The organism is Nitrococcus mobilis Nb-231, assembly GCF_000153205.1.
GTDB lineage: Bacteria > Pseudomonadota > Gammaproteobacteria > Nitrococcales > Nitrococcaceae > Nitrococcus > Nitrococcus mobilis.
On the sequence record NZ_CH672427.1, the window covers coordinates 478,623 to 535,186 of the forward strand.

At 60.7% G+C, this 56,564-nt stretch carries 55 protein-coding genes and 1 pseudogene (1 of these 56 only partly in view); 30 read left to right on the forward strand and 26 right to left on the reverse strand.

The window, feature by feature from the left end; genetic code table 11:
• Together NB231_RS02225 and NB231_RS02230 are read left to right on the forward strand one after the other, a co-directional pair.
• On the forward strand, positions 1 to 343 hold a 343-nt coding region (locus tag NB231_RS02225), incomplete at its 5' end, for a LysR family transcriptional regulator (protein ID WP_004999384.1).
• A gap of 284 nt (positions 344 to 627) precedes the next feature.
• The gene (locus NB231_RS02230; RefSeq protein WP_004999385.1) at positions 628 to 1,371 is read left to right on the forward strand and encodes a DUF3313 domain-containing protein; all 744 of its coding nucleotides are present in this window, start codon (positions 628 to 630) and stop codon (positions 1,369 to 1,371) included.
• A gap of 548 nt (positions 1,372 to 1,919) precedes the next feature.
• On the opposite strand, the gene NB231_RS02235 is transcribed toward NB231_RS02230, so the two are convergent.
• The 9 genes and pseudogenes from NB231_RS02235 to NB231_RS02275 form a co-directional block, all read right to left on the reverse strand.
• Positions 1,920 to 2,159: a DUF2970 domain-containing protein gene (locus NB231_RS02235; RefSeq protein ID WP_004999387.1), complete on the reverse strand. Its 240-nt coding sequence runs from the start codon at positions 2,157 to 2,159 to the stop codon at positions 1,920 to 1,922.
• Positions 2,160 to 2,613: 454 nt separating this feature from the next.
• A complete protein-coding gene (locus NB231_RS02240) occupies positions 2,614 to 3,399 on the reverse strand; it encodes a (S)-acetoin forming diacetyl reductase (protein WP_004999388.1) in 786 nt (261 codons plus the stop codon).
• A gap of 138 nt (positions 3,400 to 3,537) precedes the next feature.
• Positions 3,538 to 3,909, reverse strand: a complete 372-nt coding sequence (locus tag NB231_RS18205) for a hypothetical protein (RefSeq protein WP_156776867.1) — start codon at positions 3,907 to 3,909, stop codon at positions 3,538 to 3,540.
• 994 nt (positions 3,910 to 4,903) lie between these two features.
• On the reverse strand, positions 4,904 to 5,167 hold the full coding sequence (locus NB231_RS02250; protein WP_004999393.1) for a Txe/YoeB family addiction module toxin: 264 nt from the start codon (positions 5,165 to 5,167) through the stop codon (positions 4,904 to 4,906).
• On the reverse strand, positions 5,164 to 5,406 hold the full coding sequence (locus NB231_RS02255) for a type II toxin-antitoxin system Phd/YefM family antitoxin (protein WP_004999394.1): 243 nt from the start codon (positions 5,404 to 5,406) through the stop codon (positions 5,164 to 5,166). The genes NB231_RS02250 and NB231_RS02255 overlap by 4 nt, the downstream gene beginning before the upstream one ends.
• A 215-nt stretch (positions 5,407 to 5,621) precedes the next feature.
• Positions 5,622 to 5,837 (reverse strand): type II toxin-antitoxin system HicA family toxin, encoded by a 216-nt coding sequence (locus NB231_RS20120; protein WP_040661610.1) that lies wholly within the window; start codon positions 5,835 to 5,837, stop codon positions 5,622 to 5,624.
• A gap of 2 nt (positions 5,838 to 5,839) precedes the next feature.
• The gene (locus NB231_RS02265) at positions 5,840 to 6,037 is read right to left on the reverse strand and encodes a type II toxin-antitoxin system HicB family antitoxin (RefSeq protein WP_040661613.1); all 198 of its coding nucleotides are present in this window, start codon (positions 6,035 to 6,037) and stop codon (positions 5,840 to 5,842) included.
• A gap of 755 nt (positions 6,038 to 6,792) precedes the next feature.
• Complete coding sequence (locus NB231_RS02270; RefSeq protein ID WP_156776868.1) at positions 6,793 to 8,247, reverse strand: MFS transporter; 1,455 nt, start codon at positions 8,245 to 8,247, stop codon at positions 6,793 to 6,795.
• A gap of 250 nt (positions 8,248 to 8,497) precedes the next feature.
• Positions 8,498 to 9,228: pseudogene (locus NB231_RS02275) on the reverse strand (transposase).
• A 404-nt stretch (positions 9,229 to 9,632) separates the two neighbouring features.
• Here NB231_RS02275 and NB231_RS02280 point away from each other — a divergent pair.
• Entirely contained in the window at positions 9,633 to 10,586 is a 954-nt protein-coding gene (locus NB231_RS02280) for an IS5-like element ISNmo4 family transposase (protein WP_004999402.1), read from the forward strand.
• A 129-nt stretch (positions 10,587 to 10,715) separates the two neighbouring features.
• Here the strand turns inward: NB231_RS02280 and NB231_RS18210 are convergent, their stop codons facing one another.
• Entirely contained in the window at positions 10,716 to 11,252 is a 537-nt protein-coding gene (locus NB231_RS18210; RefSeq protein ID WP_156776869.1) for a hypothetical protein, read from the reverse strand.
• Between the two features lie 1,426 nt (positions 11,253 to 12,678).
• Here NB231_RS18210 and NB231_RS02285 point away from each other — a divergent pair.
• Positions 12,679 to 13,896: a hypothetical protein gene (locus NB231_RS02285; RefSeq protein WP_004999405.1), complete on the forward strand. Its 1,218-nt coding sequence runs from the start codon at positions 12,679 to 12,681 to the stop codon at positions 13,894 to 13,896.
• Here the strand turns inward: NB231_RS02285 and NB231_RS20210 are convergent.
• From NB231_RS20210 to chrA, 6 genes are all read right to left on the reverse strand, one after another.
• On the reverse strand, positions 13,854 to 14,051 hold the full coding sequence (locus NB231_RS20210) for a Wadjet anti-phage system protein JetD domain-containing protein (RefSeq protein ID WP_084766204.1): 198 nt from the start codon (positions 14,049 to 14,051) through the stop codon (positions 13,854 to 13,856). The two genes, NB231_RS02285 and NB231_RS20210, sit on opposite strands and share 43 nt — an antisense overlap.
• Positions 14,024 to 14,386, reverse strand: a complete 363-nt coding sequence (locus NB231_RS02290; protein WP_004999406.1) for a DUF3322 domain-containing protein — start codon at positions 14,384 to 14,386, stop codon at positions 14,024 to 14,026. The genes NB231_RS20210 and NB231_RS02290 overlap by 28 nt, the downstream gene beginning before the upstream one ends.
• On the reverse strand, positions 14,383 to 17,292 hold the full coding sequence (locus tag NB231_RS02295) for an ATP-binding protein (protein WP_004999407.1): 2,910 nt from the start codon (positions 17,290 to 17,292) through the stop codon (positions 14,383 to 14,385). The genes NB231_RS02290 and NB231_RS02295 overlap by 4 nt, the downstream gene beginning before the upstream one ends.
• Positions 17,293 to 17,311: 19 nt before the next feature.
• A complete protein-coding gene (locus tag NB231_RS16565; protein ID WP_004999408.1) occupies positions 17,312 to 18,043 on the reverse strand; it encodes a DUF3375 family protein in 732 nt (243 codons plus the stop codon).
• A 133-nt stretch (positions 18,044 to 18,176) separates the two neighbouring features.
• Positions 18,177 to 18,491 carry a PadR family transcriptional regulator gene (locus tag NB231_RS02305; RefSeq protein ID WP_004999409.1) on the reverse strand — a complete coding sequence of 105 codons (315 nt, stop codon included), beginning with the start codon at positions 18,489 to 18,491 and terminating at the stop codon, positions 18,177 to 18,179.
• Entirely contained in the window at positions 18,488 to 19,717 is a 1,230-nt protein-coding gene (gene chrA, locus NB231_RS02310) for a chromate efflux transporter (protein ID WP_004999410.1), read from the reverse strand. The genes NB231_RS02305 and chrA overlap by 4 nt, the downstream gene beginning before the upstream one ends.
• A 166-nt stretch (positions 19,718 to 19,883) precedes the next feature.
• Between chrA and NB231_RS02315 the strand changes: the two genes are divergently transcribed.
• From NB231_RS02315 to NB231_RS02345, 7 genes are all read left to right on the forward strand, one after another.
• A complete protein-coding gene (locus tag NB231_RS02315) occupies positions 19,884 to 20,075 on the forward strand; it encodes a DUF1318 domain-containing protein (protein WP_004999411.1) in 192 nt (63 codons plus the stop codon).
• A gap of 133 nt (positions 20,076 to 20,208) precedes the next feature.
• Positions 20,209 to 22,560: an EcoAI/FtnUII family type I restriction enzme subunit R gene (hsdR, locus tag NB231_RS02320; protein ID WP_004999412.1), complete on the forward strand. Its 2,352-nt coding sequence runs from the start codon at positions 20,209 to 20,211 to the stop codon at positions 22,558 to 22,560.
• A gap of 22 nt (positions 22,561 to 22,582) precedes the next feature.
• A complete protein-coding gene (locus NB231_RS02325; protein WP_004999413.1) occupies positions 22,583 to 24,034 on the forward strand; it encodes a type I restriction-modification system subunit M in 1,452 nt (483 codons plus the stop codon).
• The gene (locus tag NB231_RS02330; RefSeq protein ID WP_004999414.1) at positions 24,031 to 25,764 is read left to right on the forward strand and encodes a restriction endonuclease subunit S; all 1,734 of its coding nucleotides are present in this window, start codon (positions 24,031 to 24,033) and stop codon (positions 25,762 to 25,764) included. The genes NB231_RS02325 and NB231_RS02330 overlap by 4 nt, the downstream gene beginning before the upstream one ends.
• Positions 25,761 to 26,618 carry a hypothetical protein gene (locus tag NB231_RS02335; protein WP_004999417.1) on the forward strand — a complete coding sequence of 286 codons (858 nt, stop codon included), beginning with the start codon at positions 25,761 to 25,763 and terminating at the stop codon, positions 26,616 to 26,618. Before NB231_RS02330 ends, NB231_RS02335 begins: the two co-directional genes overlap by 4 nt.
• A gap of 228 nt (positions 26,619 to 26,846) precedes the next feature.
• Positions 26,847 to 27,212 (forward strand): TA system antitoxin ParD family protein, encoded by a 366-nt coding sequence (locus NB231_RS02340; RefSeq protein WP_040661616.1) that lies wholly within the window; start codon positions 26,847 to 26,849, stop codon positions 27,210 to 27,212.
• Positions 27,212 to 27,802 carry a zeta toxin family protein gene (locus tag NB231_RS02345; protein ID WP_004999420.1) on the forward strand — a complete coding sequence of 197 codons (591 nt, stop codon included), beginning with the start codon at positions 27,212 to 27,214 and terminating at the stop codon, positions 27,800 to 27,802. Before NB231_RS02340 ends, NB231_RS02345 begins: the two co-directional genes overlap by 1 nt.
• A gap of 195 nt (positions 27,803 to 27,997) precedes the next feature.
• Here the strand turns inward: NB231_RS02345 and NB231_RS02350 are convergent, their stop codons facing one another.
• Positions 27,998 to 28,567: a Uma2 family endonuclease gene (locus tag NB231_RS02350; protein ID WP_004999421.1), complete on the reverse strand. Its 570-nt coding sequence runs from the start codon at positions 28,565 to 28,567 to the stop codon at positions 27,998 to 28,000.
• Positions 28,568 to 28,687: 120 nt separating this feature from the next.
• Between NB231_RS02350 and NB231_RS19325 the strand changes: the two genes are divergently transcribed.
• From NB231_RS19325 to NB231_RS19335, 3 genes are read left to right on the forward strand one after another with little or no spacing between them, the layout of a single operon-like run.
• On the forward strand, positions 28,688 to 28,906 hold the full coding sequence (locus NB231_RS19325; RefSeq protein WP_232210364.1) for a hypothetical protein: 219 nt from the start codon (positions 28,688 to 28,690) through the stop codon (positions 28,904 to 28,906).
• Between the two features lie 36 nt (positions 28,907 to 28,942).
• Positions 28,943 to 29,137, forward strand: coding sequence for a hypothetical protein (locus NB231_RS19330; RefSeq protein WP_004999432.1), 195 nt, complete (start codon positions 28,943 to 28,945; stop codon positions 29,135 to 29,137).
• Between the two features lie 23 nt (positions 29,138 to 29,160).
• Positions 29,161 to 29,394 (forward strand): hypothetical protein, encoded by a 234-nt coding sequence (locus NB231_RS19335; RefSeq protein ID WP_004999433.1) that lies wholly within the window; start codon positions 29,161 to 29,163, stop codon positions 29,392 to 29,394.
• 163 nt (positions 29,395 to 29,557) lie between these two features.
• On the opposite strand, the gene NB231_RS17330 is transcribed toward NB231_RS19335, so the two are convergent.
• On the reverse strand, positions 29,558 to 32,677 hold the full coding sequence (locus NB231_RS17330) for a tetratricopeptide repeat protein (protein WP_004999438.1): 3,120 nt from the start codon (positions 32,675 to 32,677) through the stop codon (positions 29,558 to 29,560).
• Between the two features lie 309 nt (positions 32,678 to 32,986).
• Between NB231_RS17330 and NB231_RS02375 the strand changes: the two genes are divergently transcribed.
• On the forward strand, positions 32,987 to 33,409 hold the full coding sequence (locus NB231_RS02375) for a type II toxin-antitoxin system HicB family antitoxin (RefSeq protein ID WP_004999443.1): 423 nt from the start codon (positions 32,987 to 32,989) through the stop codon (positions 33,407 to 33,409).
• A gap of 116 nt (positions 33,410 to 33,525) precedes the next feature.
• On the opposite strand, the gene NB231_RS02380 is transcribed toward NB231_RS02375, so the two are convergent.
• The 4 genes from NB231_RS02380 to NB231_RS16575 all read right to left on the reverse strand — a co-directional run bounded on the left by NB231_RS02380 (position 33,526) and on the right by NB231_RS16575 (position 39,309).
• Positions 33,526 to 34,806: a hypothetical protein gene (locus tag NB231_RS02380; protein ID WP_004999446.1), complete on the reverse strand. Its 1,281-nt coding sequence runs from the start codon at positions 34,804 to 34,806 to the stop codon at positions 33,526 to 33,528.
• A gap of 35 nt (positions 34,807 to 34,841) precedes the next feature.
• The gene (locus NB231_RS02385; RefSeq protein ID WP_004999447.1) at positions 34,842 to 35,621 is read right to left on the reverse strand and encodes a hypothetical protein; all 780 of its coding nucleotides are present in this window, start codon (positions 35,619 to 35,621) and stop codon (positions 34,842 to 34,844) included.
• 199 nt (positions 35,622 to 35,820) lie between these two features.
• Positions 35,821 to 37,905, reverse strand: coding sequence for a sulfotransferase family protein (locus NB231_RS16570; RefSeq protein WP_004999448.1), 2,085 nt, complete (start codon positions 37,903 to 37,905; stop codon positions 35,821 to 35,823).
• Positions 37,906 to 37,917: 12 nt separating this feature from the next.
• Positions 37,918 to 39,309: a 2OG-Fe(II) oxygenase gene (locus NB231_RS16575; protein ID WP_004999449.1), complete on the reverse strand. Its 1,392-nt coding sequence runs from the start codon at positions 39,307 to 39,309 to the stop codon at positions 37,918 to 37,920.
• 59 nt (positions 39,310 to 39,368) lie between these two features.
• On the opposite strand from NB231_RS16575, the gene NB231_RS02400 reads away from it, so the two are divergent.
• On the forward strand, positions 39,369 to 40,304 hold the full coding sequence (locus tag NB231_RS02400; protein WP_156776871.1) for a glycosyltransferase family protein: 936 nt from the start codon (positions 39,369 to 39,371) through the stop codon (positions 40,302 to 40,304).
• Here the strand turns inward: NB231_RS02400 and NB231_RS02405 are convergent.
• A complete protein-coding gene (locus NB231_RS02405) occupies positions 40,290 to 41,033 on the reverse strand; it encodes a DUF1826 domain-containing protein (RefSeq protein ID WP_004999451.1) in 744 nt (247 codons plus the stop codon). The two genes, NB231_RS02400 and NB231_RS02405, sit on opposite strands and share 15 nt — an antisense overlap.
• Positions 41,034 to 41,148: 115 nt before the next feature.
• Here NB231_RS02405 and NB231_RS02410 point away from each other — a divergent pair, with 115 nt between their 5' ends.
• The 8 genes from NB231_RS02410 to NB231_RS02445 all read left to right on the forward strand — a co-directional run bounded on the left by NB231_RS02410 (position 41,149) and on the right by NB231_RS02445 (position 50,057).
• Positions 41,149 to 41,913, forward strand: coding sequence for a DUF6492 family protein (locus tag NB231_RS02410; RefSeq protein WP_156776872.1), 765 nt, complete (start codon positions 41,149 to 41,151; stop codon positions 41,911 to 41,913).
• Positions 41,906 to 42,673, forward strand: a complete 768-nt coding sequence (locus tag NB231_RS02415) for a polysaccharide pyruvyl transferase family protein (protein WP_004999456.1) — start codon at positions 41,906 to 41,908, stop codon at positions 42,671 to 42,673. The genes NB231_RS02410 and NB231_RS02415 overlap by 8 nt, the downstream gene beginning before the upstream one ends.
• A complete protein-coding gene (locus tag NB231_RS02420) occupies positions 42,670 to 43,461 on the forward strand; it encodes an aspartyl/asparaginyl beta-hydroxylase domain-containing protein (protein WP_004999458.1) in 792 nt (263 codons plus the stop codon). The genes NB231_RS02415 and NB231_RS02420 overlap by 4 nt, the downstream gene beginning before the upstream one ends.
• A gap of 237 nt (positions 43,462 to 43,698) precedes the next feature.
• Positions 43,699 to 45,033 carry a paraquat-inducible protein A gene (locus NB231_RS02425; protein WP_004999461.1) on the forward strand — a complete coding sequence of 445 codons (1,335 nt, stop codon included), beginning with the start codon at positions 43,699 to 43,701 and terminating at the stop codon, positions 45,031 to 45,033.
• Positions 45,026 to 46,669 (forward strand): intermembrane transport protein PqiB, encoded by a 1,644-nt coding sequence (gene pqiB, locus NB231_RS02430; RefSeq protein WP_004999462.1) that lies wholly within the window; start codon positions 45,026 to 45,028, stop codon positions 46,667 to 46,669. Before NB231_RS02425 ends, pqiB begins: the two co-directional genes overlap by 8 nt.
• The gene (locus NB231_RS02435; protein ID WP_004999464.1) at positions 46,666 to 47,292 is read left to right on the forward strand and encodes a PqiC family protein; all 627 of its coding nucleotides are present in this window, start codon (positions 46,666 to 46,668) and stop codon (positions 47,290 to 47,292) included. The genes pqiB and NB231_RS02435 overlap by 4 nt, the downstream gene beginning before the upstream one ends.
• Positions 47,293 to 47,363: 71 nt before the next feature.
• The gene (locus NB231_RS02440) at positions 47,364 to 48,638 is read left to right on the forward strand and encodes a bifunctional O-acetylhomoserine aminocarboxypropyltransferase/cysteine synthase (protein WP_004999465.1); all 1,275 of its coding nucleotides are present in this window, start codon (positions 47,364 to 47,366) and stop codon (positions 48,636 to 48,638) included.
• A 48-nt stretch (positions 48,639 to 48,686) separates the two neighbouring features.
• Positions 48,687 to 50,057, forward strand: coding sequence for an MFS transporter (locus NB231_RS02445; RefSeq protein ID WP_004999466.1), 1,371 nt, complete (start codon positions 48,687 to 48,689; stop codon positions 50,055 to 50,057).
• Here NB231_RS02445 and NB231_RS02450 read toward each other — a convergent pair.
• Positions 50,042 to 50,866: an arylamine N-acetyltransferase family protein gene (locus NB231_RS02450; RefSeq protein ID WP_004999467.1), complete on the reverse strand. Its 825-nt coding sequence runs from the start codon at positions 50,864 to 50,866 to the stop codon at positions 50,042 to 50,044. The two genes, NB231_RS02445 and NB231_RS02450, sit on opposite strands and share 16 nt — an antisense overlap.
• An 86-nt stretch (positions 50,867 to 50,952) precedes the next feature.
• On the opposite strand from NB231_RS02450, the gene NB231_RS02455 reads away from it, so the two are divergent.
• The 3 genes from NB231_RS02455 (at position 50,953) to NB231_RS02465 (ending at position 52,667) form a co-directional block, all read left to right on the forward strand.
• The gene (locus NB231_RS02455) at positions 50,953 to 51,564 is read left to right on the forward strand and encodes a DedA family protein (RefSeq protein ID WP_004999468.1); all 612 of its coding nucleotides are present in this window, start codon (positions 50,953 to 50,955) and stop codon (positions 51,562 to 51,564) included.
• Between the two features lie 114 nt (positions 51,565 to 51,678).
• Positions 51,679 to 52,290: a DedA family protein gene (locus NB231_RS02460; protein WP_040662922.1), complete on the forward strand. Its 612-nt coding sequence runs from the start codon at positions 51,679 to 51,681 to the stop codon at positions 52,288 to 52,290.
• A gap of 191 nt (positions 52,291 to 52,481) precedes the next feature.
• A complete protein-coding gene (locus NB231_RS02465) occupies positions 52,482 to 52,667 on the forward strand; it encodes a hypothetical protein (RefSeq protein ID WP_040661622.1) in 186 nt (61 codons plus the stop codon).
• A gap of 143 nt (positions 52,668 to 52,810) precedes the next feature.
• Here the strand turns inward: NB231_RS02465 and NB231_RS02470 are convergent, their stop codons facing one another.
• On the reverse strand, positions 52,811 to 54,310 hold the full coding sequence (locus tag NB231_RS02470; protein ID WP_040661624.1) for a GGDEF domain-containing protein: 1,500 nt from the start codon (positions 54,308 to 54,310) through the stop codon (positions 52,811 to 52,813).
• Positions 54,311 to 54,549: 239 nt separating this feature from the next.
• Here NB231_RS02470 and NB231_RS02475 point away from each other — a divergent pair, with 239 nt between their 5' ends.
• From NB231_RS02475 to NB231_RS02485, 3 genes are all read left to right on the forward strand, one after another.
• Entirely contained in the window at positions 54,550 to 54,768 is a 219-nt protein-coding gene (locus tag NB231_RS02475) for a type II toxin-antitoxin system Phd/YefM family antitoxin (RefSeq protein ID WP_232210365.1), read from the forward strand.
• The gene (locus NB231_RS02480; protein ID WP_004999473.1) at positions 54,756 to 55,142 is read left to right on the forward strand and encodes a type II toxin-antitoxin system VapC family toxin; all 387 of its coding nucleotides are present in this window, start codon (positions 54,756 to 54,758) and stop codon (positions 55,140 to 55,142) included. Before NB231_RS02475 ends, NB231_RS02480 begins: the two co-directional genes overlap by 13 nt.
• Before the next feature lie 65 nt (positions 55,143 to 55,207).
• Entirely contained in the window at positions 55,208 to 55,786 is a 579-nt protein-coding gene (locus NB231_RS02485) for a hypothetical protein (RefSeq protein WP_004999474.1), read from the forward strand.
• 318 nt (positions 55,787 to 56,104) lie between these two features.
• Here the strand turns inward: NB231_RS02485 and NB231_RS02490 are convergent, their stop codons facing one another.
• Positions 56,105 to 56,564 carry the 3' portion of a dihydrodipicolinate synthase family protein gene (locus tag NB231_RS02490; RefSeq protein ID WP_004999475.1) on the reverse strand. The gene runs 425 nt beyond the window's last position, so only the last 460 of its 885 coding nucleotides appear in the window; its start codon lies off the right edge, out of view — the gene reads right to left on this strand; it ends in the stop codon at positions 56,105 to 56,107.

The following is a 56,564-nucleotide window of genomic DNA, read 5'->3' on the forward strand; positions in this document are numbered from 1 at the left end:
ATTCATTGCTTTCACAACTGTGATCGAGGCTGGCGGCTTTGCCCGGACCGCGCGGCGGCTGGGTTGCAGTACGGCTACCGTGACGCGGCAAGTGCAGGATTTGGAGGCGCGGCTTGGTGTGCGACTCCTGGTCCGCATGACCCGCTGGGTTCGTCCGACAGATGCTGGCGCGACCTACCATCGGCACTGCCAGCGCATTCTCGAGGATTTGGCCGAGGCCGACGCCCAGGCCTCCCGCCAGGCGCTAGAGCCGTGCGGCGTGTTGCGGGTCAGCGCACCGCTGTCATTCGGTTGGCACCGTCTGGGGGCGGCCGTAGAGAGAAGGAAAGCGGGGCAGGCGTAGGCCACCATGACCTACGCCATGGGGGCATCTACACGAAGCTGCCCGAAGGCTGTGCGCAAAGCGTGGTGGTAGGCACGACCCACTACGGCTGCTGGGAACCTATTTCAAACCCTCGCACGGCGCCAACGGCGTCGACTATCGCATCGTGCCGGCGCCTTGACGTCGCCCGGGTGCGTGCGGGGGGATTGCCGACACTCCATCGCACCGGCCCGAGTGGGGGGATGATTCTGGCCGGACGTAAGAACCGCCAGTCTTCGGCGCCAACAACCAGAAGGGGAGAGCCCATGAACGAGAACAATCCGAACGAAGTGGGGACGAACGTATACACGCGCACGAATCACGCACGGCAAAGCCTGGCACGGGCGGCGCTACTCGCCCTGGCCGTCGCGCTCGCCGGCTGCTCGGCAACGCAGAAGGAGAAGCCAAAGCTCGAGGCTGACGGCTGTGCCATGATCCCACCGAACATTTGCGAGCAGCTCACGCCGGGCACAAAAAATCAGGCGGGCCTGCGCTACGTGACACCCGACGTGCCGTGGAGCCAGTACACTAAGGTGATGATCAGCCCGGTCACGGTCTGGGGCGGCGAGCAGCCGAAGCTCTCCGGGGCTGACCGACAAGCGTTGGCGAGCTACCTGCACAATGCCCTGGTGAAGGCATTCGAGGCGAAGTTTCCCACCGTCGACAAGCCAGGGCCGGGCGTGATACGGATACAAGCGGCGATCTCCGATGCCGAGGCGGCCACGCCGGTGCTGCGGTCGGTATCGATGGCGATCCCGCAGGCGCACGTTCTCTCGACACTGAAATACGCCGCCACCGGTACCTATCCCTTCGTCGGCTCGGCACAGGGAGAGGTAATGGCCACGGATGCGGTCACCGGCAAAGTGCTGGCGGCGGGAGTCGATCGCCGGGTCGGTGGAGGATCGGTGGCAACGGCGGCGCAGTGGGAGTGGGGCGACGCCGAGAACGCGATGGACAAGTGGGCGGAGATGACCGTGACTCGCTTCGAGAATCTACGCGTGGGGAAGTAAAGCTCCCCGGGGCTTTGTCCGGTCATTCACCTCGCAAAAACCAGCAACCGTTGTATCCGCGCAGGCGGTATCCATCCGGGAAAGTTCGCCGAACTTTGATGGGTTCCTGCCTGCGCGGGAAACGGGAAATAAGGGACCCCCCACTCCACCACGATCGCCCCCCGCACTTCGCCGGATGCCGAGAAACATGGCGCAGCGCATTATCGCCAGGCTCTATTGTGCAGCTCGACGATTTGGTTGGGAATGAGTGAAAGCAATGACAGGGTCCGGTCCCAGCAGGTTTCTGTCGAGGCATCCTCTACAGGTGGCAGTTTTTTGGTTGAGACCTGGCCCTACCTCTGCCCCAGTGGGCGAGACATTCTGCCAGGTTATCTCGCCCAATGTGTTGAAACAAGACGCGACCCTAGGCCAAGCGCCGCCCATCGCAGAGCTAAGCCGCGCGAGCTTTCGGGCGTCGGTTTGAGCACTGAATTAGGTCTTCGCGCGACGTAAAAGCCTCTCAAGCTCACGCTGCTTCTCCTCATCGGAATACCCTTCAAAACCGAAACTCAGGCACCGACTATATGGAGGATCGCACGAACGATCATGACGATCGCCAGAATGAAGAGAATCGTTCCGACGGCACCAGCGATAATAAAAGGGAGCGGACGGCCGTAGGTAAAATCACGTCGCATCGCCGCCTTCGACTGCACGCCAAAACCGGCCGCGGCGGTGCTCTTGATCACCTGCCACGTGCTAACCTTCTTTTGCTTAGCGGCAGCGGCCTGCCTTTGGGTATGCGCGCTCATGGCAACCCCCCTGCTGTTTATCGTATAAATAAATAGCAGTATAGGATGTCTTCAAGGCAAATTTGTTCTCATGGCCCAGTAATGGCTGTTCCGGCTGAATTAGCGGTTAGCCTCAAGTAGTCGAGTACTTGGCGTGGCCGACGTGCGAGTTGGCGCATCTGACTTGAGCTGAGCGGCCTGCCAGGCTTGTAGGCGCCGATCCAGTGCTTCTGGGCCGAGGCGCCCCAAGCAATTGCGGATCACATACAAGCTGGGTACCCCCCCTGACAGGAACTTTGTATTGAAAAGGTTTTGTTGGCTGCAGCCATCCTTTTCTGGCTCACATCAGTGCAGAAGAGCCTTTATTCGTTGGGCTGACAGTAGTAGCTCGAACCGCGCCGCAATCGGTGTAGCACCGGGAGTCTGCGGCGGCCTCGATACAGCACCACGGCCCGCCATTACACCCCGAGATCGATCAGTTGAATACCATCCCCCCATCCACCAGAATCGACTGTCCGGTAATGTAATCGGAATCGGAACTGGCGAGGAACGAGACCACGCCTGCGACTTCGGCGGGCTCGGAGATTCGCCCGAGGGTGATGCCGCCAGTAAACTGTCGCCAACCCCATTCTTCTGGTTTACCTGCGTCTTTAGCAGCCTTCTTTGCCAACTCTTCCATAAGCGGTGTCCGAACGATGCCGGGGGCGAAGGTGTTGACGGTAATACCATACTGCGCTAGATCCCGTGCGGCGGTCTGAGTGAACCCGCGCACCGCGAACTTGGTAGCCGAGTACAACCCAATGCCCGGATTACCGATGTGCCCTGCCTGCGAAGCCGCACTGATGATTTTGCCGCCATGACCTAGTTTCTTGAAAGCTTTCACAGCGGCTTGGATGCCCCATACAACACCGTTGAAGTTGATGGAAAAGAGCTTTTCAATGCTCTCTCGGGTTATGTCCTCGATTGGGGATGTAGGCGCGATACCGGCGTTGTTAACAATGACGTCGAAGCCGCCCAAGTCAGAAACGGCCCGCTCGACGGCAGCGAACACGCTGTCTCTATCGGCGACATCAACCTGGATGGCGATGGCGCCGCCGTCCTGTCCACCGAGCTTTTCGGCCACCGCGGTGGCAGTGCCCAGATTCAAGTCGGCAATCGCCACTTTGAAGCCGTCCGAATGAAGCCTTTCAACAATGGACTGACCAATACCTTGGCCACCGCCGGTGATCAGCGCGACCTTGCCGTTTTGCGTGTAAGCCATTTGTCCAACCTCTTGCTACGTTAAGAATATATCAAGTGTCGTTCGCACGAGAGCTATCATTACACACCTACTCAGCTCAACATTTAAATCAGCCGCCGACTCAGGGAGTTTGGATTTTATAGTTAACTCAACAAGTAATCATTTCTCAAAGCTTGCTAAATTACCCATGATCGAAAATTTAGTCACTCGGGGCCAGGCTATGGCACCAATGGCTATGCATCCGAAAGCGACTAGCGCTGGGTTTCCTATTGATTGAGCTGTAGATTTAAAGCCCATTAATAGCGCGGATACACCCGCGCCTATAATTGCGCCTTCAAACCCCTGTATTACGAGTCTTCCATTCTTATCTGTTATATGCTCTTCTTTCTGAACAGGATCGAGAAATATTCCAAGCGTTTGCTTCAATTCAATGTTTTCCAATTCAACCGAAGCTGAAATATGCGTATACTTATCTATCCATAACGTACCAATCTGCTCATTACTTGCTGCTAGGTTCCGAAGAGCAGTCACAATAGATGGCTTGCTGGTTAGGACGTTAAGAAAATCAGGATTCTTAATGCTTTTTTGGTCTATGTATATCTCAACTCTGTTAACATCACCACGTTCTAATTGATCTTGAATGGAATCCCATTTCGATTGATAAGCATAGATTTATGATGCTTTGAAAGATTGAATCTTCGTGCTGTCTCCTTTAAAGAGCTAACGGAGATGGCGATGATGCGATTCTGTATCTCTATTGGTCGGCGCTGGGTATCGAGCGGCCCTGGTTGGATTGGATCGATCAGGCGAAGATGCTGCAACACTTGACGGTGTGGCTGTCGCGTCAAGACGGTTGCGATGTGCATACGGCTCGAAAGCTTCTGGGACACAAAGGCGTGAGCACAATGATGATTTATACGAACGTGTTTACCTGCAAGGGCCGCGGCATGATGAGTCACGGGGAGCAGCAAAGCAAATTGGGTGCGGCACGGCTGGTACATTCCTGTGCCCCCAATTCTTGTCCCTATTTGTTTCCACTATAGTCGAAAGAGGAGAAAGCGCTATTGCCGGGTTTCATTCGGTGGGTGGTAGTGTCTAGCCTCCGTGAGGCGGAGGAATCGCTCACTTGTCCATCGCCTCGGCGACGCTGATTAGTCTAGCCGCGCATCCGGATGCCCTACCAAAACCGGCTACTGCGGGTCGCGATACAAGAAGCGCTGCCGCAGCTGGCTGGCGTGCTCGCCCACAAGCCGGCGGCGGTGCCCTGAGCAGAACATCGCCGATCCCCGTTATCCCGAAAAATTGCGTCGCTGGCGCTGCTCAACCCGCGATCCTAAACCGCCCGATTTTCCCGGCGTCACCCGCGGCTCCAAGGCAGCTTCAACTTGAGTCTGGATTAACGGGGTGCTCAGCGTGTGGTTGCGCTTGGTTGTGTTGGGGCAAGGGTTGCCTCGCTCTGTCTATCAACAGGTTATCTCGCCCAATGTATTCGCTCCCTACACCATTTGTTCACCAGTGATAGGCATCATTCATAGTGGCTCCAGAGCCGCAGAACTTTAACGATCTGATCTTCCTCCAGCACTTGGTATACCAACCGATGCTGAATATTGATTCGCCGTGAGTAGGCCCCTGCAAGATCCCCGATGAGCTTTTCAAAAGGAGGCGGTTTTCGGTAAGGGTCTTCAGCAAGGATAGTCAGCAATTCCTGCGCCTTGAGTTTCAACCCGCTTGAAGCCAGCTTTTTCGCGTCCTTTTGCGCTTGCTTCGTATAAACGAGCCGCCAAATCACCAATCCAGATCCTCGCTACACCCGTCAACGGGCGTATCCATACCTTCGCGGATTGATTCGCGCATGCCGGGGACAGATAGTAGAAAAAGCGTTTCCTGGATTGCCGCCCAGTCTTCTTCGGAAATCAGCACTGCGTTATTTCTCTTTCCCGATATCAACAACGGCTGATGTGAGGAGGCGACCTCGTCGATTAGGCGATACAGGTTAGAGCGGGCTTCACTGGCCGTAATTGCAGTCATGACACCCCTCCACTAAGATGCGTGAGCGTATTGTACGTTATATAGTACGTACGTCAAAAAGTACGTTATGTCCTGCATAACGGGGCTGGCGATGAGCAGTCCTGTGCGCAGGGGCTCAAGGTGGCGCTAACGAATTCGATGAAGTGGACGAGTACGGTGACGGTTATCGCGCCCAATGTGTTGAAACAAGACGCGACCCCAGCGTGTGTTACGTGCTATAGCAATCGTCGGAACGCCTCGATCGTAAGGCCTGCGTCCCGAATGATGCCGCCCATAGTGAACGCGTTTACCGGATTGTTCCTCGGTATCGTCAAGAATCGGGCGCCATCGGACATCACGATGTACTTCCGTCCTTCCCGAACCACTCGAAATCCAGCCTTCTCAAGCGCTCGCACGGCATCTCGGTGATTGACGCTCGGAAGTTTCGGCACAGCTAATCCGCCACCTCGACCTCGCGGACGTCGTCATCTCGATGGGCCTCTTCTACGGCAGCGAGATATTCACGAATGGCATCCGTGATGTTCTCGAGTGCCTCTTCCTCGGAGCTTCCTTGGGACCAACAGCCTGGTAGTCCCGGGCATGAAACGCTGACACCTTCGTCCGATTTCTGAACTACAACTTTGTATCTCATAACCTAGATTCTCCCATTCAGGCATCTGAAGCACACAACGGGGGTGGCGATGAGCGGCCCCCATGCCTCGGACTGGGACACACGAAATATAGGACAGACTAGAATAGCCGGTTGCTACCGCGCTGAATCAGGTGGAGCAGTACCCCGCCCGACAAGCGTAACCTGTGGCCGCCTTGGTAGATCGCGTTCCTTTCTGATTGAATTCCGACAGGCTACCAGGAAACGGCCCTCGACTTCCCCTTCCCGATTCCCCACGCCGTGGACCTCGCGCATGCCGTGCGAGAGGGTCTCGGTTACAGCGTTTCGACCAGCAAATGATAGTGGTTATGCATCAGACAGTAGGTTCACAGCTGTCATTCGAAACGCTGGCATAAGCGAGTGAGACCAGAGCAGAATATCTGCCGATCCCCGTTATCCCGAAAGATTGCCTCGCGGGCGTTGTTCAACCCGCGATCGTAAACCGCCCCGATTTTCCCGGCGTCACCCGCGGCTCCAAGGCAGCTTCAACTTGGGCGTGGATTGGCGGGGGGTTCCAGCTTGTAGTTGCGCTTGGTTACGTTGGAACAAGAATTGCCCCGCTTTCTGGCTCAAACCATGTCACAAGAGCCTTGTAACTTATGCCGGAATTTTCGTGCGGCCGGGTGGTTTATCGGTGATATTAGGCAGCGAAGTTGCGGCAGCAGCTGGGTGAATGTATTCAGCGCATCTTGCGGACTAAGGGCGTGCAACGCTAGCGGCAACCGGGCTGCCGCGAGTTATTCGCGGCTCCCAAGGTCCTTTATCGATACAAAAAGCGCCAGCATGATCACGAGCGAAATCAGGCCAAATCCAACCGCGATGGCTGTCGACCAAGAGGTAACCGAGAGCGCAGAAAACGTCGCCGCGGTGATCACGGCGATGCCGACAGCCGTGCCGATACGCTGGCCGGTTTGCATGATCGCCCCGGAACTGCCCGCGTAATCGAGCGGTACTTCCGCGAGGGTCAGCGTCTGGTTTGGGCTGATGACGGTACCTTGCGCCACCCCGATGAATGACAGCGAAGCCATGAGCCACCAGACGCTTATGTGGCCGGCTTCATGCAGAATGACCACGAGGATGCTCAGCCCGAGACCGGCAAGAGCCAAAAACAGCCCACCGACGACCAACTTGCGGCCAAACTGCTGGACCCGCCCCGCGGCCCAATGGGCGGCGTAGGCTGAAAGCAACGCGGCGGGCACACCGAAGAAGCCGGCCTCAAGCGCCGTCTTTCCGTCGTCTTCCTGCACATAGATCGCAATCAGCACCCAGATGCTGGTCATGCCCATAAAGTAGAGCGTCATGATCGTTATGCCATTGCGGTAGCTGCGGGTGGCAAAGATCTTGAGATTGACCATCGGGCTCAGGCCTAGACGGATATAGCGTTGCTCCCATTTGACCCAGAGCCAGACCAGTACGATACCGAGCGGCAGCAACAGCCAGAAGGACGGATTGCCGCGCGCCTCGACAAAAGGGAACAGGATCGCCAGCACCGCCACCGCCAAAAGGACAGCACCAACCGGGTCAAGCGAGCGTAGAGCGCTCCCGGTGCGGGGTAGGCGCTTGATCAGGGGACGCGGAAACCACATCAATCCCAGAATTATGGTTATGACGCCAATTGGCACATTCACGAGAAACGTCAGCCGCCAGCCCAGATCCGGCCCGCCAAGTTGAATGAGAAAACCACCCAAGACGGGGCCGATGGCGACCGAAAAGCCGATAGCCGTGCCGAAATATCCAAAAGCGCGGCCGCGCGCGTCGCCTCGGAAATAATGCTGGACCTTCCCGATACCCTGTGGGTTGAGCAGCCCCGAACCGATACCTTGCACAAAGCGGGCAACGTTAAGCCAATCGGCATCAGGTGCGAGACCGGCCGCGACCGAAGCGGCGGTGAAGATGCCCACACCTATGAGGAACAGCCCGCCGCGCCCCATGATGTCACCGGCACGTCCGGCCGCTACCAAGACCACGCCAAAGGTGAGCGCATACCCCGATAACACCCATTGCAGGTCAGATTGCGACGCACCGAGGCCGTCATGAATGGCGGGTAGGGCCACATTCACGATGCTGACGCTGATCAGCGACATAAAGATGGCGACCAGCAGCACGAACAGGATGCGCCATCTCACCGGATCTGACATCGGGTCGGCGTCTGACGCCGAAAGTATGTCTCCACCGGTTTCCGACGACACCATCCTTATGACTTTCTTTCTGAGTCCGAAACAGGGGGTGTTGCGTCGGTGATGTCTGATTTCAACGTGACGAGAAAAACCGTCGGGCCGCTGATGTCGGGTCCGGCGGCGCACTTTTCAGTCATCAAGCCTTTGCACTACGCGGAGTCATGGGACGCGGAGTCATGGGTCGGACCTACCCAAGTTTTTGTAACTTATACAGATTAAATCAATAAATTTCACGCTTTCAAGCCTTAGAGCGGCGATTTCATACTCAGAATTTGATAGCGTAATCCGCCGCGTCCTCCCTTAAAACGCGGCTGTTTCCGTGCTTCTCAATGGTCCGATGGATCGCGAAAATCCCCAGATCAGCCTGAAAGCGTGCAACAAACGCTTGGCTGCCGATCGCGAGTCTCCGAGACCACCGCTCATCACGCACGGACTGCTCGGCCTTGAGTGCTTCCTCAATCCAGCTTCGATGAATCAGTTGAAGCCGTTGAAGATCCGGGATGCCCAACCGATCCATGAGGGCTGGTAATTAATGGCGCGGTAACGTGCGGGTGGATTCTGGATTTCCCGATAGCCAGAGGCTTCCCATTCCCGCGGATGATGAACGGCGCCTGCCCGCACCATGTTCAGATCGATATACGTGATACAGCGTGCCAGATGCTCGTCCGCCTCTATAGCGGTGGCATGATAGCGATCTTCCCAATAGGCACCCCGTCGTTGTTTTCTCTGGTTATAAGCTTGCGCGGTACGCCCGGCAATCAATTGCATGCTCTTTGCAATTTCTCCGTGGCCCCGGTCCTGCACCAGCAAATGAATGTGGTTGGATGTGACGATAAAATCCAGGACGCAGAGACCGAACCGTTGGCGGGCTTTGAACAACCAACAACGCCACAATCGGCGGTCCCGCGCGAATTTGAGCAGAAACTGCTGGCGATGACAGCGGTGGGTAATGTGCCAAACATGACCGGAGCGCCAGTGACGATTTGCGCGTGGCATTGAGTTCCTTCCTTAGAACAGCGTTTTGAATGGGACAATAGTCCGTTTAAGCTGTGATTCAAGTGTTATTTTTTCACGGTTCTCTGATTTATCAAAGGATAATGCTGGTCCGACCCCGGCTTCTCGCTCAGCTCAGTTGTACCCTTCAGGTTTGACTTCACCACTTATTGACGTCGTAATGAGGTCGTCTGACAGGATTATGTTTTTACATTCCTCCTTTTGTGATTTTGTACTAAGGAATGCGTTGAAAGAGCCACGCCAGGATACCTCATAACGTATTGTTGCCACGTAAAATTATGGCAGATCGATATGTGGCTATTTCAACAACCGCCTTAGGGAGACTCTGAACTATTCCCGGCCACGCCAGTATAATTGCGGCATTGCCACCGACCCAGGCGGAACCGATGAAACAAACCACCTTTGCTTCGATGAGTTTTGCGGCCAAGAAGCGGCGCACGCGCCGGGAGAAGTTTCTCGCCGAGATGGAGCAGGTGGTGCCTTGGGCAAAACTGGTGGCGCTCATTGAGCTGCACTACCCCAAGGCGGGCCGGCGTGGCCGCCCGCCGATGCCGCTTGAGTCGATGCTGCGTATTTATTTCATGCAGCAGTGGTACGCGCTCTCCGACCCGGCGATGGAGGATGCGCTCTATGAGATCGAGTCGATGCGCCGCTTCGCCGGGCTTGAGCTCATCGACGACGCGCTGCCCGACGAGACCACGATTTTGAAATTTCGCCGCCTGCTGGAGCGCCACGGCCTGACTGCCCAGATGATGAACGTAATCCACGACGTGCTCGCCGAGCGCGGGGCGCTGCTCAAGGGCGGCACTATGGTCGATGCCACGATTGTGCACGCTCCGGCCTCGACGAAGAACAAGGCGCGCCGGCGCGACCCGCAGATGCACCAGACGCGGAAGGGCAATCAGTGGTATTTCGGCATGAAGATCCACGTGGGGGCCGATGTCAACAGCGGCCTTGCTCACACGGTTTCGGTGACTGCAGCCAACGCCTCGGACATCAGCCAATTGCCGCGCCTGCTGCGCGAGGACGACCGCGCGGTCTTTGGTGATAAGGGCTACGTCGATAACACCCTTAAGCGCGCGGCGCGCCGGGCGGGTGTCTACTGGGGCGTGTCCTTGAAAGCAAGCTCCAAGCACAAACTCACCGGTGCGAACAAGCGCACCAACCGCAAGCGCTCTTCGGTCCGTGCCCGGGTGGAGCACATTTTCCGGGTGATCAAGCGCCAATTCGGTTACACCAAGGTGCGCTACAAGGGGCTTGCCAAGAATGCCGCACAGGTGTTCACGCTGATCGGCCTGACGAATCTGTATCTGGTGAGGAGGCAACTGGTGACGAGCTGACAGGCAAACTCCGCCTGCTTGCTCCGAAAAGGGGTTCAGCGGCGCCAAACGGCCCCGTAAATCAGCACTCGGCGGCGGGAAACCGAGCATTTTTACCCTTCCTCTCGTCAGAGACGAATGCGTTTGACTTCAGCTCGAATAGTTCAGACGTTCCTTAGTAGTTTGTATCCGTATGCTTGAAACGGGGACATCCGTTTTATAAACAATGTCTACTTCGGCCATTTTTCCCGCAGGATCTCCAGTGACAAATAATACTGTCATTTCGCAAACCCCGGGGCTTAGCGTCTTAACTACTCCAGTACTTCCCCTAACTTCCCAATTGGAATATGGCTCTGATAGATTCCTAGCGCTTTCCATAACAGCTAGGTACACCTGGTGATCGTCACACTCTCGGTAAACTGGTTCGAGATTAGTATTTGGTGCATTATTGGTCTCAGATATTGTGTCTATTTTTTCTTCAATCCTTAGCACTTGCCCTGTTGTGCTTGTTGCCTCCTGACGATCCAGATAGTAGCCCACAATGGATAGTATTAGGCCGGCGACGCTCAATAACGCAAAAAGGCCAGTTGCAAATGGGTGGCGGCCACAGAATTCTACAAATGCATGCGCACTACCCCCGAAACTAGATGCTTTTTTCTTGATATAGGGCCAAACATTATTTTTCATGCTCTAGTCTAATTGTCATTTCGGATCGGAAAAATCGAGAAGCCTGACGGGATAGCGATATGCGGTCCATCGGGGGCCGGGCTCGATGCCCGGCTTCCGATGGACTTATCATTGCTAGTTCGACGGCGCTGCGCGCCCCACCGTGGCTGAGCGAAGGGGCCAGTGCGGCTCGAAGCCACATTCGGTAGCTGGTTGGCTTCATGGCTTCGATATGCCTCCCTTTAACCGCATATCGCTATCCCGTTCGCCGGCGCGCATCGGCGACGAAATGTGTTGAGACAAAACGCGACCCTTGGACGACTCTGGCATATGATCAGAGGGGTCTTGACACCCTAATGAACCCGAGGCCGGTTAGGCCGAGAAATATAAGAGCGATGGTTGTAGGCTCGGATACAGGTAGCGTAGGGAACTCCGGCGGCGCTGGACATTCCTGTTCCGATAGCATGGTACAGTGGACGCCGGTTCCGAGGAACCTATAGCTTAAGATTTCCCGGCGGAAGATGCCCACGCCCGTGGTTGCCAACGCTCCTGAGTGTAGGTCGAAGTGCCCAGGTAACAGCGCGGAATGGTCGGCAGGCGTCAATGGGCCTGGCACGGTCTGATTTGGCCCCTCTGCGGTGATGTCGTACATGCCTGGGGCGCTCTTTACCAGCAAATCTTCATGCGGTTCTATCAAATGTTCCGCTGTCAAGATAAAATCTACTATATCCTGATTGGGTGGTAGAGGGTCATTGATTGCGTCTGTATGGCCCGCAGTGACTAATACATCCCAAAACTTTAATCCTGGAACCGGCTGCGGCCCATGCAATACATCACCGGCTATCACAGCCCCGTGACCGCATTTTACTGCGTAGCCAGAGGGATTATCGTTCCCTCGGCATACTAAGGGAGCGCCGATCGACTCCCGCGTCGGAAGCCCTGTAGCCAGAATTATTATCAGGCCTATCAACCATCTCGGAACTGAAGTTCTTGGATTCGATTGCATGTCCTTCTCCTTTTTCTAAAATTGCCGATTCCCGTGCGTGGAGCTCAATGCCCCGGCAGGGGACGCGAAGCGCAGCCACCGGGCGCTCAGCGCGATTCTGTTTCTCTATCGGCGGTGGTGTGGATTGATCAGGCGAATAAACCGCAACGCTTGATGGTGATGCTGACGCTGACGCGTGAAGACGATTGCGACATGCGTACGGCTCGGAAGCTTCGAGGCATACGGGCGTGAGCACGAGGTCGACTTATAAATACATGCTTAACGGTAGGTGCCGCGGTGTGGTGGTGAGCCATGTGGACCGGAAAGACGAATGGGGTGCGGTGCAGGTGGTACATTCTTGTGCCCCAGTTTTTGTCCTTTCTGTTCCCAATATAGTCGAAAGGGGAGCGCGCGCTATTGTCGGGTTCCACCCGGTGGGTAGGATAGTGTTTAGCGGCTGCGATGGAGGGGGAACCATTCGTGCGCAAGCTCTCGGTACTACTGATCTTGTCCATCGTCTCGGCGACGCTGATCAGCCTGGCCGCGCATCCCGAGCCCTACGAGCACCGGCTGCAGCGGGTCGCGCTCCAAGAAGCGCTGCCGCAGATGGCCGGTGTGCTCGCCCACGAGCCGGCGGCGGTGAAGGCCGTTTTTCTGCACTATGCCGGGAACGAGGCCCTGGTCCTCAACGCCCGCCTCGCATTGTTGCGGTATCCGGTAAAGACGCGGCGCATTCTCTCGCTCTACGGTACGGACCCGGCCTTCCAAGAAGCCCTCGGCGCCTATGGCGCGAGCGTCATTCCGCCCATTGACTATTTCCTGGGTCATGACATCGGCACCCTGAAAGTGCTCAAGTTCGCCGGGGAGGCCGTAACGGCCGCCAGTCGGTTCTGGAAGGGGGGCGCCCCGGTACCGACCGAGCGGACAGCTGCCAACAACGACGGCGTGCTGGCGGCGCCCGGGCGGGGGCGCTATGCGATCGCTTTCATCCAAAAGGAAGGCCACGACTTTCTCGGCCAGTTCGTGGTGGATGCGGCGGGGCAGGTGCACTGGATCCAGAGTGAACGGGTGCTGCAGGGCATCAGCTCGTTCTTCGCCGGCGGTATCCGCTCGCTGGAGACGAAATACCGCACGGACGAGGAGGTTGGTACCGCTGACTATCTGTGGGCCGGTGTGGACGTGCTCGCCACCGCGGCGGCGGTCAAGGCGCTGCGGGTTAGCCGGACCGGTGCGGCTACGGCCGGTGCCGGAGCCGAGACCGTTGCGGCGGGCGGCCGCGGAGCCCGCGCAGCGGAGTCGGCTTCGCTGATGCGTCGTACCGCAGCGCTGGCGCCGGGCCTGATTCGAGCCGGCGGGCTTGGGGGGCGGATCGCGAAATACGGCGCGATTGCCGCCACGGCCTATATCGTGCTGCGGCATCCGAGCCTCATTACCGGTCTGGCCGGGGAGGTGGCCCGCCTCGCGGGTGTGCCGACATGGCCCGTGCAACTTACCGTCTGGTCGGTGCTGCTCCTGCCGGTGCTCTACCTCGGGGTGTTCCTGCTTCGCTTGGTGCTGCGCCCGCTGCTGTTCCTGGCCAGCGCGGTCGCGGCGGGTCTCGCCTGGCTCGAGCGGCGGGATAGGCGGGCGTCTGGCGGTTACGGTTCGAACTGGCGCAGCGCCTGCTCCAGCCAGCCGTAGGCGATGCGCTCCTGCTCCAGGCGTACGTTTTCTCCCAGGCGATTGGCCTGCAAATCTTCGAACAGGGCCTGTTCGGGGTCGGTGAGGCGGCTCAGGTGGCCTTCGAAGCGGCTCTCGCGCGGCTCCTTTACCCACAGGTGGCGATGCTGCGCCAGGGTGGCGCGGTCCGGCCGATGAGCGTGAGCGCGTCGTGCTCGCTGGGGACGCTAATACTATCCGGCAGGCGGTTCGCGCCGTGCACCCGGTGGTTGATCCGGCGCCATTCGATGGCGTAGCCGGCACCGCGCTGCTCGCGGCTGCCGGCCTGCAGGCGCCGGATCCAGTCGCCGACCTCGCCGAAATGATCGGCGATTTCGCGCGCGGAGGGTCGCCTCAGGCGCAACCGTAGGGGAAAGAGGGGCTCGCCGCTGAGGCGGGCGCGCAGGATCTCCCCCCGCTCCCAGAGCCGTGTCACCTGCGCTCGCAGCTCGGCCGGAGTGGTCCAGCTCATCGGCCGGCCGAGGAGACGGCCGCGCTTTGCTCCGCAGCCGCTACGCCACCGCCGCGGGCGGCTTTCTCGGTTCGGTACTCCTCGATGGTGAGGTTGCGCAGCATGGATTCGCGGCCCTCGGCGTTGTGGACGAAGCCGACGCTCGCCACGTAGGGTTCGATGATGTGGATCTTCTGCAGTGGCGTGACGACGAGCAACTGCAGGTTGAGCCGCCTGAACAGCTCCAACCCGTAGCGCGCCGATTCGTCCGAGCCGCGCCCGAAAGCCTCGTCGATGACCACGAAGCGAAACGAGCGCGAGCGGGTCTCACCCCACTCCAGGCCGAACTGGTAGGCCAGGCTGGCGGCGAGCACGGTGTAGGCGAGCTTTTCTTTCTGGCCGCCGGATTTGCCGCCTGAGTCGGTGTAGTGTTCGTATTCGGCGCTGTCTTCGCGCCAGCGCTCGGAGGCGGAGAAACCGAACCAGTTGCGCACGTCGGTGACTTTGCGGGTCCAGCGCCGATCCAGCTCGGTGCTGCCTTCCCGTCCCCGGAACCGCTCGATGATGTGTTTGACCTGCAGGAACTTGGCCTCGGAGTACTGTGCTTCCTCGGAGCCGGTAAACGTGCCCTCGGTACAGGCGCGCAGCTCCTGCTGGAAGTCGCGGATTTCGGGGTCGGCGGCGGTCTCGGCGAGCAGCGTGATGTAGCGGTTGGGATTGTAGTCGATCTCGTGCAGGGAGCGGTTAATGGTCTCGATACGCTCCTTGATCGCCTCGCGCTCGCGGTTGAGCTGGCCCTGGAAGCTCGCCACCTCGCGGATGGTGTTCTCGTTGAGCAAGGCTTTGAAGCGGGCCTCGAAGCGCGGCAGATCGTCAGCGCGCAGGCGCTCCAGCATGCCCGCGTACTCGGCGGCGGAGTCGATGCTGACATCCACCTCCTGGGTCTCCAGCGGATAGGCGTTCTGGTAGGAACGCATGGCGTCGATGACGCTGTCGCGCAACCGGTCGAGCCGCCGCTGCTCGGCGTCGATGCGCTTTTGCAGCCAATCCCGCAGCTCGCTTTGACGGTTGTCGCAGGACTCGACGGTCAGGCGGTGTTCGCCGAGGGCCTCCGCTTGCATGGCCTCGAGCCGAGGGAAATAGCGGGTGCGCAGCGCCTGCGGCGTCGCGACGAGCTGCTGCCGGGTCTCTTCCAACGCCAGTCGGGCCGCCTCGTGCTTGCTCTCGGCGGCGGCCTGCTCGCGCTGCGCCCGGGTGAGCGCCTCCTCGGCCCGCTCGATCGCCGCCTCCAAGCTCTGAAGCTGCTCCTCCAGCGCGCGCAGGATGTCCGACTCCACCTCCAGGCGGCGGCGCTCTTCCTCCAGTCGCTCGATTTCGGTCACCAGCGGGCGCCAGTCCAGCTCGCGGAAGTCGCTGAACATGGCGAGGTTACCGAGCTTCTGCAGCCGCGTCTGCAAGCGCTTTTGCTCGGCTTGCTGGGTGGCGATCTCGCGGCCCACGGCCTGCATGCGCTGCTCCAGGTGGCCGGCCTGCTGCTCCAGCGCAGCGATCTTGGCCTCGTTGGTCCAACCGAGGATGTAGCGGGAACGGTCGTCGAGGCGGTGGCGGTCGTCTTTTTCATGGCGATCGCCGCCGGCTTTGATCTGGCCGGCCCGAGTAATGGCCCGCTGCTCGCGCCGGAAGCGTGCCATGTCCTCACAGCAGGCGTAGTCGAAGCGCCGCACCAGCTCCACCTCCAGCCAGGGATAGAAGGCGGAGTCGGGGCGGATGGCGAGCTTGCGCACCAGCGATTCCGGGTGCCGCTCAGCGGGTTCCGCCGCCCGCCGCTCAAGGACCCGGAAATAGACCAACCGGCCGCTGAGGTGGGTGGCGTTCACCCACTCGGCGATTCGGGCGTAGTGAGCGTCGGGCACCAGCAGCGACAGCCCGAAGCTATGCAGCAAGCGCTCCGCGGCACCCTCCCAGTCCCGGGCCTCCGCACGCACTTGGATCAGCTCGCCGGCGAAGGGTACCGCCTCCTCGTTGAGCTCCAGGACTTCACAGAGCCGCTCACGGATGGCGAGCATCCGGGCGGGGATGTTGGAGCGGCGTTGGCGCAGGGACTCCAGTTCGGTCTGGAGCCCGCCGTGCTCGGTCTTGAAGCCGTGGAATTCCACATTGGCCTCGGTGAGCCGATTCTGCACCTGCTCCAGGTGCGGCTCGCAGGCCGCGCGCTCGGTCTCCAGCGCACGGCGGTTGGCAAGGAACGCCTCAGCCCCGGCCGGCTCGGGCAGCTCCAGCTCCCGGGCGAGGGCGTTGTATTGCTCGGCGCGCTTGCGGCGAGCGTGCCGCTCCCGCTGCCGTTCGACGGTCTCGGCCTTGAGGCGCTCCAAGCGGTCGCCGCCGTTCTCGGCGATGGCGCGCTTGAGCTCGTCGCGACGGCTCTGCTCGCCGCGCCGCGCGTCCTGCAACTCGACGATGCGGTTGCCGCAGCGGGTCAGTTCCTGGTCCAAGTTGTCCATGCGCCGCGTCAGCAGTTCACCTTTAAGTGCGGCGAAATAAGGCCGCAGGGCATCGCGGCAGGCGCGCAGGGTCTCGATCTCGCCGGCGAGTTCGGCGTGACGCTGCGCATCCGCTACCAGCGGTTCCAGGGCCTCGACCTGCGCCTTGGCCTTGAGCACCGCCGCGTGGGCGCGGTTGAGGTCATCGAAGTGGCCGATCAGCGCTTCGATACGGGGCTCGACCGGAAAGGCCTCCAGCATGTGACCGCGGACGAAGTCGGTAAGGTTGCCTACGGACTTCATCGATACGGTCTGGTTGAACAGCTCCAGGGCCTGCTCGTGGCCCAAGCCGAACCGGCGCCGAAAGGCGGCCCCATACGGAGGGAAAGTCTCGTGCAGCTCGACATCGGTCAGACCGCGCAGGCGCTTGCACAGGTCGTCGTTCATAGGATCTTTGCGGTGATGGTCAGCGAGTGTACACAACGGCCGGTAGCCGTGCCCGTCGAATTCGGCCGGTTTCGTCCGTCCAGGCTACGCTCTGAGGCGTCTGCTCGTCGATGACCGCCTTGCGGTCGGCGGCAGCCAGGCTCAGGTAGACGACCAGTTCCGCCAGTCCCTGCTGCAGCGGATGCTCCGCCAATAAATCGGCGATCCGGGTCTCGGGATCGGTTTCGGTGCCCTGAACGATCTGGCGCAGCAAATCGAAGACGGTGAGCAGCCGCGATTCGGTGCCGACGAATTGCTGCTGTTCCAGCCCCGCCAACCACTGGATAGCCTGCTCCGTAGCCGGCGTGATGTCGAAGCAAGGTTCGTCGCGCGTCTCGCGGTAGTACTTGCGCAGCCAGCCGCGCTGGTCGTTGGCCCAGTCGTTGAGGTAGTCGAGTGCGCGCTTTGGGAAAGCCTCCTCGCCGAACCGCTCGCGCAGCTGGAAAAGATAGTCCTCCAGGCGCGCGGCCGCCTCCTCTTCGGATAGGGTGCGTACATTCGGCTCGATAAAGCAGCGGTGCAGGAAGCCGATGACCAGCGGCCCATGGTCCGCGGCCAGCAAGCGCCAGGCCGGATGCAGACGGCGCAGCGTCTGAAGATAGTCGTGATCCATGGTGCGGGTCAGCGAATCCATCAGCGTTTCGACGGTGCATGTGAGGCGAGCCGCCATGATCGCACAGGCGGCCCACGCCGCGCACTGCTGCAGTGCCATTGCGGAGTGCAACGCCGCTCGGAGCCCCGCTCATGGACGCCGTCAGCTACACCGCCGCCGGGGCAACCCGGCCAAGATGATGGAGTTGGATTGTATGGGCCACGCTCGGTGGTCATCTCAGCAAGAAAATGGCTCACGGCTCGTCTTCGAACAATTCACCGAACAATTCGCGTACTTTGTCTTTAGCCTCAGCGAGCGCGGCGCGACCCTGCGCGGTGATGCCATACAGGCGCCGCGCGCGGCGGCTCGGGCCCTCAGGTCGCATCTCGAGATACCCTTTCTTCGCCAGGCGGTGCAGCATCGGATAGAGGGTTCCGGGGCTGATCACATAGCCGTGCTGGCGCAGTTCATCGATCATCCAACTGCCGTAGATCGACTGTTGCGCGGCGTGATGCAGCACGTGCAATCGGATCAAACCGGAGTACAAGTCCTTGTCGGCTTCGGTCATGTCAGCTGCGCGAGCTCTATGCCCCACCCGCCGGCCGCCGCCAGCGCCACCACCAACCAGGGCGGTGTGCGCCAGAAGGTAAGCAGCGTGAATGCGCCGAGCGCAAGCGCGAAGTCAGCCGCGGAGCGGATGGCGCTGGTCCACACGGGGTCGTAGAGAGCGGCCAAGAGCAGGCCCACGACGGCCGCGTTTACCCCGAGCAGCGCTCGACGCACGGTGCGAATCTGACGCAGCCGGCTCCAGAACGGCAGCACGCCGATCACCAACAGGAATGAAGGCAGGAAGATCGCCAGCAAACAGATCAATGCGCCGAGCCAGCCGTTCGGCAGCTCGCTCATCACCGTGCCGAGGTAGGCCGCGAACGTGAACAGCGGTCCCGGGACCGCCTGGGCCGCGCCGTAGCCGGCGAGAAAGGCATCGTTGCTCACCCAGCCGGGCGGCACCACCTCGGCCTGCAGCAGGGGCAGTACCACGTGTCCCCCGCCGAACACGAGCGCCCCCGCGCGATAGAAGCTGTCCACGAGCACCAGACTCTGCACCGGCCAAGCGGCCGCCGCGAGCGGCAGGCCGATGAGCAGAACCACGAACGCAACCAGGGCCGCAAACGCCGCTGATGTGGGCAACGGGACGTCGAACGAAGCAAAGCCTTGTTGCGGGTCGGCGCGCAGCCCGGCAAGCCCGATCAACCCGCCGGCCATGATCACACTGGCTTGGGTTAACGGCGCGGGCAGCGCCAACACGACGATGGCGGCGATAACCGCCAGCGTGATGCGCGGCGTGTCGGGACACAGTGCGCGCCCCATGCCCCACAGGGCTTGCGCCACGATGGCGACGGCCGCCACTTTGAGGCCCTGTAGCGAACCATGGGGAGTACTTCCGGCCAGGGCCACCATGCCGTAGCCGAACGCGGTCAGCGCCAGCGCCGAGGGCAAGGTGAAGCCGATCCAGGCCGCGATCGCGCCGGACAGGCCAGCTTTTGCGAGGCCGATACCGATGCCCACCTGGCTGGAAGCCGGGCCGGGGAGGAACTGGCACAACGCGACGAGATCCGCGTAGGCCGCCTCGTCCAACCAACGGCGGCGCACTACGAATACGTCGCGGAAATACCCGAGGTGGGCGATGGGACCGCCGAACGAGGTCAATCCGAGGCGCAGAAAGGCTAGAAAGACCGTAATTGTCGGCTGGCGACTGAAGGCGTTGCTTACGTGTTCTGCCTCGCAAGCCACGGCGAACTCCCGAGCGTCGATGTGTAGACAGCGGTCGAATAATCGAAATTCGATATCGAATTTCGATTATTGTAATCGTGAACGCGGCCGGCATGGAAGCAGACCAGGCAATTGTTGCCCTGCTGGATAAGCTGCAAGGGGATGCAGGGGAGCCCGAAAAATAATAATGCGCGTGCTCAAACTTCTCCTGCTTGGCATTGCTGTGCTCGCATCGGCGCCGGCCGAATACCGCCGAGTCGCCGAGGAGATCAGTGCCCCCTTGCGAGCCGTACAAGCCCGAGCCGGGCGCCAGATCATCCCGCGCCTGCCCGAAGGCCAGTACTTCATGGACGCCGCCGGGCGTTGGCGGCAACGGTAGCCGAGGCCTATCTTAGCAACGTCCGGTAAGTCAGGCGTCGGCCGCGATCCGTGACGGACTTAGAAGATGATCCGCTGCAGGGTGTTATCGTGAGGTCTCGGTGACAAGGGACCGCAGACCAGCCTGGAACCCGATGCACGATAAAAAGCAGCTCAGCGAGCGCGACATCTGCACCAAGTTCATCACGCCGGCCATCAAGAACGCCGGTTGGGATGTTCACTCGCAGATTCGTGAAGAGGTCACTTTGACGGCCGGGCGCATCATCGTTCGCGGTCAGGCGGCGCTGCGCGCCAAAGGGGCGCGTGCCGACTATGTCCTCTATTACAAACCGGGCATTCCACTCGCGGTCGTCGAGGCCAAGGACAATAAACACGGGGTCGGTGCCGGCCTCCAGCAGGCGTTGGGCTACGCCGATTTGCTGAACGTGCCCTTTGCGCTCAGCTCCAACGGCGACGCCTTCATGTTCCACGACCGCTCGGGCGGCACGCTGATCGAGCGCGAGCTCGCCCTCGGCGCTTTCCCGAGCCCCCAATACCTCTGGGAGCGCTTCAAGGCCTGGAAGGGCTACTCCGACCAGGCACTTCCGGTCGTCACGCAGGACTACTGCGACGACGGCAGCGGCAAGGCGCCGCGCTACTATCAGAGCCGCGCGATCAACGCCGCCCTGGAGGCGATCGCCCGCGGTCAGGAGCGCGTGCTGCTGGTCATGGCGACCGGTACCGGCAAGACCTACACCGCTTTCCAGATCATCTGGCGGCTGTGGAAGGCCGGCGCGCGGCGACGCATTCTGTTCCTCGCTGACCGCAACATCCTGGTCGATCAGACCAAAACCAATGATTTCAAACCGTTCGGCACTGCCATGACCAAGATCACGGGCCGCAACGTCGACCCGTCCTATGAAGTGTATCTCTCGCTCTATCAGGCGATCACCGGGCCGCACGAGGAGCAGAAGGCCTTCAAACAGTTCTCGCCGGAGTTCTTCGATCTAATCGTGATTGATGAGTGCCATCGCGGCAGCGCGGCTGAAGACTCCGCCTGGCGGGAGATTCTGGCGTACTTCAGCGCCGCCACGCACCTCGGCCTTACCGCCACGCCGAAAGAGACCAAGGAAGTCTCGAACATCACCTACTTCGGCGAGCCGGTGTATACCTACAGCCTGAAACAGGGCATCCAGGACGGTTTCTTGGCCCCCTACAAGGTGGTACGCGTCGATCTGGACCGTGACCTGCAGGGCTGGCGGCCAACGCTCGGCCAGCGCGACAAATACGGTCACGAGATCGAGGACCGCATCTACAATCAGCGCGATTTCGACCGTAAACTGGTCATCGACGAACGCACCCAACTGGTGGCGAAGATCGTCAGCGACCACCTCAAGGCCACCGAGCGCCTGGGCAAGACCATCGTCTTCTGCCAGGACATCGACCACGCCGAGCGCATGCGTCAGGCGCTGGTCAACGAGAACGCCGATCTTGTCGCGCGCAACCGTAAGTACGTCATGCGCATCACCGGCGACGATGCCGCCGGCAAAGCGGAGCTCGATAACTTCATCGACCCGGAGCAACCGTACCCGACGCTGGTCACCACCTCGGAGCTGCTCACCACCGGTGTGGACAGCAAGACCTGTAAGCTCATCGTGCTCGATCAGCGCATCGAGTCCATGACCAAGTTCAAGCAGATGATCGGCCGCGGCACCCGGATCGAGGAGGATTACGGCAAGCTCTGGTTCACCATCATCGACTTCAGGAAAGCCACCGAGCTGTTCGCCGATCCGGACTTCGACGGCGAGCCGGCGGTGATCTTCACGCCTCAGCCGGGCGGCACCACCGTGCCGGACGAGGAGGAAAATAACGGTGCCGACGACCGGACCGGAGACCCGGACGACACCGGCGGCGAAGCGGACACCGCGCTGCGCAAATACCACGTCAGCGGCGTCACCGTGCGCAAGGTCGCCGAGCGGACCCAGTATTTCGGCAAAGACGGCAAGCTCATCACCGAGTCCATCAAGGACTACACCCGTGCCGCGGTTCGCGCCGAGTACCGCAGCCTCGACGAGTTCCTGCGCAAATGGGACGAGGCCGAGCAAAAGGCCGCTATCATCCAGGAGCTGGCGGAGCAGGGCGTGATCTGGGAAGCGCTGGAGGAGGAGATCGGTAAGGACTACGGCGCCTTCGATCTGATCTGCCACGTAGTGTTCGACCAGCCGCCGCTCACCCGGCGTGAGCGCGCCGAGCAGGTGCGCAAGCAGGATTATTTCACTCGCTACGGCGACCAGGCCCGCCGGGTGTTGGAGGCGTTATTGGAGAAATACGCCGCCAGCGATATCACCAACATCGAGTCCATCGATGTGCTGCGGGTCCAGCCGCTCAACGAACTCGGCACGCCCGTTGAGCTCGTCCGCGCCTTCGGCGGCAAGAAACGGTACCGGCAGGCGGTTCAGGCGCTGGAACGGGCGCTGTACGTGCGGCCGGCCGGCACCGACGCTTAAAAAAACCAACCCGGAACCGTCCATGTCCATTTCCACCACCATCAAGTCCATCCAGGACATCATGCGCAAGGATGCCGGTGTCGACGGCGACGCCCAGCGCATCGGCCAGCTCGCCTGGCTGCTGTTCTTGAAGATATTCGACGCCCAGGAGGAAGAGCTCGCGCTGCGCTACGACGACTACCAGCCGCCCATTCCCGAGGAGCTGCTGTGGCGCAGCTGGGCCGCCGATCCCGAGGGCATCACCGGCGAGGCGCTGCTGGAGTTCGTCAACAACGCGCTCTTCCCGCAGCTCAAGCGCCTGCGCGCCACGCCCCAGACCAACCCGCGCGGCTTCGTCGCCCGCGAGGTATTCGCCGATGCCTTCAATTACATGAAAAACGGCACCCTGCTGCGCCAGGTGGTCAATCGGATCGAGGCGGGCATCGATTTTCACTCGGCGAAGGAGCGCCACCTGCTCGGCGACATCTACGAGCAGATCTTGAAGGACCTGCAGAGCGCGGGCAACGCCGGCGAATTCTACACGCCCCGCGCCGTCACCCAGTTCATGGTGGACATCATCGACCCGCAGCTCGGCGAGCAGGTTATGGACCCGGCCTGCGGCACCGGCGGCTTTCTCACCTGCACCGTCGAGCACATTCGCAAGCACTACGTGCAGACCGTGGCGGCCGAGGCCACGCTGCAGGAGCAGGTCCAGGGCTTCGAGAAAAAGCAGCTGCCGCATCTGCTGTGCACCACCAACATGCTGCTGCACGGCCTGGAGGTGCCCACCCGCATCCGCCACGACAACACCCTGGCCCGGCCGCTGCGCGATTGGGGGCCGCGCGAGCGGGTCGATGCAGTGCTCACCAACCCGCCGTTCGGCGGCATGGAAGAGGACGGCACCGAGCTCAACTTCCCCCAGGCCACCCGCACCCGCGAGACCGCGGATCTGTTCCTGCAGCTCGTCATTCAGATCCTCAAGCCCAATGGCCGTGCCGCCATCGTCCTGCCGGACGGCACCCTGTTCGGCGAGGGCGTGAAGACCAAGATCAAGGAGAAGCTGCTCACCGAGTGCAATCTGCACACCATCGTCCGGCTGCCCAATGGCGTCTTCAACCCCTACACCGGCATCAAGACCAACCTGCTGTTTTTCACCAAGGGCGAGCCGACCACCGAGGTCTGGTACTACGAGCACCCGTACCCGCCCGGCTACAAGTCCTATTCCAAGACCAAGCCGATCCGTATCACTGAGTTCGACGCCGAAAAAGCCTGGTGGCACGCTCGGAAGGAGAATGCGCAGGCCTGGCGCGTCTCCATCGACGAGATCCGCGCCGGCAATTACAACCTGGACCGCAAGAACCCGCACGTCGCCGAAGTGGAAAACCACGACCCGGACGAGCTGCTGCGGCAATACGAAAAACTGCAGGCCGAGATCACCACCACCCGCGATGAGCTGAAAAGCGCCCTGGCCGCGGCACTGGAGGGCAGGGCATGAGCGCCACCACTCCCGCTCGCCCCGAGCAAAGTCGAAGGAAGCCTGTCGAAGGACATTCCATCGCCCTCTGCGAGCACCTCCCCCTGATCGCAGCGGCACCCGGCGGCATCAAGAAGCTGCGCGAGCTGATTCTTGATCTGGCGGTGCGGGGCAAACTGGTGCCGCAGAATCCAAATGATGAACCGGCGAGTGAGTTGTTGGAATGCATAGACGCTGAAAAACGACAGCTAATTACGGAAGGTAAGCTGAAAAAGGGAAGGGCACAGCAAGGGATCACTGCCGGAAATCAACCATTCGGTTTACCCCCACGGTGGCGGTGGTCAAGGCTCGGTGGATTGGCCCTACTTGTAACCGACGGGACGCATCACACTCCGCAGTACGTCGCGAAAGGCGTGCCTTTTATTTCTGTTAAAGACATTAGTGGCGGACAACTCCGCTTCTCTGATACGAAGTTCATTTCGCAGGAAGAGCACCAAACGATCAGCAGCCGGTGTAACCCAGAGCGCAATGACATCCTCTTGTGCCGCATCGGTACGCTTGGCAAACCTGTCATCGTCGATACGGATCAGCCGTTTAGCCTATTCGTCAGCGTTGGCCTGATAAAGACGCCTAAGTCCACTCCGATAACGAGATGGACGAAGCTTGTTCTGGAATCACCTCTCATGTTGGGTCAGTACGAAGCCATTAAGGCGGGCGGCTCCCATACCAACAAGCTTAATCTAGGTGATATTCCTAAGCTGATGGTGCCACTTCCGCCGTTGGCCGGACAGGCCCGTATTGTCGCCAAAGTCGATGAACTGATGGCCCTATGCGACCGACTCGAGGCGCAGCAAGCGGACACCGAGGCCGCCCACACCACCCTGGTCAAGACCCTACTCGACACCCTCACGCAGAGCCGGTCCGCTGAAGATTTCGCCGCCAACTGGCAACGCCTGAGCGCCCACTTCGACACCCTCTTCACCACCGAGCCCAGCATCGACACCCTTAAGCAGACCCTCCTGCAACTGGCCGTCATGGGCAAGTTGGTGCCGCAGGATCCGAGCGACGGGCCGGCGAGCGAGTTGCTCAAACGCCTGCGGGGTAGGAATGGGAACCGGCAAGTAGGGCGCAGAACCAACGAGGAAGCGCTGCCTGCGTTACCCGCCGGCTGGGAGTGCGTATCGGTCGGAGATCTTGGCCCTATTGCAGGAGGTGCCACCCCTAACAAAGGTGATGCAAGTCTTTGGAGCGGAACCATTCCGTGGGTTTCCCCAAAGGACATGAAAAGATCGTACATTAACGACGCGGTTGATCATGTTTCTGCAGTTGCAATTGAGAAAACGTCGCTAAAGCTGATCCCTGCCGGGAGTCTTCTATTGGTTGTCCGAGGGATGATCCTCGCACATTCGTTCCCGGTTGCGATTAGCCAGGTTCCCCTCTGCATAAATCAGGACATGAAGGCAATATCCCTGCTTCCGGAGATGGCCGAATTTGTTCTCTACGCTCTTCAAGGGCTCAAGCCGCACATTCTTCAACTTATTGAACGGTCGAGCCACGGGACATGTAAGCTCAAGTCAGAGACCCTGTTCGGACATCCATTTCCGCTGCCTCCTCTGGCAGAGCAGCATCGCATCGTCGCTAAGGTCGATGAGCTAATGGTCCTATGCGACCGCCTGAAAGCACGGTTGGCCCACTGTCGAATAGTACATGGGCGCCTCGCGGATGCACTGGCTCAGGTGACGGCGGCATGACGATTAGTATCGTCACATCAAACTGTCAAATTCTCGCCGATGTTTATCAGATCCAAGTGAACGGGCTACCCGGCCTCGGCGGCTACACTTTGATTATCAACCTCCACTGCACGGTTCGGTCGCTGGAGACACAGACGTTCCTCCGGCATCTTGTCATCCGAGTCGATTGGGGCGGGGAAGAGCAACGGAGGATCGGTTTCGCCATACCGGAGCAGGCACAACCCATCCAGATATCGTCCTCTGGCCAGCAGACCCTTGAGTTTCGGCTTGCGCTCACGCCCCAGCAGTTGGAGGCCATTGAAGCACGCCGCAACGGCGGTGACTTTCGGCTGAGGATCTGGCTGACCGGCGAGGTCACGCAAGGCGGCAACATTGCAACGATTACGGAATCGGGTGAACACCACATCCGACAGCAGGATTGGATCGAAGCCTTGGAGCGGATGGAATATCGTCGCTCACTGCTGTACGAGGTGCCTTTGCCAGATCAGGAGAGCGGGGCGGAACCCGCCGCCGACATCATCGGCAAGGCTCAGTACCACCTGCTACGCGGCCATTACGATGAGTGTGTCGCCGAATGTCGGAAACTCTTCGAAACCTACCCGCTGAGCAAGGAAGACGAAGCCCAACTCGGGCGGGCGCGGGAGAAATTCAGTGGTGGCCGAGACGGGAAGGAAAGTATGGACATCCCGGAGCGCCTTATTCTATTGCGTGATGCGATAAAACACGCAACGCATCCTGCTCACCACAATCACGGGCGTGATAGCTATAGCCGCGACCAGGCACGCGCAATCCTCGCGGCAGCAGTCGCCATGATGACTTGCTCCGGTTTCGCCGGGCCAGGGCACATTGGCTAAGGGCAAAGAGAATGCTTCTGCCGGAGAGGATTCAGAGCAAGCGTAACCATGCCCAATGAACTGGGGATCTCTGGCACTTGGGCATCCATCGAGTGAGCTGACGAGAGACTGGGGGCCAGCCACTGCAGGGGTGAGGGGGCGGGGAAGCTCTGTGGCATTGGGATCGTGTGCGGCTCATCCCTTCAGATAGTGGTAAGCTGTATGCACTATGCAGCGGAGACGAGCAACATGTCGCGCTCTGTACGGATCTCTGATGAGCTTTACGAGCTGCTCCAGCGCAACGCTCAGCTGATGCACCGGAGCATCGGCCAGCAGCTTGAGTTTCTCGCGCGTCTCGGCCACGAGATCGAGACGAGTCCGTTCATCACGGCAAAGCAGCTGCGGTTGCTGATGGAGGCCGCTCGCGAGGCGGACGTCGGCAACGAAGTTTCGGACGAGCGCTTCGAAGCGGCATTTTCCGAGCTGGCGCAGATGGACGGCAATCCAATGCTTCAGCAGCGCCTGACTGCAGCCGGTCGACCGCTAGCGGGGCGCAATAAGGGCGGAGATTTGGTGGAGCAGGCCCCTGAGGGTAAGCATCAGCAAGCCGACTGATGGGCGCGCCGCGGCTTATCCTGCTGGTCGGCCCGAACGGCGCGGGCAAGACTTCACTCTACGAGACATTTATCGCGCGGCGCTTCCCGGAGCTACCGTTCGTCAATGCGGACCGCCTTGCCACCGAGCACTGGCCGGGTGAGGAGGAGCAGCACGCCTACGAGGCAGCCCAGCTTGCGGCAGCGCATCGTGAGGCGTTGCTTCATGCGTACCGCTCCTTTGTGGCCGAAACTGTCTTTTCCCACCCTTCCAAGGTCGAGCTAATCGAGCGCGCCATTACCCTCGGCTATGAGGTTTGGCTGCTCGTCATTCACGTCGATCCCGAGGTCGCTGTCGCCCGTGTGGCCTACCGGGTGGCGGAGGGCGGGCACGCCGTACCCGAGGAGAAAATCCGGAAGCGACATGTCCGGCTCCTTGATCTGATAGCCAAGGTGCTTCCCCAAGTAAATCGCGCCATCCTCTTCGACAACAACACATCGGGGCATGGCCACATCGCTATTGCCACGGTGAGTAGAGGGCGCGTGCAGTGGGGCGGGTTTGGACAGCCGGATTGGACGCAGCACCTTCTCAGGAAGGCGGGCTTGTTATAGGGATTGGGTCCCGTATGGTTACGGACCTGCGAATGAATAGCTCAGGCCTGTTGGTTTGCCATTTGCCGTTGGTCGCCATTAATGCAGCCGACCTGAGGTTGCGCGCCGACTGGGCGCGTTCGAAATGATGGCGTAATAATAACCAGAGCAGGGGAGGCCAAGAAGGGGTTGTAGAGGCGGGTTGATTTCCGGCCGTCAGAACCAGAACAGATCGGAAAGATCGAGTGCCGCCTGCGGCAGCTTCAGCGACACGACGCGGGTCAGATCACTGGGCTGCAGGGTTTCGCGATACATGTCCTCGATCGGCGTGCGGTGCATCGTCAGCACCTTCTGCCGAAGATCGACCAGCCACACCTCCGGCACGTCGTGGCGTGCGTAGAGCGGGAGTTTGATCTCCCGGTCGAAGTCGATCGAAGTTTCGGCGACCTCGATCAGGAGCATGATATCGGCGGGAGTGGGATGTGAGTTGCGGTAGAAATCCGGGCGCGGCTTCAGGATCGAGAGGTCCGGCTGCGGCTCGGAGTGCTCGCCCAGAACCACCGGGTTCTGAACATTAATAATGGCTTGGCCCGCCATCGCCGGCACCAGCCGGTTGTTCAGCAATGCGACTATGCCCGCATGAGCGCTTCCGATCGGCGCCATATCGATGATCTCCCCCTCGATCAACTCGACCCGATCGGTGGGACGGAAAATGCCCGCTGCGCCCATCTTGTGATAATCGGCGGTGGTCAGTCGGTGACGCGCCTGTTCCAGCAAAGCGGACATCGCGATTGCGCCTTTGGCTATGCAACGTGTATTCCAGTCTAGTAACCGGCCGTGCTGCCGGCAACGATAAACCTGATAAGTCGTACAATGAAGCAATGTGCCTCATCAGGTGAATCAGTTATGAACCAACTGACCTTCCGCGGGCTTGACAAGGAGCTGGAGCGGCGCATCCGCCAGCTCGCCGAGCAGGAGCATATTTCTATGAACAAGGCGGCATTAAAGCTCATGCGTCGTGGCTCGGGGTTGGATCGTGCGGTTCCCGATCCGAAATATGATCGGCGACCGTCTGGACGATTTCATCGGCTCCTGGAGCGCGGAGGAAGCCGCAGACTTCGATAATGCGGTAGCGGTATTCGAGGAGATCGATGCGGAACAATGGCAGTAAAATTGCTGCTGGACACCATGGACACCATGGACACCATGGACACCATGGACACCATGGACACCATGGACACCATGGACACCATGGACACCATGGACACCATGGACACCATGGACACCGGGGCCGAACTGCTATCCCGCGATGCCCATTTTGCCGAAATCGATGGATTAGTCTGGAGCAGATTTTAACTCCTGGAGGGAATGTCGCCACTTTGGATTTTCCGAACGACAAGCACGAACGGCTGAAAGTATTGGCAGAGCAGCGGGGCGTGAGCGTCAACAAGCTGATTGACGAGCTGGCGACGATTGCCCTGGCGGCGCAAGACGCCAGAATGTGGTTCGAGATTCACGCCAAGCGAGGCGATACGAAGCGCGGGCTGGCGATTCTGGACAAGCTGGATGAGCACTTTGGCACGAATGGCCGAGGATACGTGAAAGCACGGTAACGGATAGCGGAGGGTCCAGCGAGGCGCTACTTGCCGGCCGCTATCCTTTAGGACTAATCCGCCGGCCGATAAAAATCACCGCGCAAGCGAGCCGGCTCGAAATCGATGTCTGCAATTCAGGGCGGAGCTAATGGCAAGCCCTGGAACCGGACTCGATTGCTTGCTACTGATCGGTCTTCAGCAGTTCGTCGAGGTGAGGGGAAATAGGCTCATCGAGCGGCAGGAACCAGACGGCGGGTTTTCCTTGCTCGCGATACTGCCGCTCCAGGGTGTCGAGCACGTCTTGCGTCGACGGGGCCGGGCCGAGGAGCTTTTCCAAGTGCGAAGCCACCGGCTGGTCCAGGGGTACGTCGAGCTGGGAGGGGCCAAGGAGCCCTTCTAGATGGAGCGTGATGGGCTCTAGCGGTCCTGGCGTCTGCATCACCGCCTGTATCTGCTCTGTGATGCCATCTGACGGAACACTCAATGCTTTGAGCAGAGATCGATAGTTTTCCAAATCCGTTTGCATGTACGGATGCGCGTAGCCAGTCATTTGCTGATAACGGTAAAAGATTGCCGCCATGCGACACATCAACGGCTCGGCCTCGACCAGGCGGTGGCCGTCCTTAAGCAACAAGGCCAGGTTGTTGAGGCCATGGGCGACATGGGGATGCTCGGGGCCGTAGGCGGCCTCGCGAATTGCCAGGGCGCGGCGGTAGAGCGGCTCGGCCTCGGCCAGGCGGTTGGTGGCCCGGAGCAATTCGGCCAGATTGTTGAGGCCGGTGGCGGCCTCGGGATGCTCGGATCCGTAGGCGGCTTCGTCGATCGCCAGGGCGCGGCGGTAGAGCGGCTCGGCCTCGGCCAGGCGGTTGGTGGCCCGGAGCAATTCGGCCAGATTGTTGAGGCCGGTGGCGGCCTCGGGATGCTCGGATCCGTAGGCGGCTTCGTTGATCGCCAGGGCGCGGCGGTAGAGCGGCTCGGCCTCGGCCAGGCGGTTAGTGACCCGGAGCAACTCGGCCAGGTTGTTGAGGTCGCGGGCGACCGCGGGATACTCGGATCCGTAGGCGGCTTCGTTGATCGCCAGGGCGCGGCGGTAGAGCGGCTCGGCCTCGGCCAGGCGGTTGGTGGCCCGGAGCAATTCGGCCAGATTGTTGAGGCCGGTGGCGGCCTCGGGATGCTCGGATCCGTAGGCGGCTTCGTCGATCGCCAGGGCGCGGCGGAAGAGCGGCTCGGCCTCGGCCAGACGGTTGGTGGCCTGGAGCAATCCGGCCAGGTTGTTGAGGCCGGTGGCGACCGCGGGATGCTCGGGGCCGTAGACGGCCTCGCCGATCGCCAGGGCACGGCGGAAGAGGGGCTCGGCCTCGGCATGCAGCGCTTTAGCGTGAAGCAATAGCGCAAGTCGGTTAATAAACAGACCTGTCGGCTCGGCTATGTCTCGCCAGTCGGCCTTCGCAGCGGCGAAGGCGATGTGGGCGCGAAGTGGCTCCCAACGCGGCCAGGTGTGCACATCCCACGGATTTCCAGGCGGTAGGGCCTCATCGAGCAGTTTCAGGGCTGATGTTAGCCACTGGACCGCCGCCGGCTGGCTGGTGCGGAGGATTTCCTGGACGACGCGATGGATCGCCACGGTGTCGGCGGCCACCTCCCAGCGGATGAGGCTGTAGTCGGTTAACGTGGCCAGCGCTTCGCGGAGGGAGGCCTGGCCGGCCTGGGCCGAGGGGTCTGTACGTTCGCCGTTGCCCGAGCTGCCGGCGGGCGGCTCGGCATTCGAGAGCCTGGCCGCAGCTTCGCGCCAGAGGACCGCGATTTTCTCGGCCACTTTGGCGTCCTCCGAATTTTCTGCCGGATCGAAAGCCGCTTCCGCATAGGGCAGGCCGAGCACGAACAGCGGGATCGGCTCGGGAGCGAACCAGGCCAATATATTCAGCAGCGCCACCTCTCCCGGGCCGAGCTGTTCGAGGGTCGTCTGCCAGGTGACGGCGAGGCTGCGGGGGTATTGCATCTCCCGCGCCCGATGCCAGGTTTGCACCTGCTTATCGTGCGCTTGCCAGCGCCGCAAATAGTCGGCGAGCGAAATACGCTGGGCGGTGATGTAGGCGCCGGCTTGCTCCAGCGCCAGCGCCAAGCCAGCCAGCTCCCGGGCCAAGGCGGCCGCGCGCTGGTCGTCGTCGGGCCGAGGTTGTCGGCCCCGACAGCCGCTTTGCGGCCGGGTCCGCTCCAGCAGAAAAGCGGCGGCGGCGTCTTCTTGCAGCACGTCCAGCTCCACCGGCTCGACGTGACCGCCCCAGCGCGCCAGCCGCGAGGTGATCAGCACCTGCCCGCCTTGCAAACGGGTGAGCAAGTCCTCAGCGTAAGCGGCAGCCGCTTCCGTGTCGACGTTATCCAGGATCAGGAACCAGCCCGGATGCGTGTTCAGCCACCGCAGCGCCGCCGCCATCTGCACCGCTTCCTCGGGTGATTCCCGTTCCGGTAGATTGAGCACCCGCGGCCCGGTCAGCTCGGCCAGATTCCGTTGTAGGCTGGCCGGGGAATCGGCCGTCACGAACAGCACCGCCGAATACTCATCCGCATGTTGCCAGGCGTATTCGACCGCCAACCGTGTCTTGCCCACGCCCCCCAGGCCATGCATGGCTTTGCCGACGAGGGCCGTCGCCTGGCCGGTCGATTTCGTCAGGCTGGCCCGCAACTGCTGGAGAACGGCTTCGCGGCCCTTGAACAGGGTGCCCAGGGATGAATAGGGGAGGGCGATGGGACGGTGCTGGGCGGGAATCTCCTCGGGCCAGAGATTGTGCAAATCACGCAGCACGTGGCGGCACAGGTGCTGTTCATCATCGAACGTGCTGTAATGCTCGCCCAAGCCTGCCAGCCATTTCCAATGGCGCTGTTGCGGATGATCGCGGGGAAGCGGGTTTTGATCCCAATCGCCGGGCCGATAGAGATGGCAGCGCTTGCCGTGGTAGAGGGCTAGCCAGGCTTCCAGTTGCGTGTAGGTCAGTGCGGGCGGGGAAGCGTGCAGTGCCGGCGCTAGAAACGGAAACCGCGCGGGGAAATCGTCGTAGCTATCGAGCAGCCAGCGCAGTTCATCCGGTTTGAGGGTTTGCCCCCCTTGGCGGCCGACCAAGTGGAGTAGGGCGTCACAATGGTCGCGGATGTAGGTATCGAGGGTTTGCAGCAGCTTGCCTTCGCCCTGGACCAGATCGGTCTGCTCCTGCACCTTGACCCGCGGCAGGCTGAGATCGGCTTTCAGCATCCGGCGATGGGAGCCGAATTCGCCGGTGACGGCGGAGAGGAAAATCCGGCGCATTTTTGATTCCGCTAGGTTTGGTTCGTTTTGCTGTTACGCCCATGGGTTGGTCAGGCGAATGACGATGGCGCCAACAAGCCCGTAGATTTCCAAAGTATACGTTTGGGGCTCCACGCGCCAGGTGAAACTGACGCCGTGATGCGCACCTGGGCTATGCTGATTCCAGGCCCGTCAGAAGCGAAACAGATGATCGTGCGGCGGGGCGGGTGTAAGTCGGAGCCGCTCATGCACGGCGGCAACAAGGAGTTGGGCAAGGGACTGGTGGAGAAGATCAAAAAGGATCTCGGCTTGAAGTGAGGTGGTGCGATTTTGATCTATCCGGCAACGCTGAGCGCAGATACCAACAACACTGTTTTGGTGATCTTCCCGGACTTTCCGGAAGCGGCAACCTTCGGTGAGGATGGGGTGGATGCCCTTACGCGCGCGGTGGACGCCCTCGAGGAAGTAATGGCCTGCCGGATCGCCGACCGTGAGGAGGTCCCACAGCCCTCGGCGGTGGGCCAAGGGCAATACGGCGTCCGCCTGCCAGCACTGACGGAGGCCAAAGTGTTGCTCTATCAGGAGATGCGTGCTCAGGGTGTGCGTAAGGCGGATCTGGCGCGGCGGCTTCATTGGCATATGCCGCAAGTGGACCGTCTGCTCGATCTCAACCACGCCTCCCGCCTCGATCAAATCGAGGCCGCCCTGGCCGCGCTCGGTAAACGGTTGGATGTGACGGTCGAGCTTGCTTGACGCGCGCTAAAGTGCTTAGAACTCCAGCCGATCAGGGCTTCTCGCTGCTTCCGGCGCCCCAAGGCGCAAGGACCAGGCGATGCAAACGCCTGGTCCTTGACACCTGCAAAGCCGTGTCAGTTGTTGTCCTGCGCGGTCAGGCAATTGTGCCGGATCAACGTCTCGAATAGGTTGCTGTTGAAGCGGCTGGTGTTGTTCCAATAATAATCCCGCATATTCACGCCATCGGCGCCGGATTCGAAGTCTTGCCGGTTGCCCGTTCCATTGGGAAACTGGCGCCAGCCCTGGGCGATCCAGGTCGTACTGTACGACATGCGGTCATCCCAGCTCGAGGCGATACCGCTGCCGTTCTCGTTATTGAAGTCATCCAGATCCCAGAAGGCCTTGGCGACCTGATACGTGCTGTGGGCATTGTCCATGCAGCTCGCTTGGAAGGGGGCGGCTGTCTCGAAGTTGCGCCCCCAACCGAACGGAACCGTACTGGCATTATTGGGTTCATACCAACTGACCACACCGATGAAATTGGCCCACCCCTCGGTCGTCGCGCAGGATTCGTGCTCGATGGAGGTGAGTGAATGGCCGCTCCCGTTCCGGCTGCAGTCATTGCGCAGAGAGTCCTGGTTGAACTCCTGCATCTGAATGATATGGCCGATCTCATGAGCCACATTGAAGCCGTTGTTGCCGCGGCTCTGGGTGATATGGGTCTCGGTGCGGCTAACCGCACAGCTGGTCGGGCAGCTGTCTCTGCCGGGGTAGTGCAGATTCACATGCCTGTCCATGATCTCCCCAAAGGCCTGGAGGGCATGCTGCGCCGAATCGAGCGCCATAATCCGTAGTGCTCTTTCCGATGCGACATTGAAGGTCGGCACGAGGCTTGCCCCAGGTAGAATCTGACAGTTGGTTCCAGTTCGGCAGTTCCGTGCCACATAGCGGTCGGCGTCGCCCGCTTGTCCGTTGCGCCAAGTTGTTGCCGGATGGTCGCTGCCATTGGTACGCACCGCCTTGACCCGAACATAATTGCTATAGCCGGTGCGGTTGACCTGGTTGATGTAGCGAATGTAAATGTCCGGGTTGGCCTCTCCCTTGTAGTAGGAGGTCCCTTCCCATGCGAATGATGTGCAGCGCCGGCCGGCTCCGCCCACATACCAGGTGCCGATCAATTCATCGTTGCCGTCGCTGTCCTTGTCCCAGAGTTGGTATTGGTGGCCAACGGCGTCGACGAGGCCGCCGCGGTTGCACCCCCGGCGGTTACCCGTCTCGGATGTAGTGGCGCAGTTGGTGCGATCGTCGGCAAGCTTGAGCTGAAAGCATACCGTGCGCTGCGTTGACCAGGCGGGAGTTGCGGAGGCAAAAAGGACGCAGGCTCCTCCCAATGCGATGAACTTCGTTGCGTACATGACGATGCCCCTTTATGTCCTTATGCGATGTAGGCTCAGTCCTCGTTGGCTTCGCTCATGTCGGCTTTCTGCCGGTATTGTCTCTCCTCGTTCAGACGCTCGGATGCGCCCTCTCCAGTACGACCGAGGGGTTGATCGAAGGATTCGGGCATCGGCTTGAACTCTTGGGTTTGCTGCGCGCCCGCAGCGTCTTCAGCGGCCGCGCCTTGTTCGACCAACACCGTCTGGCCCTCCGGGCCAACCGCCGGTTCAGGCCGCTCGATGAACCGCGAGTATTGGGTTAAAGACGCGGGCGTCAGCTTGCCCTTCGCGACGCGGAAGTAGACCCATCGTTCCACTTCGATGGGACGGACCGTTTCTTTGTCGCCTTTCAGAGCGCCGGTGACGATGATTTTCTGGGCATAGACCCCATCATCCATCTTCGTGCGCGTGTCCGTGCGAAGCGGTAGGATGGCCACGGCGCCTGGTCCCTCGTCATCGGTCGCCGCCTCCTGGCGCTCGAACTCGAGCGGTGCCTTGCTCTTGGAAACCGGCCGGCCTTTGGAATAGAGCACGTGCGTGGCCGTGACGTTGCCGACCTCGTTGGGATCAATGCCGATCACCACGGACAATTTGTTGTCGGTCTGCTTGAGGACACCGCGTCCCGGGTCAGCCTGTTCAAGGAATCTGATGGGTTGCTGCGGCTCTGTTGCTTGGGCCGTCGTTCCCCCAAAGAAAGCGCCAACCGCCAAGCCAACGATCAGCGCACCAAGATGTGGTCCCGCAGCGCGCGGCCGCTGGCCACCGGCTTCTCCACGTCTGCTGATCTCTTGCATGATTGAAGCTCCTTCCTGAGCGGCCACAAAGGCATTTGCATCCTGCCCGTGTGGCCAAGGCCACACACTGAGGTAGGTTGAATCGCCCCGGGATTCCCGGAGACTCCAAACCTTGAGAGGAGGGAGTCATGAGTAAGTCTAGGAGATATTCCCCGCAAGTGCGGGAATGGGCGGCGCGGCGGGTGTTGTGGTGAGTATTTTAGTCGATCACGCCGGACCACTGCGTTGGCACGAAGTGAAACAGCAAATTGATTTGCTCATGCTCGGCTGACGCCGAGCCACGCCAATGCGGTAATTCGCACCCTCGGAACAAAACACCGTCGCCGACCCTGAGTACGATACTGTGCTTACCCGCCGGCGTTTCGAACCACAATGGCCATGGTGCGCCGTCTACCGGCGGTGATTCGTTAATGAGTAGCGACAATGTGTAATCGCATTGCTCGCGGTCCATGTGGGCGTCGAGCCGGGCTCCGCCGCGGTAGGCCGAAGAAAATGCGTAGGTCGGTTTGAGTTTTTTTCCGGCGACCCGGGAGACGAAGTCGACCAACTGATAATGCAGGAACTGTGCGATCCGCTCGTTGTGCCAGCCATGGCGACGTTCGACCTGAGCATCACCGAGCGGCCATTCATCTTTTTCAATCATGGTGTTGTAGTAGCGTGCGAGCGCTGTGCACAGCACCGGATCAAGCAAGTTCGGCAACCCGCAATACCTAAGCTCCGAGAGGTTGCGGCGCCCGGCTTGGCACAGATCGCTGCCGTAAGCGTGGCGCTCGTGGATCGCCTCGACGGTGGTCAACACGCCCGCGGCGCCCAGTTGCTCGCGCAGTCTACCGGTCAACGCGGCCGGCGCGGCACGGCCGGGTTGTAACATGTGGCACAGCCAGGCCTGTTTGTGATGCAACCACAGCGGCGTCCAGACTTCAGTGGCCGGATCTTCAACCCACAACATCGGGTGATCGGCCTGAAAACGCTCCCGGTGCCGGAGTTTTCCCAGCAGACCGAGCGGCGCCCCGCCAGCGATCGCAACCCGCAGCGACGGTGCGACGATGACATCGTCGGCAAGCGCTGCCGGCGCCAGTTGATCGACGTGGCAGGCGAACCGCACACTCGTCATGTGGTGCGCCCGCCGCACGGTGTCTGCGGTGTTCACTCCCAGGCTGCGGATACGCCCTGCCAGCGGCTGTAACGGTTTGGTCACGGCCGGGTCGAAGTCGGGATTGTGTTTCCACTTGATTGGGGAGGGCGGCGTAATCGTGGTTGCCGAAAGCGGCAGCGCCCGCTGTAAACTCGCGCGAAGCCGGGCGCCCATTTCGACCTCAATGAAGCCGCACAGCCGCTCGATTTCGGCTGCCGGGTCGGCGATCAGGTTGGCGTATGAAATGGTGGTCCATTGGTCGGTCGGTATGGCCTCGAGCGCATCGACAATAGCCTTGTTCGCCGCCGCCCATTGAAAGGCGGCGATGTGGCACAGCGGCCGACCGCGATAGTTACGCCAACCATCCGGCAAAAGGAAGCGCCATTGGGCATCGGGCCAGCCGGGCAGGTGAGGGATGGCGATAAAACCAGGGTGCTTCCAGGCTTCGATGATCGAGACGACGTTTTGGCGCAGATCCCGGGACAGATAGATAAAGCGCGCATCGGGAAACACCTGATACAGGAACGGTACACGCAGCGCATTCTCAGGTGTTTTCTCCAGTAGCCGAATTCGTGCGGGCCAGTTGCAGCGGGCGCGCTCGAGGAGCTTGCGGCCGGAGTGCGACTGGATCGCGGCCAACAAGCAACAGCGAACGATGCGCGCCGTCTCGCCATCGGCGTCGGTTTCATCCAGTGCTTGGCTGCGACACCCGCGACGATAGAGATTGAGCGCCGGAATCGCGTCGATAATGTGCTGCATCTCGCCGTCGATCGACCACAATGTGTCGCATTTTGCAAGCAGCTCGTAGAGTATGGTGCTGCCGGCTCGCGGCGCCGACACGATAAAAACGGGCCGATCGAATATCGTCGTGGCGACGTCCTCGGGTAATAGATCCGTGCGTGCGGTGACGTTGACGCCGTTCAAAAGACCGGCTGCAGCCGGCTCATGGTCGGCCAGCGCGGCATAGAAGCAGCGCAAGGAGGGTTCATCGTCGAATAGGTATTGGCCTTCGAGCGCGAATGGACGGGCACGCCAGGAGCGTGCCCGCAGACCCCGCAGCGACGGTAGGCGTTGCGCAAAATTGCGCTGCACGCCGCTTTTGTCCGACAGCCCGCTGGCTGTCTCGATGCGCAGTGTCAGGCAATGCATCGTTGGCTCAGCTCAGCATTTCTCGGCGCGATGAATCCATCCATTCAGAGTAAAGCGGCCATCGGCAAACTTCTGCGAGGGCACTCGCACAGGCAATAACTCATGCGGTAACCGGCTCGGGAAAATCACCAGCATGTCCTGGCGCGGCGTCAACAGCTGCGAACAATTGGCATGAGCCACGCCCTCGACACCGCGATCGTCGTACATGCGCAGCTCGCCCCCGAAAAACCGCCGTGGCTCAGCATTGAAAAAGTAGACGAATGACAAGGCACGCGTCGATTCCGCATCGGCATCACGGTGCATGCGGTAATAATCACCGTCTCCGGACGCCGTGACCTGCAGTTCGATCCGGCCGACCGGAAACCCTTCGATTCCCATGCGCGACAGCGCGCCCGGCAGTGCACCCTTGAGTCGGTCGACGAAAGCATCGTATATGAAGCCGACATCGTCGAGCGTCCGGCCACGCCGCCGACGTTCGTCGACAAATGGCGAAGTACTGCCGAACGGCAGGACCGTGGCCGGCTGAAATTTCTCCTCACGTTCGAGCACATTGCGCATCAGGTTTTCAGCGTCGGAACCCAGGAAGCGGCCCAGCGAGACATAAGGCAGCTCCCCAAGCAAGCCGCCGAACTGATCGGTACCCAAATCGGTGCCCGTGCCGCCCGGCACACCACCCGGTTTGGAGGCATGGCCACCCCGGGCAAGGTCGATGATCTCCGGTCGCTGGCGGTCGGTCAGACCCGGCCGCGCGCCAAGTAGAATACCCAGGTGATAGAGGGCGTTGCGGTCGAGTACTTCGGCAGGGAAATCATAAGCCAGCAAATCCGGCACCGAGACATCATCGAGCCGCAAGTTACTTAGCAGCTCGTGCGCCGGCGCGCGGTACGTGAAATAGCGGGCATGCTCGGTCATAAAGACGTCATCGTCGCGACGGAATCCATTTCGCTCCAGCACCCGGTCGGCCAGTACCGAGCCTTCGGCTGCCAGATAGCAAACCTCGGAGGTGCGGCTGACTGCCAAAGCCTCAAGCACCTCCTTGTAAAGCGCGCCTATCAGTCCGATATTCGTCCCTTCCTCGTCGGCAGTGAAAACCGGGCTCGGCGCCCACGATTCCGGCGCGACGTTATGGACAACGCATACCGCACTGAACGTGCGCGCACCGAGGCCCCAGGGCGGCCATGGCCGGTCGCGAACGGCGGCGTAAACCGAGGCGTCCCCGAGGCGCAATGTCGGGATTATGACTTCGTCGACATATTGCGGCGCACCAAGCCGGCGAAAGAACTGCCGAAGCGCGGCCTCGTTCGTCGGGCTCAGTTCTTCAAATACATCTATACGGGTGCAGGAGTTGTTCTGCGTGAAAAAATTCTGTCGATCTTTGTCCTTGTCGCCAAATTGACTGACCATGAGTCATCTCCGTGTGCGCAACCCATTATGGCAACTGCACTTACGAGTTTAGACGAACCATGACGAGTTTCCTTCCGGCACCCTCGGCAACGGGCTGGAAGACGACCCAATGGCCATTTATGTTCGTGCTCGATACGGCGGGCGGCAGCACCGGCTGGGTAGTGATCCACGCCCCGATCCAGTCGCCGGCGCGGATTGCCCAGTACTCGCAGTTCTGCCGTCGGGGCTTTTCGTTCCTCGGCATGACCAGCTTCCTGAACTTCCCGGCCCTGGATGAACCCTCGACGCTCGATTACACGGCCATCTGCCAGGGTTGGGCGCACTGCTTCCGCGATCCCGATCGCCTGCTGCCCGCCGGCGTACCGCGTATGCTGCTGTCGCTGTCGGATTTCATCGATCCGGCCCAGATCACGCCGCACCGTTACCCCGCACCCGCTGACCCAGCCGAGCGGTTCGACTTCGTTTACGTAGGCGCGCACGAGCCCTGGAAAATGCTCGCCAAGAACTGGCCGCTGGCTGCGCGGTGTCTGCCGCGATTGTGCGGCGAAATGGGGCTACGCGGACTGATGATCGGTCAGCGCCCGCAACGTGTACCCGCGTTGCCCGGTCTGGTCGTTCGGCCTTGGCTGCCCTATCCCGATTGGCTGCGCATACTTGGCGCCAGCCGATTTCTGTTTGTTCCCAATGAGCTGGATGCATCGCCGCGCGTATTGGCAGAAGCGCTGTGCCTGAATACGCCATTGCTGGTCAATCACTCGCTGCTCGGTGGCTGGAAATACGTTGCGCCGACGACCGGGGTGTTTTTCGAATCGGAGCACGATGTGGTCGATCGGGCCTGGCATCTGTACCGCGGCAGCTACCGCCCGCGACCTTTCTTCCTAAGCCAGTACGGCCCTCAGCGCGCCGGGCGCCGCCTACGCATTCTGCTCAACCGGATCGATCCGTCGCTGCCGGCCCGCTCATCGCTAAGGCTTGGTTATTCACTGGACGGGTAGCCTCTGCTCCGGGCTGATATTGACGACAAGCCGTCTGGCCCCCTCCATCGGCGAGGCGTGCACCCACGCCCGGTCAGTTTCGTGATCGGTCCAGAATCTGTCGACCGGCAGGTGTTTGAAGAAGACCGGCGTGCGCGAAGCCACCCGCCGCGAACGGGCACCTGGAACCAGGAAGTCGGGTTTCTCATCCAGGACTTGCAAGGCCGCATCGCGGTGCGGCGGATCGTTGGCCAATGTTCGTACGATGCGATCGCGCGTTTGCAGCCAACGATAGAACGCGGCCATCGAGCGAATGTCATCACCAGCAAACCAGTTTGTACCGGCGCCGTTGTAAACTTTCAAACAGCCCCATAGGGGTGCCGCCGCCGGCACGGTATCGACGTGGTAGCCACAGCGTCGATCCGGCGGCGCGGTGAATATACGCAGGCGATAATGCTGCGCCGAGGTCAGATCCTCGACTGTGTAGGTCAGTGCAAGAATGTCAGACAACAAACGATCGCGCGTGTCGCGGCTGACCGCAGAAGTCGGCAGATTGCGGTCAAGCCAAGTCGCCATGCCGTCTAGCGACAGGCCGGGTAGGTCGACACGGGGTACATGAAACGCCCCTTGCTCAACCGCCTGCTGCAGCTCGCCTTCCCACGGTTCGCGCGCCGGCGTGTGCAGAAACATTGCCACGGTGCCCGGCTGTATCGCCACTTTCGGTAGGTCGTCAAAACCGATCGTAGTCATCTGCTCACCCGATTGCGTGAGTTCTTCCTTGGCAGGGCCGCTAACGATTTAATTCTAGACATCCTGTCTACACTATCCTGTGCCTGTCTACACTATCCTGTGAAGGTGTAGGTAGGTGGAATCGTCGCCGCTTACCGGACGTCTGGAGATGACCTGCGACATCGTGATTCGAAGCTACTGGCGCGATTTCGGCTGGCTGGAGATGTGTCTGGCGGCCGTGGAGCGGTTTTGCTCAGGCTTCTCGCAAGTCATTGTCGTGATACCGAACGCCAGCGAACCGTGGCTGCGGCGTCGTGCCGCACTGCCGCCGTTCGTGCGACTCGAATTATGCCGTGATTACAACGATGACTATCTCGGCCAGCAGGTGACGAAACTGTATGCCGACCGCCGGAGCGACGCCGGGCTGATTTGCCACCTCGACTCCGACTGCATCGTTCAGAAGCCGCTAACACCGAACGATCTGACCTCTGAGGGCCGCCCGCGGATCTACACACGGGCCGTGGCCGACCTGCCGCGCCATTGGCCGTGGACCCGGCCCACGGCGGAGTTCTTGGGCTGGATGCCAACGCACGATTTCATGCAAAGTCCGCCGTTCACGTTTCCACGCTGGCTATATTCCGAAATCCGCGTCTGGTCACGCCGCGAGAAAGGCGTTCCGCTGTCGGATTGGGTTATGAGTCGCCCAGCGCGCGGCTTCTCGGAATTCAATGTGCTGGCCGCCTACGCGCATGAGTATCATCGTGAGGCCTTCGAGTGGCTACCGATCGGTCAACTCGCCGACACCGACAGACCTTGCCAGTGGTTCTGGAGTTGGGGCGGACTCGACGCCGATACCCGGCAACTTATCGATCGCATCCTGCAACCGGTGAGTTATGGTTGATCGGCTGGCCTCGTTTTGGTGCCGCATACCGAGCCGGGCTAATTTCGGCGATGCCCTCACACCGTGGCTGATCAGGCGGCTGACCGGTGCCTACCCGCGTTTTCGCGAGGCCGACGATGCGCGGCACAAGTTCCTCGTTACCGGCAGCGTCATCAGCCTGGCGCGTGCCCCGTGCACCGTCTGGGGAGCCGGCATCATGACGGCCACCGGGACGGTCGGTAGAGGTCTCGATGTTTGCGCCGTGCGTGGTCCGCTAACCCGTGACCGGGTCCGGGCGGCCGGTATCGACTGCCCGCCGGTCTACGGCGATCCGGCGCTGCTGTTGCCGGTTCTCTATACACCAAAGGAGCCGGTCCGGCATAGCATGGGGCTGGTGCTGCATTTTTCCGATCGGCCGAGATTGGCCGGCCGGTTCAGTCTGCAGCCGCGGACGCGGCTCATCGACATCCAGGATCCGGTCGAGACGGTCATCGACGCTATCGGCAGTTGCGAATGGGTGGCATCCTCGTCGTTACACGGACTCGTAGCCGCCCATGCTTATGGCCGCCCGGCCGCATGGATCGAGTTTCGCCCCCTACCGTCGGGTGATCGCAGCAAGTTCCGTGACTATTTGCAGGCTATCGGCTGCCCGCAGATCGATCCGATACCGATTCGGCCGGATAGCATCGTCGAGCAAAGCCTGCGGGCGCACGCCATCGCACCGCCGAGGATGTCATTACAAGCATTGATCGACAGTTGCCCCTTTCCGATTACGTTATGAAACCGGATGACCTCATTGCGGGTATGCTCGCCGGGGATCAGCATCACGGCGGTATCCGATGTCTGCGTTTGTTCGGCGTGGCCAACCCATTCTTTGCAGGCCTGCGCACTGATGTCGAACGTTACCGGAAAGCAAACAAGCCTTCCGAGATCGGCGCCACGAACCATGTCACTCACTGGACCAACCCGCACGGCAATGCCGAGCAATTCAGCCTGCTCAATCGTACCGGGCGCAGTGGCGATTTCAGTACCGACCATGATCTGTCATGTCGCAACAAGTGGTTCTTCGACTGCCACCAATACCCGGCATTGTCGCGGTTGATCTGCGACTGGCCGCATTTGATCAATTTTCGAATCAATGTCCTGCACCCCGGCGCCTCGCTGAATGCCCATGAAGAACACGTGCCGTTTCGCACGAGCACCGGCACGATCGGGGCACGCCTGCGTTTTCATCTGCCGTTGCTTACCAACGATGATGCGGAGTTGATCCTCGACGGGCAGGTGTATCGATTGCCCGCAGGCGAAGTACAGCTGATCAATCAGGGATGTGTTCACTCCGCCAGCAACTGTGGCAAGTACCCGCGTGTACATCTGGTCTGGGATGCACTGCTAACCAAGCGCTTGTTCAGGTTGGTTTCCTCAATCTGTCCGGCCCCCGACTACCTAATCGCGCTGGGTGCTGTCGCATCGGAGGCGGTCGCAACGCGCAGCGTCGGCCCCTATCGACGGCTGGCACCGGCCGTCAGCCGGGCGGAGGCAGCCACGATGGACCTGTGTTCGCCGCAATAACACGATCGTGGTCGGTCACACTAACAAAAAGCTGGTCAAGAGCTTGGGCGAGAAAATCAAGAAGAACCTGGACTTGAAGTAAGGAGGTGCGGTATTAATCCACCCGATGATTCTGGCCCGCATCGCAATGTGGACCGCTTGCTCGATCTAAAGCCACGCCTCCAGCCTGAAAAAATCATTTTAATCAAAATCTAAGGAGCGTTTTGTGGTTGTGGCCGTAGGGACTTTACGCGCGTAATGGGGGATTTAAGGCAGCCCTTTGCTGGCACCGCAAACGGCGATCGAATCTCGACTGCCTCGTCTCGGCTGACTCGCCGGCGGCGGTTGCGCGCCTGTCATGGGTGTGATCTCGTCGTTGCACTGCCGCCGCTGCGCCCCAACGAGCGCGCCGACTGCCCCCGCTGCGGGCACCTATTGGCGCGGCGCAACCGGCTGCCTGTGCAGCGGGGGCTTGCGCTGGCCAGCGCGGCGTTTACTTGCCTGGTGCTCGCTGTGAGTTTCCCGTTCGTGGGCTTCCAGGTCCAGGGCGTGTCCAATCGCATCGAGCTTGTCGACGCCCCGGTGTCGCTGATCGATTTCGGTGAATACCTGGTCGCTATCAGCGTGTTATTGACGGTGGTGGTGCTACCGGCGCTCTACCTGATCGGCCTTATCTGGTTGCACAGTAGCTTGCTGCGCAGCAAGCTACTGCCCCAAAGTCGAACGATTGCCCGCGCCATCCTGCACGTGATCCCTTGGATGATGGCCGACGTGTTCGTCGTCGCGACCTTGGTCAGTTTGATCAAGATTGTCAGTTACGGCCAGATCGGCCTGGATCCGGCGTTCTGGTTTTTCTGTGCATTCGCCGTGTTGCTCCTCAAGACCAACCAGTCTGTTGACGCCGATTGGCTGTGGTTCGCCCTGGCCGGGGAACCGCCGGCCCCGGCGGGAACCCGGACCGGCGAGACGGCGGCAGGGCAGGGGCTGACGGGCTGTGCCGTGTGTGGGTTGATCAATCGCCTGGATGACGCGGCGCCTACTGCATGTCGGCGCTGCGGCGAGCACCTGCACAGCCGCCATCCGCAGAGCCTGCAGCGCACGTATGCACTGCTCGCCACCGCCACAGTGCTCTATGTGCCGGCCAACGTTTATCCCATCATGACCACCACGGTTTTGGGAGCCTCGGAGCCGTCGACCATCATCGGCGGGGTGCTGAGTTTTGCGTATCATGGCGACTTGCCGATCGCGCTGATCATATTCACCGCCAGTGTGCTCGTGCCGGTCAGCAAAATACTCGCACTCGGCTGGCTCTGCGTGAACGCGCAGCGTCGAGTGCCGCGCGATCGCGGGACCTCGGCGCGCCTGTATCGGGCGGTTGAGTTCATCGGCCGCTGGTCCATGGTGGATGTGTTCGTCGTCGCCATACTTGTTGCGTTGCTCCGGGCCGGTGCTGTGCTATCGATCACGCCTGGCGTGGCGGCGCTTGCCTTCGCCAGCGTCGTGGTGGTCAGCATGTTTGCGGCCATGAGCTTCGATCCGCGACTGCTTTGGGACGCCCCTCGCAACGGCCAGGAGAAGGGAAAGGATGGCTGACGCCCCACCACACTACGCCAGACGCCGCGGGCAGGTCCGCATTTCCCCGATCTGGATCGTCCCGGCGGTTGCCATTCTGATCGGCTTGTGGATGGTCTATAACGGCTTCGTCAACCGCGGCCCCCTCATCACCCTCGAAATGCAAAATGCGGAAGGCATCGAGGCCGGCAAGACGCCGATCAAGACTCGCAATGTAGAGATCGGTCGCGTGGAGACAGTACACCTGTCCAAGGACTTCAGTCATACGATCATCGAGGCACGCCTAAACGTCGGCTCGGAGCGCATGCTCAATACCGAAACCCAGTTCTGGGTGGTCAAGCCGCGCATCGGCCGGGAAGGCATCAGCGGCCTCGGTACCGTGCTCTCCGGCGCTTACATAAAACTGCAGCCAGGCCATGCGGAGACCCCGCAGCGTGATTTCAAAGTGCTCGAGCAGCCACCGGTGGCACCGCCGGACGCCAAAGGTCTGCGGCTGAAATTGATCAGCGGACTGGGCAACTCGCTCTCCACCGGCGATCCGATCTTCTACGAGGGGCTGACCGTCGGCCGTGTGGAGTCCACGCAGTTTGACTCCGAGGCCCGCCGAATCACCCATCAAGTCTTCATTCAGGCCCCGTACGACAGTCTCGTGACCAGCACTACGCGTTTCTGGACCGCTTCGGGCATTAACGTCGACGTCGGCGCGGGCGGGGTGAAAGTGAACTTCGAGTCGTTGGAATCGTTGATCGGCGGCGGCATCACCTTTGGCGTGCCGGAAGATGTGCCGCAGGGGCAACCGGTGAAATCCGGCGCGACCTATGAGCTCTATCCCGATCGAGCGAGCGCGCGTGAGGGCTCGTTCGACCGCTTCATCGAATATGTGCTCCTCGTAGAGGATACGGTACGTGGACTCGAGGCCGGCGCGCCGGTGGAATACCGCGGTGTCCGTGTCGGGACCGTCGTCAGCGTGCTCTGGGACTTACGTGCCGGCCGGGCCAATGTGGTGCAACTGACGATACCGGTGCTGATACGCATTGAGCTGCAGCGAGTCGAACGCGGTGCCAGCGATATGACATTGGCGCAGTGGCGATCCCGTGTGGAGCGGCTGATGAAGCGCGGGCTGCGGGCCTCGCTCAAAACGAGCAACCTGCTGACCGGCTCGCTGTTCGTCGATATCAACTTCTACCCGAATGCGCCCGCCTACAAACCGCAGACTTTCCACGACCGGCAAGTGTTTCCGACAGTCTCAACCGGTGTTGCCCAAATCGAGCAGAAGATCACGAGCCTGTTGGACAAGTTGAATGCGCTGAACATCGAGCAAATCCTGGATAAGCTTAATCGCAACTTGGAGGTCTCCCGTGCCGCGCTCGCCCAACTGGCGAAGACCACGCAAACCGTAAATGGCTTGCTTGATGATCAGGCGACGCAGGCGATGCCGAACAACCTCAACGAGACACTGGTGGAACTTCGCAAGACCATGCAGGGTTTCTCCGGTGATTCGGAAGCCTATCAGCGACTGACGACGACGCTGGAGCGGCTCGACGCGCTGATGCAAGAGCTCCAGCCGATGGCTCGCACGCTACGTAAGCAGCCCAACGCGCTGATCTTCGATAAGCGGGAGAGACCGGATCCGCAACCGAGGGCCTTTCACCGATGACCGCTCAGAGGTTCACAATCCTCGCCCTCGCCATTGTGTTGGCCGCATTGATCCTTTTGAGCGGTTGCGCGGGGGCACCGACTGTGCCCGAACACCGCTATCTGCTCGGGCTCACCAGTCGGCCGGCCGCGCCGGCCGCGAGCAGTGAGCACCGGCTTTGGATCGCGTCGCTGCAGCTTGCACCGTTTCTCCGGAGCGACGGCATCGTGATGCAGACCAACGACGTGGCCATTCACCAGGGGCGCGACCATCTTTGGGCCGAGAATCTCGCCACTCAGCTGCGGCGCAGCCTGCGCGAGGAGTTGGCGCGCAAGTTGCCGCGCGTTCAGGTGCTCGACGACAGCGAATCGGCGACTACGGGCGAGCCGCTGCCTCGGCTCGAAGTCGAGGTGGACGGCTTTCACGGTCGCTACGATGGGGTGGCGATCGTCGTGGGGCAGTGGCGGCTGCGCGATGGTACGGGCCGCTTGCTGGCCGCGCGACAATTCTCGGTCGAGCGACCATTACCCGCGGATGGCTATCAAGCCCTGGTCGAGAGCCTAGCGGCGGCCTGGCGAGGCGTGGCGGACCAGATCGCACCGGTCGTCGGCGGCGAATTGATAGCGGCTGGCCATAGTCAATAGCCATTAGAATTTGCGGGCGACCGCGGTTAGTATGGCCGGGGGTTACGAGACCAAAGAGGACGAGGCAGGCCGTGAAACTCGAAACCATTGCCATCCATGGCGGCTACCAGCCCGAGCCCACCACCAAGGCCGTGGCCGTGCCCATCTACCAGACCACTTCCTACGCCTTCGACAGCACTCAGCACGGCGCCGACCTCTTCGATCTCAAAGTGCCGGGCAATATCTATACCCGCATCATGAACCCGACCAATGCCGTGCTCGAAGAGCGGGTGGCGAAGATGGAAGGCGGGGTCGCCGCACTGGCGGTCGCCTCGGGTATGGCGGCCATCGAATACGCCATCGAGACCATCGCTGAGGTGGGCGACAACCTCGTCACCACCACCAAACTCTACGGTGGTACCTATAATTTCTTCGCGCACAGCTTGCCGCGGCGCGGCCTCGAAGCGCGTTTCGTCGCTCAGGACGATTTCGAGGGCATCGCGGCGCGCATCGACGAGCGGACCAAAGCGGTGTTCTGCGAAACCGTGGGCAACCCCGCCGGCAATATCGTCGACATCGAGCGTGTTGCCGAGATTGCGCACGCCCACGGCGTGCCGCTGATCGCCGATAACACCGTCCCCTCGCCGTATCTATGGCGGCCCATCGAGCACGGCGCGGATATCGTGGTCCACGCTTTGACCAAATACATGGGCGGGCATGGCAACAGCATCGCCGGGGTGATCGTCGACTCCGGTAAGTTTCCCTGGGCGCAGCACAAGGAGCGCTTTCGGATGCTCAACGAGCCGGATCCGTCCTATCACGGCGTGGTGTATACGGAGGCGTTGGGCGAGGCAGCCTTCATCGGCCGGGCGCGCGTGGCACCACTGCGCAACACCGGCGCCGCGCTGAGCCCCTTCAACGCCTTTCTGGTGCTGCAGGGTATCGAGACGCTGCCGCTGCGCATGGAGCGCCACTGCGAGAATACGCAGAAGGTCGCCGAGCACCTTCAGGGTCACCCGCAGGTGAGCTGGGTGAACTATGCCGGTCTGCCGGACAGCCCCGATCATGCGCTCGCCGAGAAATACATGGGCGGTAAAGCCTCGGGCATCCTCAGTTTCGGCATCAAGGGCGGTGCCGAGGCGGGCGCCAAGTTCATCGACGCGCTCGGGCTCATCGTGCGGCTGGTGAACATCGGCGATGCCAAATCGCTCGCCTGCCACCCGGCCACCACCACGCACCGCCAGCTCAACGACGAAGAGCTCGCAAAGGCGGGGGTATCCCGGGACCTGGTGCGGCTCTCGATCGGCCTCGAGCACATCGACGACATCCTCGCCGACATCGATCAGGCGCTTGTCGCGGCGAAGTGAGCGTGACCTGCCTCAGCCCTTGATCCGCCCCGCCGGAGACCTTGCCGAGTGACTGCCTTTGAAGCCGAAGCAGAGCGAACCGCAGAGATAAATGGCCAGGAAGTCGACGACTCCGCCATGCATCGGGCCATTGCCGGGGCGGCTATCGGCAACGCACTGGAGTGGTTCGATTTCGGAGTCTATGGCTATTTCGCCGTCACACTAGGGCAGGTTTTTTTCCCGAGCCACGATCCGACGACCTCCTTGCTCTCGACGTTCGCTGTCTTCGCGGTCGCTTTTTTGGCCCGGCCGCTCGGTAGTCTATTTTTCGGGCCACTGGGCGACAAGATCGGTCGCAGCGGAGTGCTGGTCACGACGATTCTCATGATGTCGGCCGCCACCTTTGCGGTAGGTCTATTGCCAAGCTACGAGGCCATCGGCATCTGGTCGCCCATCGGTTTGATTCTGCTCAGGCTGGTGCAAGGCTTTTCCACCGGCGGTGAGTACGGTAGCGCCGCAACCTTCATTGCCGAGTACGCCCCGGATAAGCAGCGTGGAATCCTCACAAGCTGGCTGGAGTTCGGTACTCTGGGGGGGTATGCATTGGCGGCGATTTTAGCTGCCGTGCTCGCCGGATCGCTATCGAGCGAGGCCATGCTGGAATGGGGTTGGCGCGTTCCGTTCCTTATGGCCGCACCGATGGGCCTTTTCGGTTTGTATCTGCGCCTCAAGCTCGAGGACAGTCCGGCCTTCAAGCAAGCCCAGGAGGCGGGGGAGGTGGCGCAGGCGCCGTTGCGCGAGATGATAACGGAGCATTGGCGCTCGCTGCTGCTGTGCATCGGCGTCGTAGTCGTTTGGAACGTGGCTTACTATACCGTGCTCAAGTATATGCCGAGCTATCTCACCACGCGCTTGAACACCAGCGAGTTGCAATCCTTGCTGCTCTCGCTCGGGGTGCTGTTGGGTATGATGGCATTGCTGACGTTCATCGGCCGGCTCTCCGATCGCATCGGGCGTAGGCCGGTGTTGATGGTGGCGTGCCTCGGGTTATTGTTTTTCTCGTACCCGGCTTTCGCCCTGATGCAGGGCGGTACCGGCATGGAGTTCGTCGGTCTGGCCATCATTGGCTTCTTCGTGGTGTTGCTTTCGGGGACTTTGCCGGCGACTCTGCCGGCGATATTCTTCACCCGGGTGCGCAATGGCGGGTTCACGATCTCTTATAATCTGTCCACTTCGCTTTTCGGCGGCACCGCGCCATTCATGATCACCTACCTCATCTCACTCTCGGACAGCAATTACATACCGGCTTATTATCTGATGGGGGCGGCAGCGATCGCGATCATACCCATTTTGCTTATTCGGGAGACGGCCGGTTTGCCGCTGGCGGGTGCCAAGGCACTGCACGGCTCGCGTCGGCCGACGCTTTACGAGTCCGACTGACCAGCCGTGACGGCTCGCTCGATGAGCGGCCGCCACCCCGGTTCCACAGGCAGGCCGAAGGTCTCGGCCAGAACGTGCTCGAGCGCATCGGCGTTTAATGCGCGCCGCTCCATACCGCCGTTGGGAGACCGAACCGTCAGGCGGTTGTGCAGGAGCGTGTAGCGGGCCTGCGGCGTGGTCCGCGCCACCATCAAATTGCGCCGAAACGGCGAGCTCGGATGCGTGGCGGTGAACCAGTTGGCAAGCTCGTAGTCCACATCGAGCTGCGCCTCGCGCGAGAGCTCATAGACCGAGCGCCACTCGCCGTCGAGCCTAGCCTGCAAAAGCCATCCCTTATCGAGCGGTACCAGGCGGAACGTCTCGTGGCGAGTCGGCTGCGGCGCGGTGCACTCCAAGCGCAGCGGCGCGGTGAGCACCAAATTGCCGAACCCGACATCGCCGAGCCAAGACACGCCATCGAGGGTAACCCGCAACGCCATGTGCGTACGCGGCCGCGGCGGCGCCTCGGGGGGAGCCATCCAACGCACGCGGGCAACCAGCCCTTCGACCTCGAAACCGAGCGCCGTGAGCACGCGTTTGAAAAGGCTGTTGTGCTCGTAGCAATAGCCCCCGCGAGCGCTTACGATCAGCTTGGCGTCGACCGCGGCGGGGGAGAGGTCGACACCGCGATTGAGCAGGACATCGATCGCTTCGAAGACGATCGCGGCCGGATGCAGTTCGTGCAGCGTGCGCAGCGTCTCTAGTGTCGGCGTGCGCGGCCCCTGGTAGCCGATCCGGCTGCAATAGGAATCAAGGTCGATTTGCGGCATCAAAGTAGAGAAGTGCATTTAAAGCGCATGAACTATGGCCGAAGGCCGCCACGAGGCCGACGGCTTGCCACGGAGGCATAAAGGCCATGCTTGATTGGATCGCTAACATTATCGCCGATATGGGATATCTCGGCATCACGCTATTGATGTTTCTGGAAAATATCTTCCCACCGATTCCCTCGGAGATCGTGATGCCGCTCGCCGGGTTCGTTGCGGCGCGCGGTGATCTGAATCTTGCGGGTGTAACCATCGCCGGAATGCTCGGCTCGGTGCTCGGGGCGCTTCCTTGGTATTTCGCTGGTCGGCTGCTCGGCGAGGAACGGCTCAAGGCCTGGGCGGATCGGCACGGCCGCTGGCTCACTGTTACCCCGAGCGAGCTTGATAAGGCGCTGGATGGATTCCTCCGCCACGGCGGTAAAATGGTGCTTTTCGGCCGTTTGGTGCCCACCATTCGAACTTTAATCTCGGTTCCAGCCGGCTTCGCATGCATGCGTTTGCCCCGGTTTTTGATCTATTCGATCGTCGGCACAGTACTCTGGTCTGGGCTGCTGGCTTGGGCCGGTTACCTTCTGCAAAGCGAATACCACACAGTTGCGGATTACCTTGGCCCTGTCTCCGTAGCCATCCTGGTGGGTATCGTGTTGGCCTATATCTATCGTGTCGTCACTTACCCGCGGCAGGTCGGGTCTCGGCGATAATGCTAAATTAGAATAATTAAATAGGTCGCTCGAGATTGCCGGCTATGGCACATCAAACAGTTCAATCGCCGGCCATCGAGGGCGCGAACGACTTGCTAAGGGCTCATGCGGACCATGCTTAGCTGGATCGCCGACATGATCTCCAACATGGGCTATCCCGGCATCATGCTGCTGATGTTCCTGGCGAGCCTTTTCCCGCCGATTCCCTCGGAGGTCGTGATGCCGCTGGCCGGGTTTGCCGCCGCGCGCGGTGAACTGAGCCTGGCCGGCGTCACCGTCGCCGGAACGGTCGGCTCGGTGCTCGGGGTGCTGCCCTGGTATTTCGCCGGCCGCCAGTTCGGTGAGGAGCGGCTCAAAGTCTGGGCGGATCGGCACGGACGGTGGCTCACCGTTACCCCCGGCGGGATCGACAAAGCCCTGCGCTGGTTCGATCGTCAGGACGGCAAGGCGGTGTTATTCGGGCGCCTGATCCCCACCAGTCGAGTATTGGTTTCGGTGCCGGCCGGCTTTGCATGCATGCGCATGCCCCGGTTCCTGCTCTATTCGAGCATCGGCACGCTGCTCTGCTCCGGTCTGCTGGCCGGAGCCGGCTACCTGCTGCAGAACCATTACCACCTGGTCGCGGATTACGTCGGCCCTCTATCCATCGCTATCTTGGTAAGTATCGTGTTGGTCTACATCTATCGCGTCGCCACTTACCCGCGCCAGGTTAGGTCTCGGCGATAAGGACGCCGCAAAGCTACTCTCCGCACTAAAACCGTCGGCTAGGCGATTTAAGGGACACACGCCCCCAGGACTGCGCTTCATATATGAGCAAGTGCTTCGACTACCGGCCGCATGCAGCAAACCAGCTAAAGGCAGATGGGTGATGCCAGCCGGATTGTCCAGTTCGACCGCCATTTTCGGTTGCGGGCACGATGCCTCACGCCGTACGGGTGTGGACGGGCGCGGCACCGCTGCCGGTAGAAATGACCTGGACCAACCGCTATCAGCTACCGCCGCAACGCCACCCGCATCCGATTTACCTCTCCGTACGGCCGGATCCCGAGGATTCGGAGGCTTTCGGCGGCTGCCCGATTTGCCGCGAAGCCGCGCAAGCCTGAACCGGCCTTGCACCTACGCGGTGCGCTCGGCCTGGCGGCTTACCCATTCCGACGGATCGTCCATCCGCTGGCGAGAATCGATCGGCTGCGGTGTGTAGGTCAAGTCAAACGTCTCCGAGTGCATCGGGATTTTTGCGATGCGTTTATTCAGCCACCTCGACGCGATTGCGGCCCTGTCGCTTCGCCAGATAGAGCGCACGATCGGCCGCACGGATCAGGTCATCCAGCTTGTTGCTGATCCGCGAGCCGTCCATGTGCGCCGCCGCGCCCGCCGATAGGGTAATGCGGATCATGTGTTCCGGCGCCACAGTGTGTTCTTCGGTTTCAATGTGCGCTCGTATACGCTCTAAAATGCGTTGCGCCAACTCCAGGTTGGTGTTCGGAAGCAGTAAGACGAACTCCTCACCACCATATCGGGCGAGGAAATCGTCGCCGCGAAGGCGGCTGCTGATTGCCTTGGCTACTCCGGCGAGCACCACATCACCGGCCTGATGCCCATAGCGGTCATTTACCATCTTGAAGTGGTCCAGATCCAGGAAGCCCAGGCTCAGCGGCTGCTGGTGTCGGGTGGCAGCCTCGAAACGCTGGCTAAGCATCTCGTCGAAATAGCGCCGGTTATAGGCACCGGTCAGGGGGTCGCGGCGAGCCATCTCCTGCAGCTGAACAGCCGTTCGTTCGAGCTCGCTGGCTTTGCGGTCGGCTTCGGAGGCGTGTTGTAGCAGCTGAAGATAGCGCATGACCAAGAGTTCGCGGGCCTCGTCGGTGATGCCGTTCACCTGTTCGCACGACATAAATGACATCTCGAATAGCTCTTCGATCTCCGGTAGGGAATTCGCTACTTGAAGCAACACGGTGGACAGCACAGCACGGTCCAGAGCGGGCCCGCATTCGTTCGCACTCGCAGCGGACGCCGTGGCGCTTTCCGTGTCGGTCTCCAGATAAATGTCGGCGATATAGCCGGAGAGGCCGACGCATGCAATGAATGCGTGCAAAGACTCGGGTGTGTCCATGGCCTGCGGGTTATGGATGGCTGCGGTGGCAAGGGGGATGTAGTCCGGCAGTCCCCATTCACGCATGATCCAGGCGCCAGCCTCGCCATGATCGGTGGCAAGGTGTTCCCGTTCCTGTGCGATCAGCCCCTCATGATTGGATGAGGCATCGAGCAAAGCCGGGTAGCGCTCCGGAAATACGGACGCCAGCACCAGCACACCGATCTCATGGAGTAGTCCGGCGAGAAACAGCTCTTCCAGAGCGCCGGCTTTGCACTGTCGGCCAAGCTCCCGACAGGCTAGGGCTGAGAGCAGACAGCGGCGCCAGAAATGTTCCAAGCCCTGGCGTTGGCTTTCGTTGCGCTTGAGACTGTTCGTAAGCGAGAAGCTCAATGAGAGCGTAATAGTGGAGTTCAGTCCGAGCAGCATCACGGCCTGCTGCAGGTTGCGTGTACGTTGCGCTCGACCGAGCAACGGTGAGTTGGCCGCCCGGATGATCTTTACGGTCAGCGCCGGGTCTTTCGAAATCAGAGCCGCCAGTTGGTCAATGTCGATCTCCGGTTCACGGGCCATCTTGACGATACGCAGTGCAACCCCGGAGAGGGTCGGAAGTCTCGGGCAGAAACGCAATAATTCTTCGATTTCTGGTTTCATAAGCTCTGCTTCCATAATCGTTGTGGAGTCCGACTAACCTGGCCGGGTCTGAACAAAAGATGACATTAACGCTCGAGAATCTCGTACAGACGAGTCAGGTTAATCTCCATCCGTGGGCGCGCCGCCGGCGCGTAAATAGCGTATCATTTTGGGTGCAAGTGTCGCCCGGTATAAAAAAGTGTATCGGTATGCTATCGTACAGTACGTGTAAAAAAACGTGCGGTACGACAATGGAGCGAATGACGCTTTCCAAGTTACGAGCGAACCTGTATCGGATCGTCGACACGGTCATCCTAAGCGGCCGAGGAGTTGAAATCGAACGGCGGGGACGGCGTGTCCGGATCGTGTCAGCCAACGAAGGAGATGCGCTCGATCAGCTCAAGCCGCATCCGGACTATCTGCAAACCGATCCTGAAGCGCTGGTACACATGGATTGGTCGCAGGAATGGCATCCATAGTCTATCTCGATACGCATGTGGTCGCCTGGCTCTATGGGCTTGGCGCCAAGGCTTTATCGGCACCGGCAGCCGATGTTGTCCGCTCAGCTGATTCGCTGCGTATTTCACCTATGGTGCGGCTCGAACTTCAATATCTCTATGAAATCGGTCGCCTTGCTGAGCGCCCGGCACCGGTGCTTGATGAGTTGAACGCCACGCTGGGATTGAGCCTATGTCAGGCACCGTTCGCAGCGGCGGTGCACAGAGCCGCGGGTCAGAATTGGACGCGTGATCCGTTTGACCGACTGATCGTAGCCCAGGCCGCTCTGCACGATGCGATGCTGGTGACGAAAGACAAGACCATGCACACCCACTATGCCAGAGCTATATGGTAGGAGAAATGCTCGGCAATAGCCGGCAAGTGTCCTGTTTATAAAATCATTTGCCCAGAGGTGGCCCGATGGAGTGGAACCAAGAACGGATGAGCGCATCGATCGAGCGTGCGGTTGATACGTCGCGGCGCATGATCCGAGAACAAGGTAATCTCAATGGTATGCTGGCGACCCTGCACCCGGACAATGACAGTGGGTTCACGGTGTTCGGACTTGCCATACCGGAAAAGCCGGAAGATCGTGAGCTCATAGCAGAGGTGATTCGCGGTATTGCCGACGAGTTGGATGTGATCATGGTTACTTTGGCAGTGAACACATGGATCTCGCTACCCGCTGATCTCGACAGCATTGACCTTGACGAATCAGCCGCCAGTTCTTCGGATCACAGTGAAGTCCTGATGGTCACCGCAAGCCACCGCCTGCTTGGTGAGGCTACCCGCTTGGAAAACGTCCGGCGTGAAGGTTCGACGGTGCATTTCGATGCCGTCACGGCGCTTCCTGGAATCACCTTGGAAGACTGTTTTGCGCACATCCTTTCCCCGCAACGCGGACCTATTTCAGCGGCTGCTCGTGAACAGGCCCATCAGATCGCCACTGGAATCCGCCTCGGGCACGTGGGAAATGACGAAGGACAACCCCGGCACTAAGTACACATTAAGTACACATTAAGTACACATTATGGGGTTTCGTGCAGCTTCCCTAAATGATCAGCAGCTTTACCGGCATTGCTGGTTATCAGGCTTATAGCAAGCCCGATTGTCCATCGATATGTTCTATTTAACATAATATACATTATGCGCATGTTTGACTTCGTCATCGGACTTTGTTGTCCGCTAATGGCCGCTCACGTTATCGCTGACACTATCCCATAACCTGGCCGAACATTCCGGCATGGGCGCGGAGTTCTCGATGCTCAGGGGCTGGAGATGATCCGCGGGCGCCGGGTAGGCGCCCGCGGACTGTGGCTAGCGTAGTTCTTTGAGCAGGCCACCCAAGTAATCACGCCCGGCATCATCCAGCGGCAGCACGGGCAACCGCGGGGCGCCGACCGATAGCCCGGTCAGGCCCAGACCGGCCTTGATAGTGGTGGGTAGGCCGCCCTTGAGGATGAAATCCAGCAGCGGCAGTTGCCGGTAGAACAGGCTTTGCGCCTCGGCCAGCCGGCCGTCTCTAACCGCCTCGTAAAGCTGCCGGTTCAGGGCGGGGATGAGATTAGGCGCGGCTGTACACCAGCCGGTGGCCCCGGCCACGAACGCCTCCAAGGCCATGGGGTTGGATCCATTGTAGAACGGCAGCTTGCCCTGGGAGCGCAGGTAGAGTTGATGCATGCGTTGGATGTCGCCGGTGCTCTCCTTGACCATGGTCACGTTGTCCACCGCATCGACGATGCGCATGATCAGGTCCACCGACATGTCGATGCCGCTG

Coding starts and splice junctions, on each gene's coding strand:
- NB231_RS02230 (WP_004999385.1), top strand. CDS start 628: ATGAACGAGAACAATCCGAACGAAGTGGGGACGAACGTATACACGCGC.
- NB231_RS02235 (WP_004999387.1), bottom strand. CDS start 2,159: ATGAGCGCGCATACCCAAAGGCAGGCCGCTGCCGCTAAGCAAAAGAAG.
- NB231_RS02240 (WP_004999388.1), bottom strand. CDS start 3,399: ATGGCTTACACGCAAAACGGCAAGGTCGCGCTGATCACCGGCGGTGGC.
- NB231_RS02255 (WP_004999394.1), bottom strand. CDS start 5,406: ATGACTGCAATTACGGCCAGTGAAGCCCGCTCTAACCTGTATCGCCTA.
- NB231_RS02265 (WP_040661613.1), bottom strand. CDS start 6,037: ATGAGATACAAAGTTGTAGTTCAGAAATCGGACGAAGGTGTCAGCGTT.
- NB231_RS02270 (WP_156776868.1), bottom strand. CDS start 8,247: ATGGTGTCGTCGGAAACCGGTGGAGACATACTTTCGGCGTCAGACGCC.
- NB231_RS02280 (WP_004999402.1), top strand. CDS start 9,633: ATGAAACAAACCACCTTTGCTTCGATGAGTTTTGCGGCCAAGAAGCGG.
- NB231_RS18210 (WP_156776869.1), bottom strand. CDS start 11,252: ATGAAAAATAATGTTTGGCCCTATATCAAGAAAAAAGCATCTAGTTTC.
- NB231_RS02285 (WP_004999405.1), top strand. CDS start 12,679: ATGGAGGGGGAACCATTCGTGCGCAAGCTCTCGGTACTACTGATCTTG.
- NB231_RS02290 (WP_004999406.1), bottom strand. CDS start 14,386: ATGAGCTGGACCACTCCGGCCGAGCTGCGAGCGCAGGTGACACGGCTC.
- NB231_RS02295 (WP_004999407.1), bottom strand. CDS start 17,292: ATGAACGACGACCTGTGCAAGCGCCTGCGCGGTCTGACCGATGTCGAG.
- NB231_RS16565 (WP_004999408.1), bottom strand. CDS start 18,043: ATGGCACTGCAGCAGTGCGCGGCGTGGGCCGCCTGTGCGATCATGGCG.
- NB231_RS02305 (WP_004999409.1), bottom strand. CDS start 18,491: ATGACCGAAGCCGACAAGGACTTGTACTCCGGTTTGATCCGATTGCAC.
- NB231_RS02315 (WP_004999411.1), top strand. CDS start 19,884: ATGCGCGTGCTCAAACTTCTCCTGCTTGGCATTGCTGTGCTCGCATCG.
- hsdR (WP_004999412.1), top strand. CDS start 20,209: ATGCACGATAAAAAGCAGCTCAGCGAGCGCGACATCTGCACCAAGTTC.
- NB231_RS02325 (WP_004999413.1), top strand. CDS start 22,583: ATGTCCATTTCCACCACCATCAAGTCCATCCAGGACATCATGCGCAAG.
- NB231_RS02330 (WP_004999414.1), top strand. CDS start 24,031: ATGAGCGCCACCACTCCCGCTCGCCCCGAGCAAAGTCGAAGGAAGCCT.
- NB231_RS02335 (WP_004999417.1), top strand. CDS start 25,761: ATGACGATTAGTATCGTCACATCAAACTGTCAAATTCTCGCCGATGTT.
- NB231_RS02340 (WP_040661616.1), top strand. CDS start 26,847: ATGTCGCGCTCTGTACGGATCTCTGATGAGCTTTACGAGCTGCTCCAG.
- NB231_RS02345 (WP_004999420.1), top strand. CDS start 27,212: ATGGGCGCGCCGCGGCTTATCCTGCTGGTCGGCCCGAACGGCGCGGGC.
- NB231_RS02350 (WP_004999421.1), bottom strand. CDS start 28,567: ATGTCCGCTTTGCTGGAACAGGCGCGTCACCGACTGACCACCGCCGAT.
- NB231_RS19325 (WP_232210364.1), top strand. CDS start 28,688: ATGAACCAACTGACCTTCCGCGGGCTTGACAAGGAGCTGGAGCGGCGC.
- NB231_RS19330 (WP_004999432.1), top strand. CDS start 28,943: ATGGCAGTAAAATTGCTGCTGGACACCATGGACACCATGGACACCATG.
- NB231_RS17330 (WP_004999438.1), bottom strand. CDS start 32,677: ATGCGCCGGATTTTCCTCTCCGCCGTCACCGGCGAATTCGGCTCCCAT.
- NB231_RS02380 (WP_004999446.1), bottom strand. CDS start 34,806: ATGTACGCAACGAAGTTCATCGCATTGGGAGGAGCCTGCGTCCTTTTT.
- NB231_RS02385 (WP_004999447.1), bottom strand. CDS start 35,621: ATGCAAGAGATCAGCAGACGTGGAGAAGCCGGTGGCCAGCGGCCGCGC.
- NB231_RS16570 (WP_004999448.1), bottom strand. CDS start 37,905: ATGCATTGCCTGACACTGCGCATCGAGACAGCCAGCGGGCTGTCGGAC.
- NB231_RS16575 (WP_004999449.1), bottom strand. CDS start 39,309: ATGGTCAGTCAATTTGGCGACAAGGACAAAGATCGACAGAATTTTTTC.
- NB231_RS02400 (WP_156776871.1), top strand. CDS start 39,369: ATGACGAGTTTCCTTCCGGCACCCTCGGCAACGGGCTGGAAGACGACC.
- NB231_RS02405 (WP_004999451.1), bottom strand. CDS start 41,033: ATGACTACGATCGGTTTTGACGACCTACCGAAAGTGGCGATACAGCCG.
- NB231_RS02415 (WP_004999456.1), top strand. CDS start 41,906: ATGGTTGATCGGCTGGCCTCGTTTTGGTGCCGCATACCGAGCCGGGCT.
- NB231_RS02420 (WP_004999458.1), top strand. CDS start 42,670: ATGAAACCGGATGACCTCATTGCGGGTATGCTCGCCGGGGATCAGCAT.
- NB231_RS02425 (WP_004999461.1), top strand. CDS start 43,699: ATGGGGGATTTAAGGCAGCCCTTTGCTGGCACCGCAAACGGCGATCGA.
- pqiB (WP_004999462.1), top strand. CDS start 45,026: ATGGCTGACGCCCCACCACACTACGCCAGACGCCGCGGGCAGGTCCGC.
- NB231_RS02435 (WP_004999464.1), top strand. CDS start 46,666: ATGACCGCTCAGAGGTTCACAATCCTCGCCCTCGCCATTGTGTTGGCC.
- NB231_RS02450 (WP_004999467.1), bottom strand. CDS start 50,866: ATGCCGCAAATCGACCTTGATTCCTATTGCAGCCGGATCGGCTACCAG.
- NB231_RS02455 (WP_004999468.1), top strand. CDS start 50,953: ATGCTTGATTGGATCGCTAACATTATCGCCGATATGGGATATCTCGGC.
- NB231_RS02460 (WP_040662922.1), top strand. CDS start 51,679: ATGCTTAGCTGGATCGCCGACATGATCTCCAACATGGGCTATCCCGGC.
- NB231_RS02465 (WP_040661622.1), top strand. CDS start 52,482: ATGCCTCACGCCGTACGGGTGTGGACGGGCGCGGCACCGCTGCCGGTA.
- NB231_RS02470 (WP_040661624.1), bottom strand. CDS start 54,310: ATGAAACCAGAAATCGAAGAATTATTGCGTTTCTGCCCGAGACTTCCG.
- NB231_RS02475 (WP_232210365.1), top strand. CDS start 54,550: ATGACGCTTTCCAAGTTACGAGCGAACCTGTATCGGATCGTCGACACG.
- NB231_RS02480 (WP_004999473.1), top strand. CDS start 54,756: ATGGCATCCATAGTCTATCTCGATACGCATGTGGTCGCCTGGCTCTAT.
- NB231_RS02485 (WP_004999474.1), top strand. CDS start 55,208: ATGGAGTGGAACCAAGAACGGATGAGCGCATCGATCGAGCGTGCGGTT.